This is a genomic window from Roseovarius roseus, from assembly GCF_043355935.2.
GTDB classification, from domain to species: Bacteria; Pseudomonadota; Alphaproteobacteria; order Rhodobacterales; family Rhodobacteraceae; genus Roseovarius; species Roseovarius roseus.
Genome location: NZ_JBHFPE020000002.1, coordinates 333770 through 388256 on the forward strand (window position 1 = coordinate 333770; position 54487 = coordinate 388256).

Consider the following 54487-nt stretch of genomic DNA (forward strand, 5'->3'; position numbering starts at 1 on the left):
GGCATGGTGGTCAGCCTGCCCGAGATTGACCGCCTGAATTGGCACAAGTCCGAATGCGAGCAGAAGCTGGCGATGACGATGGCCGGGAAGGCCGCCGAGATCATCAAGTATGGCGAGGATGACGTCTCGAACGGCCCCGCAGGCGATATCCAGCAGGCCAGCGGTCTGGCTCGTGCAATGGTTCTGCGCTGGGGCATGTCCGACAAGGTCGGCAATATCGACTACCAGCAGGCGCATGAGGGCTACATGGGCAATGGCGCGGGCAGCTTCTCGATCTCGGCTCATACCAAGGAGCTGATCGAGGCAGAGGTGAAGCGCATGATCGACGAGGCCTATGCCACCGCTCACCGCATCCTCATGGAGAAAAAGGATGAGTGGGAACGTCTGGCCGAAGGCCTTCTGGAATACGAGACGTTGACCGGCGAGGAAATCCAGCGCGTCGCCCGGGGCGAGCCGCCCCAGTCGAGCGACGATGACGACGGCTCGGACACCGGCAGCGCGCCGTCGGTCACGGCCATCCCCAAGACCAAGCCCAAGGCGCCGCGCGGCGGCGACGGCGGCGGAATGGAGCCCGAGCCGACAGCGTGACGAGCATGCCGACCGCCTCTCCCAAGACGGATTGGAATCCGCGCGCCTATGCGCGGTTCCAGGATTTACGCCTGCGCCCCGCGATGGACCTGCTGAACGCGGTGGGCCAGATGGGGGCGGGCGATGTGATCGACCTTGGCTGCGGTGCGGGCCAGATGGGCGCGGCACTGGCAGAACGCTCGATGGGCCGCGACGTGATTGGCGTCGATGCCTCCCCGGCAATGCTAGAAAAGGCGCGCCAGTCGCGCGGCTATAGCAGCCTCGGGCAGGCCGATATCCGCGAGTGGCATCCGCGCCGCGCACCGGGCCTGATCTACTCCAACGCGGTGCTGCACTGGCTGGACGACCACGAAACGCTTATGCCGCGGCTGGCCGCGATGTTGGGCAAGGGCGGCACGCTGGCCGTGCAATTGCCCCATCAGAACAATGCGCCGTCGCATCGCGTCTGGTTGACGCTGGTCGAGGATCTCTTTCCGGGCCGGGTTGATACCGGCGCGGGGCCGGGCGTTCTGCCCCCGGTCGAATACGATGCGCTGCTGGCCCCCAAGGGCCGCTTTCGCATGTGGGAGACCGAGTACTACCAACGTCTCACCGCCGAGGCTGGAAGCCACCCCGTGCGCCGCTATACCGAGAGCACCTATGCGCGCCCAATTCTGGACGCGCTGGACGAGGATGAGCGCGCGGCGCTGATCGCCCGTTACGAAGAGGTGATGCAGAGCGCCTATCCCGTGCGCGCCGATGGCAGCGTCCTTTTTCCCTTTCGCCGACTCTTTTTCACGCTCACGGTCTGATGCCGGGGCCTGATCGGCCGCATCACATTTCGGCGTTTGACAGACCTGCGGCGCGCGGCAAGATGCGCGGGTCCTCTGATCCCACCGGAGCCTGCGCATGCCTGCCCTCAAACTGACCTCCTACACCGCCCGCATCACATGGCTGGGTCTCGTGCCCGAGCCGCGTCCCGACATCCGCTCGCGCCCGCTGGACGCGGTCGAGCTGAGCTATGCTGGTGTGGTGGGCGAGATGCATTCAGGCCTCACCCGCCCCTCCTGCGTCCGCGTGAAAGAGCAGTTTGCCCAAGGCACCGAGATCGCCAATACCCGCCAGCTCAGCATCGTCTCAGCCGAGGAACTGGTCGAGATTGCCGCGCGCATGGAGCTCGACGTCATTGATCCGGCGTGGCTGGGCGCGTCGATGGTGGTCGAGGGCATCCCCAATTTCAGCCATGTGCCGCCCTCGGCGCGGCTGCAGGGGCCCAATGGCGCCTCCCTGGTGATCGACATGCAAAACCGCCCCTGTCTCTATCCGGCCCGCGAGATCGATAAGGATCACCCGGGACGCGGCCCGAAGTTCAAGACCGCTGCCAAGGGCCGCCGCGGCGTCACCGCCTGGGTCGAGCGCGAGGGGCGCATGGCAGTGGGCGAGAGCCTCCGCCTTTTCGTGCCGGACCAGCGCGCCTGGGCGCCCGGCGGGTAGGCAGGCGCCTATGGCGCCTCTGCCGGAGCGACCACCGGCGGCGCGCTACGCCGAATACGTCACCGTGGCTCCGCCCGCCTCCATCGGGCCGGAGGCGCGGTCGAACCTCAGATAGGCGATGGCGCGGTCCCCGGAGCGGGTATGGAGCGTGCCAACCGGCTTGCCCTCGGAGGTGATAGGCGTGCCATCGGGCGCGGCGCCCTCAATGGCGACGATGGCCAGTCCCTTGCGCAACTCGGTCTTATGCTTCATCCGGGCCGTGACCTCCTGCCCGACATAGCAGCCCTTGCGGAAATCGACGCCGTTCAGACGCTCGAAGCCGGCCTCGAGAATGAAGGTATCGGGCGTCAGCTCAATGCCCGTCTCGGGAATGCAATGCGCGACCCGGATCGCCTCCCAATCGGTGCCGTCATCGCCGCCTTCCGTGCCATAAAGACGCCAGCCCAGCGCCGGGTGACGGGGATCGGCCAGCGCGCCCTCGGGGACAGGGCCGATGCCGCGCCGCATCTGAAGGTCGGTCTGGGTAATGGCGACATCCGCGCGCAGGCGGTACATGTTCAGCCGCTGGATCAGGCCGGGGGCGATATCCTCGGCCACGTCCAGATGCAGGATGCCGTCCCGCTCGAACACGAAGAAATCGGCCAGATACTTGCCCTGCGGCGTGAGCATCGCGGTATAGACCAAGCCTTGCGAGGCTTTGGCCACGTCATTCGTGACAAGCCCCTGAAGGAAGCTCTGCGCATCGGCGCCGGTGATCTGGTGAATGGATCTCATCGCTGCTACCTCTCTGGTCATCATGCCCCCTCATATAGGAGGGCGGCGGGCGGGCAAAAGGGGGCGGACATGCGCGCAAGGTTATCGGTCATTGTGCCCACCCTCAATGCCGAGCCGGGCTTGCCCGCCTTGCTGGCCGGCCTGATGGAGGGGGTCGAGGCGGGCCTCATCCGCGAGCTGATCGTCTCGGACGGCGGATCGTCCGATGCCACCGCCACCATTGCCGAGGAGGTCGGCGCGCTCTGGTGTGCCGGGCCGCCGTCGCGGGGCGGGCAGCTGCGCCGGGGCGCGGCGCTGGCCGGGGGTGACTGGCTGCTGTTCCTGCATGCCGACAGCATGCTGCCACAGGGATGGACGCAGGCGGTTCTGGCGCAGATGGAGGATGGGCGTCCGGGCCATTTCCGGCTGGCCTTTGCAGATGGCGGACTTGCCGGGCGGATCGTCGCGGGGTGGGCCAATCTGCGGGCGCGGCTTTTCAGCCTGCCTTACGGCGATCAGGGGCTACTGATTGCGAAAGATGACTATGACGTGGCTGGCGGATATCCCGACATCCCGTTGATGGAGGATGTCGCCATCGCCCGTGTGCTGGGCCGTCGCCTCAGCATGATGCCTGCCACGATATGCACCAGCGCGGCACGCTATCGCCGCGATGGGTGGCTCAGGCGCGGCGCGCGCAATCTCGCGCTGCTGCTGCGCTACCTTGCCGGGGCAGACCCCCACGATCTGCACCGCCGCTACTGACGGGGCGCTGGAAAATTCCGGTGGAATTTTTCTGCCTGCCGGGGCGCGGCCTGCTTGCCTCGGCGCGCGGAGCGCGGTAATCAGGCACCGTCCAGACCGGGCCCGAGCGGGCGTTGTGTAATGGTAAGACCTCAGCCTTCCAAGCTGATGATACGGGTTCGATTCCCGTCGCCCGCTCCATATTCCACTCAACGTGATTTCAGATTGTCGGACCAGTCGACGGCCGTGCGGTACCACAGGTTCGCCGCCTGCAGGAAATGCGGCCGTGTTCCCGGATGCATCCAGTGCCGCTTCAGGGCGGTGCGGCTATAGCCCGTCTCGCCGCGCGCATCGCCCATCGCCTGATACGCCGCCTTGGCGCCTAGCCAGGGGGCCATGACGGTGCCCGAGCCGGAATAGCCCATCGCGTAATGTAGGCCGCGATCCGCGCCCACATGCGGCATATGCGTAAAGCTGTAGCCCGTATTCCCGCTCCAGGAATGGCTGACTTTGGTGCCTTTCAGTTCGGGCCAGATCTCGCACATCGTGGCGCGCAGGCGGCGCGCGGCCACGTCCGGCGCCACATTCACCATTGATGCCCGTCCGCCATAGAGGATGCGGGTGCCATCCGGTGAGATACGAAAATAGCTGTGGCGCGCGCGGGTTTCGACCATCATCCGGCGGCCCGGGGCCAGATGGCCGATGAGGTTGGCCGCCAGCGGTTCGGTCGCGATGATGTAGCTGGGCAGGGCAAAGACGCGGGAGGCGTGCCATTTGAACGGTTTGGCCGTGTAGCCATTCGTCGCCAGTAGCACCTTCTCGGCGGCGATGCGCCCCTTCGGCGTGGTCGCAGCGAAGGTGGCGCCGGTGCGCTCCAGCGCCGTCACCGGGCAATGCGCGATCACCGGGATGCCGCGCGCCTGAACGGCTCGCATCAGGCCCTGATGGAATTTCGCGGGCTGGATGCCACAATGCTCCTCAAAGACGATGCCGCCGAAATAGCGCTCGGTCGCGATTTCCTGGGCGAGGCCATCGCGGGGCACGATATGGGCGCGCACACGGCTCTTGTCGGCGAGGGTCTGCGCCAGCGTCTTCTGGTTTTCGAAATGTTTGGCGGTCCAGGCGAGTTGGATGCGGCCCGTCTGCTGCAGATCGCAGTCGATGCCCTCATGCGCGATCAGATCCTTGGCCCAGTCCAGCGCGGTCGAGGCTTCGTCAAAGAGCGCATCCGCCACATCGGCGCCGAATTGCTTTTGCAGAGTTCCCCAGCCAAGGCGCGGATGCGCGCCGAACATGCCGCCATTGCGCGTCGATGCGCCCTTGCCGGGGTCCAAAGCGTCGACGACGGCCACTTTCGCGCCGCACTCATGCGCGGCGAGGGCGGCAGAGAGGCCGGTATAACCCGCGCCGATGATCAGCAGGTCGCAGGTGGCGGGCAATTCGCCCTGGGGTTCGGCCCAGTCGAGGCCGTCCCACCAATAGGGGCGGCCGGGCTCTGCGTCTTGGGTCCATAGGGTCATGCTGTGCCTCGATGCTTTGCATCGACGCTGCGCGTTATCTCGCCCGGAATCAAGCCGAAGGTGCCGGACGAGCGTCTGGCTCAGGTTACGTTCTTCGCCGACACTTCGACCGCATGCAGGAAGGAATTGGCCGAGGAACTGGCCGAGAGCAGCAGATAGGTCTCGTCCCCGGTCCGGGCGATGATTGTGCCCATATGCTCCATGATCGTGCGCGCGATGGCATTCACCTTGAACCCATCCGGGTGCAGGTCGATCGGACAGATCCGCGCGAGCGCGCGGCGCGCGCCGGGCCCGCTGATCTCGAGCGCGCACCAGGCATCGGTCTGATCCGTCGTATAGGCCGCGCCCTTGAGCTTGGCCGCGATCTGCGGCTCGGCATCGGGCGTGGCGCAGGTGAAGACGGCAAAGGCCTGATCGAGGCCGAGCCGCATCAGGCGCGTGTCCTTGGCCGTGGCAGACATGCCGACATCCGGAAGGGCCGCACCGAAGGCGGATTTGATCGCCTTCTTGGCCGCGTCCTCGCCGCCGAGGGGCAGGGCGATCGAGACGATGGCGAGACCCTTGGGCGCGGCCAAGCGGATATCGTCGCCGAAGCTGCGCTCGTACCCGGCCAGGGGCGGGGCGGCGGTGAGGGTGAAATCAGGCACGCAGGCGCTCTCCTTCGGGGTCGATGAAGTGCGAGGGGACGATCTCAACCTCCATCTCGGTATCGTGGACGGGGCTGACGGCGCGGACGATCTCGCCCATGCGCGCATCCCCTGACTTGATGAAGCCAAGGCCGATGGAATGGCCGAGGCTGGGCGAGAAGGCGACGGAGGTCATCCAGCCCTGATCGTTCGCCATGGTGGCCTCGTCGCCCTTGGCGATGAAATGCGAGCCTGCGATCAGTTTCAAGCTGCGATCGACGGGCCGGAACCCGACCAGTTTTACCGCGTCGTCGCGCATCATCTCGGGACGCCGGGACAGGACGTTGCCGATGCAATCCTTCTTGTCGCTGACCATCCGCGCCATGCCGAGGTTATGCGCCGTAGTGCGCCCGTCCAGCTCGTTGCCGGCCGCGTGGCCCTTTTCGATCCGCATGACGCCCAAGGCTTCGGTGCCATAGGGGCAGGCGCCGAATTCCTCGCCCGCCTCAATCAGCGCTTCCATCATGGAATTGCCATAACGCGCAGGGACGGCGACCTCATAGGCCAATTCGCCCGAGAAGGAGATGCGGAAGAGCCGCGCGGGCGTGCCACCGCAAACGCTGACCTCGCCGCAGGCCATGAAGGGAAAGGCCTCGTTCGAGATGTCGTGATCCGCATCCACGATCTTGCGCAAGAGATCGCGCGCCTTGGGGCCAGCGACGGCAAATTGTGCCCAGGCGTCCGTGGTCGAGATCAGGTGCACGTCGAGATCGGGGAAAAGGCACTGCCGCGCGAATTCGAGGCGGCGGAAGACCAGCACCGCGTTGGCGGTGGTCGTGGTCATCACGTAATGGTTCTCGCCCATGCGCGCGGTCGTGCCGTCGTCATAGCAGATGCCATCCTCGCGCAGCATGATGCCATAGCGCACGCGGCCCAGAGCCAGCTTGGCGAAGCCATTGGCATAGACGCGGTTGAGGAACTCGGCGGCGTCGCGGCCCTGCACATCGATCTTGCCCAGCGTGGTCACGTCGCAGATGCCGACATTCTGGCGCGTGTTCAGCGCCTCGCGGTCGACGCTATCACGCCAGCCTTTTTCGTTGCCCTTGACGAACCATTGCGCGCGCAGCCAGTTGCCGACCTCGACGAAGCTGGCGCCATTCGCCTTGGCCCATTCGTGCGACGGTGTCAGGCGGTAGGGGCGGAAATCGGCGCCCCGCGCCCGGCCCGCCAGCGCGCCGATCGGAATGGGCGTGTAGGGCGGGCGGAAGATGGTGGTGCCGGTGTCCTGAATTGACTTTCCGGTGCATTCGGCCATGATCGCCAGCGCCGAGATGTTCGACGTCTTGCCCTGATCCGTGGCCATGCCGGTGGTCGTGTAGCGCTTGAGATGCTCGACCGAGACAAAGCCCTCGCGGTGCGATTGCTTTATATCCTTGACGGTCACATCGTTCTGGAAATCGACCCAGGCGCGGGCCTTGCCGCTTGGGATATGCCATTTCGGCGCGCCTTCATGCGCCTCGTCCTCGGCCTTGGGCGCGGCCTTGCGCGAGGGGGTGAAGCCCAGATCCTTCACTTGCGCATTCGCGGCCTTGCGGCCCTCACCCAGCGCGGCGGCGAGGGTGAGCTGACCGTTAGCGGCGCCCGCGACGACCATGCCCTGCGGCAGATCGCGGCCCGGCACGAAGGCGTGGATACCTTCGTTCCACGTCGGGCGGCCCCGCTGGTGGCATGTGAGATGCACGTTCGGATTCCAGCCGCCCGAGACGGCGAGGCAATCGACGTCGATCATCTGGCCGTCGGTAAGCGTGATGCGCTTGAGCGCTTTGCGGCCAGCGGTATCAACCACGCCTGCGCCGCGGATATGGCGCGCGCCGGGCACATCGCAAACAGCGGGCGCATCGCGCGTGTCTATGATCGCGCGGACCTCGACACCTTTGGCGGCCAGATCGGCGGCGGTGCGCCAGCCGTCATCGTTGTTGGTCAGCACGGCCACCTTCTGGCCCGGCGCCACGCCATAGCGGTTCACGTATGTGCGGACGGCCCCGGCCAGCATGATGCCCGGCCGGTCGTTGTTGCCAAAGGCGATGGGCCGCTCGGTCGCGCCGGCAGCCAGAACGGCGCGTTTGGAATAGATGCGCCAGAGCACCTGACGCGGCCTGCCGCTTGATGTCGCCAGATGGTCCGTGCAGCGCTCGAGTGCTCCATAGACGCCATGATCATAGGCGCCGTAGATCGTGGTGCGCGTCATCAGGCGGACATTGTCCATCGAGGCCAGCTCGGCCACCGTTGCGGCAGCCCAGTCAGCGCCCGCCATGCCGTCCACTTCCAGCGTTTCTGCGTTGAGGCGGCCACCGGGGGCGAAATCCTCGTCCGCGAGGATGACGCGTGCACCGGAGCGCGCGCCGGCCAGCGCGGCGGCGAGGCCCGAGGGACCGGCGCCGATGACCAGCAGATCGCAGTGCAGGAAGCCCTTGTCGTAGGTGTCGGGATCCTCCTCCATCGAGAGGCGCCCGAGGCCCGCCGAGTTGCGGATCGCCGGCTCGTAGAGCTTTTCCCAAAGGGCAGCGGGCCACATGAAGGTCTTGTAGTAAAAGCCCGCGCTGAGGAACGGCGACATGAGGTCGGTCACGGCCATCAGATCGAATTCGAGCGGGCCGCGATGGTTCTGGCTGGTCGCGGTCAGCCCGTCAAAAAGCTCGGCCACGGTGGCGCGGGTGTTCGGCTCCTGCGCGGCGCCGGTGCGCAGGTGCACCAGCGCGTTCGGCTCTTCGGAGCCGGCGGTCAGGATGCCGCGCGGGCGGTGATACTTGAATGAGCGGCCGACGAGGATCTGGCCGTTGGCCAGCAAGGCGGAGGCGAGCGTGTCGCCTGCATGGCCCTGCATCTGCTTGCCGTTGAAGGTGAAATCGAGCGGTTTCGAGCGGTCGACAAGGCCGCCCTTGATACGGTTGATCTGGCTCATTTGCCGCGCCCCCTTTGCCGCGCCACATCGCGGGCCAGTTCCACCTTGGAAATTTCATGCGTGAGCGTGTCGCGCGTGACCACCAGCCAGCTGCGGTCGCCCTGCTCGTGATACCAAAGCTCCTGCATCTGGCCCGCGGTATTGTCGCGCAGGTAGCCGTACTCGTAGAACGCGCCCTCGGCATCCTCGGCCTGCCAATCGGGGCGGTCGATCAGGGCGGCGTCGCCCAGATAGATGAATTCAGCAGCATCGCGCGGGCCGAGAAGGGGGTGGTCGATGATCATGCGGGGCACCTCGGTGCTGAAGTCGGAATTTGAGTATTTTTGCCAAGATGAAGCATGCAGCGGCTCAATGCAGGTTGGGCTGGTTTCCCTGCCCCTTCTCATCGATCATGTGGCCGCGCTTGAACCGGTCGAGGCGCATTTCCTGCGCGACGGGGTGGCTGTTGCCGGTGGCGATCAGATGCGCATAGCACCACCCCGAGCCGGGCGTCGCCTTGAAGCCGCCATAGCACCAGCCGCCGTTGAAATAGAGCCCGCTTATGTGGGTGCGGTCGATGAAGGGCGAGCCGTCCATCGACATGTCCATGATGCCGCCCCAGCTGCGTAGGAGGCGCGCGCGGCCGATGATGGGCATGATCGCCATGCCGCCCTCGGCCACGTCCTCGACCACGGGCAGGTTGCCGCGCTGGGCATAGGAATTGTAGCCGTCGATATCGCCGCCGAAGACCAGACCGCCCTTGTCGGACTGGCTGACATAGAAATGCCCCGCGCCGAAGGTGATGACGCCGGGGATGACGGGTTTGAGCCCTTCGGAGACGAAGGCTTGGAGCACATGGCTCTCGATCGGCAGGCGCATGCCCGCCTGCGCGGCGACGCGGCCCGAGGAGCCGGCGACGCACATGGCGCTCTTTTTCGCCTTGATCGGGCCGCGCGAAGTCTGGACGCCCCGGCAAACCCCGTTTTCGATATCGAAGCCGGTGACTTCGCAATTCTGGATGATGTCGACTCCCCGGCTATCCGCGCCGCGGGCAAAGCCCCAGGCGACCGCGTCATGGCGCACTGTGCCGCCGCGCCGCTGGAAAAGGCCGCCCTTGATCGGGAAGCGCGCATTGTCGAAATCGAGGAACGGGAGTTCGGCGCGCAGCTGATCGGCGGTGGCGTATTCGGCGTCGGCGCCGGCGAGGAACATCGCGTTGCCGCGCCGGATGAACGCGTCGCGCTGGGCGTCGGAGTGCAGCAGGTTCAGTATCGAGCGTTGACTGACCATCGCGTTGTAGTTGAAATCCTGCTCCAGCCCCTCCCAGAGTTTCAGCGACAATTCGTAGAAGGGCTCGTTTCCCGGAAGCAGATAGTTCGAGCGGATGATGGTCGTGTTGCGGCCCACATTGCCGCCGCCGATCCAGCCCTTTTCCAGAACCGCGACATTGGTGATGCCGTGCTCCTTGGCAAGGTAATAGGCCGTGGCGAGGCCGTGGCCGCCGCCGCCAATAATGATGACATCGTATTCGGCCTTCGGCTCGGGATCGCGCCAGGCGGGCTTCCAGCCCTTGTTGCCGGTCAGGCCTTCCTTGAGGATGCGGAGTGCGGAGTAGCGCATGGGGATGTTCCGATTTTCCAGGTTACGCCCATCATGGTGAAGTCACGGCATTTGCACTTTCCTGAAAAGGTCGGATAGATGTCTGGAATGGACAAGAACCCGGACCAGCCTCTGCTACCCGTGCGAATCGGCATCCTGCCGATCGCGGATTTCGCCGTCATGTCCTACGCGGCCACGGTCGAGCCCTTGCGCGCAGCCAATCTGCTGGCCGAGCGACCCCTTTATGAGGTGATCCATGTGGGGCAGCGGGCGCACCCCGTGCGCAGTTCCGGCGCTGCGGTGATCCCGGCGGAAGCGCGGGTGGGCGAGGCGCTGAGGCTCGACATGCTCTTCGTCATCGCGGGGGGCGATGTGGGCGCTCATAGCGATCCGGCGCTTTATCGCTGGCTGGCGCGGCTGGCGCGCGAGGGGGTGCATCTGGGCGGTGTGTCGGGCGGGCCGGTGATTTTGGCGCGCGCGGGGCTGATGGCGGGGCGGCGCATGACGCTGCATTGGGAATATGCCGAGGCATTGGCCGAGGCGTCACCTGAATTGGCGCTGGAGCGCACGCTCTATGTCATCGACCGTGACCGCATGACCTGCGCGGGCGGCACTGCGCCGCTGGACATGATGCATGCGCTGATCGCCCGGCAGCATGGCGCGGCCTTCGCGCGCCGTGTCAGCGACTGGTTCATGCATACGGAAATCCGCCCCTCGGTCGGCCCGCAGCGCGCGGGACTGGCCGAGAGGGTAGGCAGCCATACGCCCGCCATCCTGGACGCCGTCGAAGTGATGGAAAGCCACTTTGCCGATCCGCTGGACCTGGGCCAGCTGGCGAGCATTGCGGGCGTGTCACCACGCCAGCTCAACCGCCTTTTCGCCGATCAGCTGGGCACGCCCGCGATGCGCTATTACCGCGCGCTGAGGCTGGCGCGCGCACAGAGCCTTCTGCGCAACTCGGCCATGCCGCTCACGCAGATTGCGCTGGCGACGGGCTTTGCCAATTCATCGCATTTCAGCCGAGCTTATTCGGCGCAGTTCGGGCAAGCGCCTTCGCGCTATCGCGAGGCCTAGTTCAGCAGGCCGGCGTGGCGCATTCCGCGCTCGACCAGGGCCTTGGTCCCGTCCGTCAGCGGCACGAGGGGCGAGCGGACCTCTTCGCTGCACTTGCCCAGAAGCGACATCGCGTATTTCGCGCCGACAAGGCCCGGCTCGGTAAAGATCGCATGGTGGAGCGGCATCAGCCGATCCTGAATCTTCAGCGCCTCGGCGTAATCCCCGGCAAGGCAGGCTGCCTGCAACTGCGCGCAAAGCTTGGGCGCGGCATTGGCCGTGACCGAAATGCAGCCGACGCCGCCTTGCGCGTTGAAGCCGTGCGCCGTCGCATCCTCGCCCGAGATCTGGACGAAATCCGTACCGCAGGTGATGCGCTGCGCGCAGACGCGGGCCAGATCGCCGGTGGCATCCTTCACGCCGATGATACGCGGCAGCTTGGCCAGCTCGCCCATCGTGGCGGGCAACATGTCGACCGAGGACCGACCGGGGATGTTGTAGATGATGATCGGCAGATCGCAGCTGTCATGCGCCGCCGTGAAATGCGCGATGAGGCCCGCCTGCGTCGGCTTGTTGTAATAGGGCGTGACGACCAGCGCGGCATCGGCGCCCACCTTGTGCGCGTGGCGCATGAACTGAACCGTCTCGGCGGTGTTGTTGCTGCCGGCGCCCGCGACGATTGGGATGCGGCGATCCGCGGCGCGCACGACCTCTTCGACGACCTTCATGTGCTCGTCATGGGTCAGGGTCGGGCTCTCGCCGGTGGTGCCGACGGGGACAAGGCCATTGCTGCCCTCTTCGATATGCCACTCGACCAGTTTGGCCAGCGTGTCGAAATCCACTGCACCGTCTTTCAGGGGCGTGACCAGGGCTGGAAGCGATCCTTTGATCATCGTGGACTCCTCTCGTCATACCGGGCGCATCGGCCCGAAAAGGTGGGCGCGGGCATGGAACGGTGCCGCCCCGGGCCCTATATGGGCGAGTGGACGGCGCAGCCCTGCACGCTTAGGCTGGGCCTGTCTATCCTTTGCCTTGATAGGAAATGCAAGACATGTCGCGCCCTCTTTTCGCCGCCCTGATCCTGCTGAGCAGTGCCTTGCCGGCCTTTTCCCAGCCTACGGGGAAGCCATCCGCGATGCGCCCGCCCCATGCGCTGGCCAGCGCGCTGGATGCCGGATTGGCCGGACGATGGGACCGCGCGGCGCAGCTGGCGGCACGCGAAGGCGCGGTGGCGCAGCAGTTGATCGAGTGGGCGCGGCTGCGCGCCGGGAGGGGCACGCTGGCCGAAGTGCTGGCCTTTCTGAACACGCATCCCGGCTGGCCGGGGCTGGACCGGCTGCGCGCACAGTCCTTGGACGTACTCGAGGGCACAAGCGACGGCGATGTCGTCGCCTTCTATGAAGGGGCCATGCCCGAGACCGGCGAGGGCATCCTGCGCCATGCCGCCGCACTGACGGCGCTGGGCCGGCAGGAGCAGGCGCAGAAAAACGTGATCGCCGCCTGGCGCAGCTTCGATCTCAGCACCGAGGAGCATACCGCGTTCCTGAACGCCTATGGCACCATCCTCGTGCCGCATCACGCCGCGCGCATGGAAATGGCGCTGTGGCACGGCCTGCGCGATGCGGCGCTCATGCTGCCCCTGGTCGATGAGGGCACGCGCAAACGCGCTGAAATCCGGATGAGCGCAGATAACGATGCGCGCGGCATCGAGGCCAAAATCACAGGCCTGCCCGAGGACATGCAGCGCGATCCGGGCATCGCCCATGTCCTTTTCGAGCGCTACATCGCCACCGACCAGCCCGAGAAGGCGATGGAGCTGATGCTGCGTCAGAGCCGGATCGAGAACGGTATGGGCGAGGCCGCGCGCTGGGCCGGATGGCGGCGCAGCTTTGCCCGCCGGATGATGCGCGACGGGGACTATGCGCGCGCCTATGATCTGGCGGCGCATCATCAGTTGGAGGAGGGCGGCAGCTATGCCGACCTCGAATGGCTGTCGGGCTACCTTGCGCTGCGCTTCATGGACGATGCGGCGCTGGCGATGGACCATTTCCAGCGGCTGCGCGCCGCTGTCGGCACGCCGATTTCACTCGGCCGGGCGCATTACTGGATCGGCCGCGCGCAGGAGGCGCTGGACGATCCCGAGGCCGCGCGGATCGCCTATGTTCAGGGCGCAGGCGAGCAGACCAGTTTCTACGGGCTTCTGGCCGCCGAAAAGGCGGGCCTGCCCTTCGATCCCGCGCTTGCAGGCGATGAGGTCTTCCCTCCCTGGCGCGAGGCGGCCTTTGCAGGCAGCGACATCTTTCGCGCGATCACGTTGCTTGCGGCGGCAAATCAGTTGACCTACGCGGAATGGTTCGTGACCGCGCTGGCGGATACGCTCAGCCGACCCGATCTCGGCAGCCTTGGCGCGGCGCTGGAGGATATGGGTCAGCCGCATCTGCAGGTGATGCTGGGCAAGGCGGCGGCGTCGCGCGGCATTATCCTGCCCGCCGCCTATTACGCGCTGCACCCGATGCAGGAGATGGACCTGCCCGTGCCGATGGAGATGGCTCTTGCCATCGCCCGGCGCGAGTCCGAATTCGACCACCGCGTCGCCAGTGGCGCGGGCGCCTTGGGCCTGATGCAGGTGCTGCCCGGCACGGCCAGCGACGTCGCGCGCGATATCGGCATCGGATATGATCGCGGCCGCGTGCTCAGCGATTGGCGCTACAACGCGCGCCTCGGGTCGACATACCTCGCGCAGATGTCGCAGCGCTTCGGCGGCAATGTGGCGATGATCTCGGCGGCCTATAATGCCGGCCCCGCGCGCCCGCCCCGCTGGATGGAGGAACGCGGCGATCCGCGCGATGGCACCGGCATGAACGGCCTCGATATCGTTGATTGGATCGAGTTTATTCCCTTCGACGAGACGCGCAACTACGTCCAGCGCGTCGCCGAAAGCCTGCCGATCTACCGCGCCCGTCTGGGCAAGGATCCGCATCCCGTGCCGTTTAGCGAGGAGCTGACGGGCGCGACCATCCCGTCCACGCTGAACTGACGCGCGGGCTATGCTGCCTTCCGCTGCCGCCAGAGGGTAAAGAGCCCGGCCCCCACCACGATCGCCACGCCGATGGCGACATTCGTGCGGATCGTCTCGCCAAAGACGAAGATGCCGATGATGGTGATGAAGACCAGCTGGAGATAGGCGAAGGGCTGGACCGCGCTGGCCTCCGCCACCTCATAGCATTTGATCAGCGTGAAATGGCCCAGCACGCCGGTCACGCACAGAAGCGCCATCAAGGCCCAGTCTGCGCCCACCATCGGCTGCCAGAACCAGACGCCGACCGCCGTCATCCCGACCATGCCGACCGTGCCGGTCCAGAAGAAACTGGTCGCCGCCGTGTCCTTCCGCGCGGCATAGCGTGTCAGCAGGCCGTAAAGGGCGAACATCAGCGCCGAGATGACGGGCACGATGGCGACAGGCTCGAACACCGCGATCCCCGGCTTGAGGATGATCAGCACACCGACAAAGCCGATGCCGATCGCGGTCCAGCGGCGCCAGCCCACGCGCTCCCCCAGAACCGGCCCTGACAGCGCGGCGATCAGCAGCGGGTAGGCCGCAAAGATGGCATGGCTCTCGACAAGGCCCAGCAGGGTGAAGGCGGTCACCATCACGCAGATCTGCGAAATCAGCAGCACCGCGCGCAGGGTCTGCAGGATCGGCTGGCGCGTGCGCACCGCAGCCGCCAGCCCGCCCCGGCGACGCGCCGATATCGCGATGACGAAGGCGGCGAAGAACCAGAACCGCACCATGATGACCATGTAGACGTTGTATTCCCCGGCCAGATAGCGCGAGAGGCCGTCCTGCACCGCAAAGACCAGCGTCGTGGCCACCATAAGCCAGACGCCGAGGCGCGCATTCTGTTCGATCATCGGGGCATCCTTGCGCGTGTCATATGTCTCTTGCGGGCGTGGCCCGGCGCGCGCTCCACCTCGAATCCGGCTTCGGCCAGCGCACGGCGCACATGGCCGGCGGCGCTATAGGTCGCAGCGGTGCCGCCTGGCGCGGTATGCGCGGCGACCGCGGCGATCAAGCTTGGCTCCCACAGCTCGGGGTTGCGGGCGGGGGAAAAGCCGTCGAGGAACCACGCATCGGCGCGCCCCTGCCAGCGCGGCAGTGTCTCGCGCGCGTCGCCGATAATGACCTCAAGGCAGACTCCATCGCCAAGGTCGATCTGCGCGGCTTCGGTGCGCCAGCCCTCGATCAGACGCTCCGCCCGCGCCGCAAGTAACGGAAAGACGGCCAGCGCGCGGACCATGTCATTCGCCCTCATCGGGTAGGCCTCGAACGAGGTCAGATGCAGGGTGCCGGGCGCGCCCAGCGACGTCCACAGCTCGGCGCAGGCCAGCATGTTGAGGCCCGTGCCAAAGCCCAACTCGGCGACGGCAAAGCCGTCCGACAGGCGCGCGGCCAGGCCATTGCCGTCCAGAAACACGTGCCGCGTTTCGGCAAGGCCACCCGACAGGCTGAAATACGGATCGTCGAAACGGCGCGAGACGGGCACGTCGCCCGGACGCCAGTCCAGCTCTGCGCGCTGGTCCTGCATGGCGCGGTCCTTTATGAGATGGCGCGGAATGACGCGACCATGAAGCGGGAGCACGGGGATGGCAATGGCCGATATAACGGTACGCGGGGCAGGGGTATTTGGCCTGGCTATAGCGTGGTCCTGCCTGCTGCGCGGCGCGTCAGTTCAGGTGATCGACCCGGGCGGGCCAGGCGCGGGGGCATCCGGCGGCCTTGTGGGCGCGCTGGCGCCGCATGTGCCCGAGAATTGGAACGACAAGAAGGCGTTTCAGCTGGATAGCCTGCTGATGGCCGAAGCGTTCTGGCGCGGTGTCGCCGAAGCCTCGGGGCGCGCGCCCGGATATGCGCGCAGCGGACGACTGCAACCGTTGGCCGAGGATGGCGTGGCGCTGGCCGAGACGCGCGGGCAGGGGGCAGAGGCGCTCTGGCAGGGCAGGGCGGTGTGGCGCGTTGCCAAAGCCGCCGAGTTTGCCCATGCGCCGGTGACGCCCAGCGGCCTTGTTATCCACGATACGCTGAGCGCACGGGTTCATCCGGCGCAGGGCTGCGCGGCGCTGGCTGCGGCCATCACGGCAAAGGGCGGGCGCATAGCGGCCGAGGGCGCGGATGAGGGCAGAGTTGTCTGGGCGACCGGCGTGGCGGACCTTGCGGCGCTGAACGCGGCTCACACGCGTCAGGTCGGCAGTCCGATCAAGGGACAGGCTGCACTGCTGAGGTTTGTCATGCCAGACGCACCGCAGCTTTTTGCGGGCGGCGTTCATATCGTGCCGCATCAGGATGGCACCACGGCCATAGGCTCGACCACCGAGCGCGATTTCGGCGGCGTTGGCACGGACGCGCAGCTGGAGGACGTGATCGCCGCAGCTCGCCAGGCACTGCCCGCGCTGGCGGATGCGCCCGTCATCGCCCGCTGGGCGGGGCTGCGCCCCCGCAGCCGCAGTCGCGCACCGATGCTGGGCGCGCATCCGCTTCACCTAGGTCAATTCATCGCCAATGGCGGCTTCAAGATCGGTTTCGGCATGGCGCCCAAGGTAGGCGCGGTCATGGCGGCGCTGATGCTGGAGGACCGCGACGACATCCCGTTGGGCTTTCGGCCCGAAGCCTCCCTCTAGAAAGGCACGCCCATGCGCTTTGACGATCTGACACTCACCCCCACCGGCCTGCTTCATCGCGGGCGGCGTTATCCGTGCAGTATCGGGCGCGGCGGTCTGAGCGCGGCCAAGCGCGAGGGCGATGGTGCAACGCCCGTGGGGGTCCACCGCATCGTTCAAATGCTCTATCGCCCCGATCGTATACCGCGGCCCGCGCGGTGGGCGCAGCCGATCCTGCCGGGCGATCTGTGGTCCGATGCCAGCGATGATGCCGCTTATAATACGCATGTGCGCGCGCCCTATGCGCCCAGTCACGAGGCACTGCGGCGTGCCGATCCGCTCTATGATCTGGTGCTGGTCACGGACTGGAACTGGCCCGACGCGGTGCCGGGCGCGGGCTCTTGCATCTTTATTCACCAATGGCGCCGGCCCGGCTATCCAACCGAAGGCTGCATTGCGTTGAGTCGCGCGAATTTAAATCGCCTTGCGCGCGAAATTTCGCCGAATGCGCGGATTATTGCGCGCAGTTAACGGTTTTTCGGGCTATTTCATCGCATATTTACCTGTTTTCTTTTGCTAAACATTTAAATTGCGCATAATGGCTGAAAAAACAAAAAGCATGGGATGCACATGGCAAACTTCGATCTGAAATCACTCAGTATCCAGGAACTCAAGTCGCTCAAGAAAAAAGTCGACCGCGAATTGGCGGGCCGGGATAAACGCCAACGCAAAGAGGCGCTGACCGCCATTCGCGAAAAAGCCAAGCAGATGGGCTATTCGCTGGATGACCTGGTGGCCGATGGCGGTGCGGTGACGCCCAGCGGGACTAGCCCCAAGCCGAAATCCCGCGCGCCCGCCGCGCCCAAGTATCGCAGCAAAGACGATCCCAGCCTGACATGGAGCGGCCGCGGCCGTCCGCCGGCCTGGATCAAGGAAGCGCGCGACAAAGGCGTGGATATCGAAACGATGCGCATCAAGGACTGACGCGCGCAGCAACATAAAAAATGAACACGGCACCTATGTGCCGTGTTTTCAATTCCGGGCGCGGCGGGGTTTCAGCCGTAATCCCGTTCGCCGAAAATCGCGCTGCCGACGCGAATATGGGTCGCCCCCTGGGCAATGGCAGATTCGAAATCGCCGCTCATTCCCATCGACAATCCGGTCAGATCATTGCGCTTTGCAATCTTGGCCAACAGCGCGAAATGCAGGCTCGGCTCCTCATCCGCGGGCGGGATGCACATCAGACCTTTGACTGGCAAGTCCAGTGCACGGCACTCGGCGATGAATTTATCCGCCTCGGCCGGGGCCACGCCGGCCTTCTGGTCTTCCTCACCGGTATTGACCTGCAAGAACACATCAGGGCAGTGGCCCTCCTCATCTGCAATACGGGCGATTGTCTTGGCCAGTTTGGGGCGGTCGACCGAATGGATCGTCTGGAACAGCTCAAACGTCTGGCGCACCTTGTTGGACTGGAGCGGCCCGATCAGGTGCAGATCAATCCCTTCGTAATTCTCTCGAAAACCCGGCCATTTTCCGGCGGCCTCCTGCACGCGGTTTTCGCCAAAGACCCGGTGGCCTTCGCGCAGAACGGCCTCGACACGCTCGTTCGGCTGCATCTTGGACACGGCGATGAGCTGCACGTCGCCAGGGCTGCGCCCGGCGGCGGCCAGCGCAGCGTCGATGCGCGCGGTGATGTCTTCAAGGCTCATGGCGGTCCCCCGGCTCTGCAATTTCATGGGTCAGTAAATCACCCCGGCGCGGGGATGCAAAGGCGGATCGCGCGCGCCCAGTGGCGGGCTTGGGGCGATGGCCGGGCGGTGCTGCAGTCTTGCTGGACCAAACACCTTGCCCCACCGCCGCGCGTTGGTTACTAGAGGATCAGATAACGTCGGACGGTAACATTATGCTTCTTTCGGTTAAACGCGCTGTCTGCGCCTGCGCGGCACTGGTATTCCTCGGGGCCTGCGGCAACGAGCCGCCAAAATTCGATCCCGATGCCGTCGCCGTCGAAAGCGGCAAGGAGGCCAAAGGCCCCGCCCGCGTGACATCCGGCACAAGCTTGCTGGACATGTTCCGGGGTGGCGAATCCAGCGTCAAGGTCAACCGTTACCTCTGGACCGCCTCGCTGCAGGTGCTGGATTTCCTTCCCATTCAATCTGCCGATCCCTTTACCGGTGTGATTTCAACCGGGTACGGCGTACCCCCCGGTGGCGGTCGCGCTTATCGCGCAACGATCCTGATCAGCGATCCGGCGCTGGACGCCCGGTCGCTGAACGTGTCGCTGTCTTCGCAAAGTGGGCCCGTTGATGCGGATACGCGCCGCGCGGTCGAGGATGCGATCCTGTCGCGCGCCCGCCAGTTGCGCATTCAGGCCGAGAATTACTGAACTCCGCCCGGTCGCTGCTGATCAGACAACCAGCGGCAGCTGCATGACCTCATCCACCCAGGCAAGTTGCCGGGGCAGGCAGACCGTCTTGAGATCGTATTTTCCGACCATCAGTGCCCGGGCCGCCGCGCCGAGACGGGCGCGCGCCTCCGCGTCATCCAGAAGGCTGCAGACCTCCCGCATCAGCGCCTCGCGATCAAAGAAGTCCACCAGCCGCCCGGTTGTGTCATGCGCGATCACTTCGCGCACGGGGGCGGTATCGCTGGCGACAATGGCCGCGCCGCAGGACATCGCTTCCATCAGTGACCAGCTCAGCACGAACGGGTAGGTCAGGTAGACATGCACGCGGCTGATCTGCAGCACGCGGGTGAACTGGTCATGCGGGATACGGCCTAGAAAATGCACCCGGCGCCAGTCCTCGGCGCTGATCTGGTCTTGGACTTCGTCGCGAAAAATCTGCTTCCACGTTTTGCCCTTTGGCGGCGCGCTGCCATAGCTGACCTCGTCGCCGCCGATGATGATGACGCGCGCGTTGGGCCGCGCGCGCAGCAGTTCGGGCAGGGCGCGCATGAAGATGTGATAGCCGCGATAGGGCTCGAGATTGCGATTGATGAAAGTTACGATCTCGGTGTCGCGCGAATACTCGGGATGTCCCTTGAGCCGCAGCGTGACGGAAGGATCGGGCGCGGACCAGTCGGTGTCGATGCCGTCATGGCACACGGTGATGCGGTCGCGGAACTCGGGCGGAAAGGTATCGGCCTGAAACGCGGTGGGGCTGATTCCGGCCTCGGCCCGCGGGAAATGCAGGTGATTGCCGAGGTTCTTCAGCCGGATGCGCGGGACATGGTTCTCTGGCTTGGATGATTTGAACTCGGGGTCGAAGTCCAGATGCGGATAGCCGGGCTGATGATAAAGCTCGCAGTACAGCGCCATGTGCGCGCCCGGCCAAATATCGCGCAGAAACATCGATTCGCCCCAGCCGGGATGCGCAAGGATCAGATCGGGTGCATAGCCCTCATCCGCCAGCGCCCGCGCCGCGCGCCAGCATGCCTCGCCGCGCGTCACTTTGGTGTCGAGGTCGATCAACCAGGGATGGGTCTGCTGGCCCGTGCGCTTGGGCAGGGCATAGGGCAGAACGCGCACGCCCTTCCATGTCGTCGGCTCGGTCACCTTCAGCGTCAACGCGGTGCACTCGTGTCCCTGTGCGGCAAGGGCGGGGGCCAGATGCTTGTACTGGCCCGGAAAATTCTGGTGGATAAAGAGGATTTTCATCGCGCCTGCCCGCATTGCCCTGCCCCCAGCGCTTATAGGCAGGCGCCGCGCCCCTGCAAAGCCTTGCATTTTTGCGCCATCCCACTGGACGCTGGCCCGCGCGCGGCCTATCACCGCTGGCAAAACCCATGCCCGTGAAAGAGCCTGCCATGTCCCGCTATTCCGCCGCCGAGATCGAAGCCAACTGGCAAAAAGCCTGGGACGAGGCCGGGATTTTCCGCGCGCAGCAAGGCGGCGACAAGCCAAAGTACTACGTGCTGGAGATGTTCCCCTACCCCTCGGGGCGCATCCATATGGGCCATGTGCGCAACTACACGATGGGCGACGTGATCGCGCGGCACAAGCTGGCGACGGGACATAACGTGCTGCATCCGATGGGCTGGGACGCTTTCGGCATGCCCGCCGAAAACGCGGCGATGGCCATCGGCGGCCACCCCAAGGAATGGACCTACGGCAACATCGCCGACATGCGCGCCCAGATGAAGCCGCTGGGCCTCTCGATCGACTGGTCCCGCGAATTCGCCACCTGCGATCCCGAATATTACGGCCAGCAGCAGGCGCTGTTCCTCGACATGCTGGAGGCCGGGCTGGTTTACCGCAAGAACGCTGTCGTCAACTGGGACCCGGTCGACATGACCGTGCTGGCGAATGAGCAGGTCGAGAACGGGCGCGGCTGGCGCAGTGGCGCCGAGGTCGAGCGGCGCGAGCTGACGCAGTGGTTCTTTGCCATCTCGGACATGGCCGAAGAATTGCTAGAAGCCTTGGATGGACTCGATGACTGGCCCGCCAAGGTGCGGCTGATGCAGGAGAACTGGATCGGCAAATCGCGCGGGCTTCAGTTCGCCTTTGGCCTCAATGACGCGCCCGAAGGATTTGACCGGATCGATGTCTATACCACCCGCCCCGACACGATGCTCGGGGCGAGCTTTCTGGCCATCTCACCGGATCACCCTCTGGCCAAGAAGCTGGAGCAGAAGGACGCAGCGCTTGCCGCCTTCAGCGCCGAGTGCCGCAAGGGAGGCACGACCGAAGAGGCGCTCGAGAAGGCCGAAAAGCGCGGCTATGACACCGGCCTGACCGTGCGCCATCCGTTCGATACCGCTTGGGAGTTGCCCGTTTACGTCGCCAACTTCGTGCTGATGGACTACGGCACCGGCGCCGTCTTTGGCTGCCCCGCGCATGACCAGCGCGATTTTGACTTTGCGGTGAAATACGAATTGCCGATCATCGCTACGTTCCTGCCCTCCGAAGAGGCGGATGAGGAACTGACGCAGGCCTATGTGCCGCCCAAGACCGAATCCGTCTATTACAATCGCGGCTTTGCAGGGGAGGCGCATCAGACCGCCCACGCCGCCATCGACGCCGCCATCGAATTTTGCGAGCAGAATGGCGTGGGTCACGGCGTGACCAGGTTTCGCCTGCGCGACTGGGGCCTGTCGCGTCAGCGTTATTGGGGCTGCCCGATCCCTGTCGTGCATTGCCCGTCCTGCGGCGTTGTGCCCGAGAAGAAGGAAAACCTGCCCATCCGCCTGCCGGATGATGTCAGCTTTGACGTGCCCGGCAATCCGCTGGACCGGCACCCGACATGGCGTGATACCACCTGCCCCAAATGCGGCAACGCCGCCCGGCGCGAGACGGATACGATGGACACCTTCGTCGACAGCTCGTGGTATTTCGCGCGCTTCACCGCGCCCCATGCGGATACGCCCACCGATCTGGCGGCGGCGGAATACTGGATGAACGTGGACCAGTATATCGGCGGCATCGAGCATGCGATCCTGCATCTGCTCTACAGTCGGTTCTTTGCACGCGCGATGCAGATCACCGGGCATTTGCCCAAGAAGGCGATCGAGCCGTTCAACGCGCTTTTCACCCAAGGGATGGTGACGCATGAGATCTACCAGACGGAGGATGACCGCGGCCGCCCGGTTTATCACCTGCCCGAAGATGTGACGGATGGAAAACTGGCAGACGGCACGCCGGTCGAGATCGTCCCCTCGGCCAAGATGTCGAAATCCAAGAAGAATGTGGTCGACCCGGTGGGCATCATCGACGCCTACGGCGCCGATACCGCGCGCTGGTTCGTCCTCAGCGACAGCCCCCCCGAGCGGGATGTGGAATGGACGGCGGCAGGCGCCGAGGCCGCGCACAAGCATCTGGCCCGCGTCTGGCGCATCGCGTCCGAGATCGCGGCCAGCGACGCGGCGGACGCGCCCGAGGCAGACGAGGCCCTTTTGCGCGAGATGCACAAGGCCATTCACGATGTCAGCACGGGCGTCGAATCCTTCGGTTTCAACGCGGCGATCGCGCGGCTTTATGCCTTTACCGCCGCATTGGCCAAGAGCGAGGCCGGCGCGAGTGCCAAGCGCAAGGCGGCCCGCACGCTGGCGCAGCTGATGTCGCCGATGACGCCGCACCTCTCGGAAGAGCTGTGGCGCATGCTGGGCGGCGAGGGGCTGATCACGATGGCGCCCTGGCCGGTGGCCGATGAGGCCATGCTGATCGACGATACGATCACGCTGCCCGTCCAGATCAACGGCAAGCGGCGCACGGAAATCGAGGTGCCACAGGACATGCCGAAGGACGAGGTTGAAAATATCGCGCTGGCGACCGATGCTGTGCAAAGGGCGCTGGAGGGCGGCCAGCCGAAAAAGGTGATCGTCGTGCCGGGCCGGATCGTCAACGTCGTCGTCTGAGCCCCGCCTGTCAGGAGAGTAGCCAAGTGACCCGTACCAGCCTTACGCGCCGCACGTTTGTCCTTGGCCTCTTGGGCGTGCTGCCCGCCTGCGGCTTTGCGCCGGTTTATGGCCCCGGCGGCGCGGCGACCGCGCTGCAGGGTGAGGTCCTGCCCGATACCCCCGTCACGCGCGAGGATTACTTGTTGGTCCGCGAGCTTGAGACGCGGCTGGGTCGGGCCAATCCGGGGCGTTACGGGCTGAGCTATTCGATCACCGTCACCAGCGCGGCGGTCGCGATCTCCAGCGAAGACGTGACCACGCGCTACAACCTTCTGGGCGCGGCGACCTATGCGCTGCGCGATCTGGAAACGCAGGCGGTCATAACTTCGGGCAAGACCAGCAACTTCACCGGCTATTCCGCCTCGGGCACCACCGTGGCAACGCAGGCCGCCGAGCGCGACGCGCGCGAGCGCCTGATGACGATCCTTGCTGACCAGATCGTGGCGCGCCTCGTTGTCTCCGTGCCCGCCTCGAACCCATGAAGCTAAGCCCGCGCGACGCCCCCGGCTATTTCGCGCGCCCCGAGGCGGCGCGTTCGGGCCTTCTGATCTATGGCGCGGATGCCATGCGCATCGCGCTGCGCCGGGCCGAGGTCATCGCCGCCCTTGTCGGCCCCACCGGCGAAGAAGAAATGCGCGTCACCCGTATGCCTGCGGGCGAGCTGCGCAAGGATCCGGCGCGCCTCAATGATGCCGTCAAGGCCGCCAGCTTCTTCCCCGGCCCGCGCGTGGCGTTTGTCGAGGACGCGACCGAGGCGCTGGCCGCGCCCATCCTTGCCGCGCTGGAGGATTGGCGCGACGGCGACGCGCAGATCATCGTGACGGCGGGCCAGCTGAAGCCGACATCGAAGCTGCGCAAAACCTTCGAGGCGCACAAGAATGCCTATGCTGCCGCGATCTATGATGAGCCGCCCAGCCGCGCCGAGATCGAGGCGATGTTGCAGAAATCGGGGCTGAAGAATATTGGGCAGGAGGCGATGCGCGACCTCAACGATCTGGCCCGCGCGCTGGACCCCGGCGATTTTCGGCAGACGATGGACAAGCTGGCGCTCTACAAGTTGAACGACAACGGCCCGGTCACGCCCGAGGATGTCGCCGCCTGCGCGCCTGCCTCGGTCGAGGCCGATCTGGATGACGTGCTGCATATCGTCGCCGAGGCGCGCTCGGGCGAGATTGGCCCGATGATGAAGCAGCTCCGTGCGCAGGGCGTCCAGCCTGTCGGCCTTGTCATCGCGGCCTCGCGGCATTTCCGCGCACTCTATACGGCGGCGTCGGATCCGGGCGGCGTGAGCCAGGGTATGGCTCGCATGCGCCCGCCAGTATTCGGCCCGCGTCGCGACAGGATGCAGCGGCAGGCGCAGGCCTGGGGCGCGGGCAATCTGCAATCCGCGCTGGGTGTGCTGGTAGAGGTCGACCTTGCCCTGCGCTCGGCCGGGCAGACCGCGCCGCAGATGGCGCTGGTCGAGCGGGCCCTGATCCGGCTGGCGATGATGGTGCGACGCTGAGGCGTCAGCTCTTGGTTGCTGCCTCGATCATGGCAAAGAACTCGGCGCCGGTCATGCGGTGGTGGTCGCCGGCCAGCGCGTAGCCCTCGGGTTTGGCATCGATGAAGAGCTCTTCGGACAGCGCGATTCCGTCCGTGTCATCAAGCGCGCCCATGTTGACGTAATGGGTTCCGTTCTGCGGCCCCGGCATGGTCAGGCGAAACCACAGGCCACTGCCGCAGCGCGTGCAAAAGGCACGCTCGCCCCAGTCCGATGAGGTAAAGACGCTGATCGTATCGCCCGAGGTGACGGTCAGACCGTCCTCCGGCACTTCGACTGAAGTCAGAATTCCGCCCGACCATTTTCGGCACATGCCGCAGTGACAAGCACCGGCCTGCGAAATCGGAGCTGTGACGGTGAAGGTTGCGGCGCCGCAGAGGCAGGATCCGGTATGGGACATGGGGCACTCCTTGCCAAGGATGCGCCGCACGCGGCGCGTTGCTATTCGGTCGTGGCGGGCTCCGTCTCAGGCTCAGGCGCGGGGTCCGCAGCGGGCTCTTCCGCAGGTGCGGGCGCGGTCTCGGCAGGGGCAGGGGCCGCCGTGCCGGTCTCGCCAGGCTCGGCGGCCAGCGCGCCGTTCTGCCACTGGCCGGTTTCCTCCTGGCCCGTGGCGTAGCGCATCGTGCCGGTGCCCTGCCGCTTGCCATCGACGAAGAGCCCCTCATAGATGTCGCCATTGGCATAGGTGGCCACACCCTTGCCGTTGATCTCGCCGTCCTTCCATTCGCCTTCATAGATAAAGCCGTCGGGCATCTCGATCCGGCCCTCACCGTCGCGCTGCCCGGCGGTAAAGCCGCCTGTGTAGACGGTGCCGTCGGGATAGGTCGCGGTACCTGTGCCCTCGCGTTCGCCCTCGATCCAGTCGCCCTCGTAGCGGTAGCCATCGGCATAGGTCATCACGCCGCGCCCGTGGTTGCGGGCGTTCTTGAACATCCCGTCATAAACCAGCCCGCTGGGATAGGTCGCACGGCCCTGGCCTTCGATCACGCCATCGACCCACTGGCCCTCGTAGGTGGCGCCGTCGGGGTAAGTGATCTTGCCCTCGCCATTGGCCAGATCATCGCGGAACTCGCCCTCGTAGACCGACCCGTCAGGATAGGTCACGCGTCCGGTGCCCGAGATTTTACCCGCCACCCAGGTGCCGGTATAGACGTAGCCATCGGTGCCCGTGAAGGTGCCCTGGCCGTCGCGCTTGTCATCGGCGAATTCACCCTCATAGACGTCGCCGCCCTCATAGACGACGCGGCCCTCGCCCTCGCGCCGACCCGCCACCAGATCGCCCTCGTAGACATCGCCATTGGGCTGGGTCAGCGTGCCCTTGCCGTCGATCTGCCCGTCTTTCCAGAGGCCCGAATAGACCAGACCGTCAGGCATGGTCAGGGTGCCGGTGCCGTCGCGCGCGCCACGCTTCACTTCGCCCTCATAGGTGGCGCCATCGGGATAGGTGATTGAGGCGCGGCCCTCCTTGATCCCCTCGACCCAGTCGCCCTCATAGACATAGCCGCCTGGCGAGGTCATCGTGCCGCGCCCGTGATGCATGGCGTTCAGGAACTCGCCCTCGTAGCGCACGCCATTGGCGTAGACGGCAACGCCGCGCCCGGTGATCTTGCCATTTACCCACTGGCCCTCATAGGTGCCGCCATCGGTAAAGACGATCTTGCCAAGGCCGTTGGGCTTGCCCAGGGCGAACTCACCCTCGTAGACGGACCCGTTGGGAAAGCGGGCCGTGCCGGTGCCCTTGATCTCACCCTCTTGCCAGTCGCCGGTATATTCATAGCCATTGGGCAGGGTGTAAGTGCCGGTGCCGTGCTGCAGCCCGTCCTTGAACGTGCCTTCATAGACGCCGCCATCGTCATATTGCTTGGTCTGGATCGCGTCGTCCTGCGCCAGTGCCCCAGAAGCCAGCGCGCCTGTGCCAAGCGCCAGCGATATGGCGAATACCGTTCGTCTTGCCGTGATGGATACCATGCTCTGCCCCGGATGCCCTTGCCCGCGCACCCGCGCGGCTTTTGCAGAAGTTAATGGACAGGCCCCATCGGGGCAACGCGATTCGGTCAAATCGGCTTTCCTCCGCGTGCGTGTCTGCTAGATGTTGGGGCGCAAAGATAGGAAGCGTCCATGCCCGACAGGTTTCGCCTGACCCTCGCCCAGCTCAATCCAACCGTCGGTGATCTGGAGGCGAATGCCGCCATGGCGCGGGATGCGTGGGGGCAGGCCAAGGCGGCGGGCGCCGACATGCTGGCCCTGCCCGAGATGTTCATCACCGGCTACAATACTCAGGATCTGGTATTGAAACCGGTCTTTCACCAGACGGCGATCGAGACGATCGAAGCGCTGGCGCGCGACTGCGCGGACGGCCCGGCCATCGCCATCGGCGGCCCCGCTCTGGAGGGGGCCAAGCTCTGCAACGCTTATTACATCCTGCAGAATGGCAAGGTGACGGCTTGCGTGCTCAAACATCACCTGCCCAACGAGACGGTGTTCGACGAGGTGCGGCTTTATGGCTCGGCCCCCGTCGCGGGGCCTTATACGGTGGGCGCTTTGCGCATCGGCAGCCCGATCTGCGAGGATGCCTGGCACGATGACGTGACCGAGACGCTGGCCGAAACGGGGGCCGAAATCCTCTTGGTGCCCAACGGCTCGCCCTATTACCGGGGCAAGATGGAGACGCGCCAGACCATCATGGTCAGCCGCGTGGTCGAGACGGGTTTGCCGCTGATCTACCTCAACCTCGTGGGCGGGCAGGACGATCAGGTGTTCGACGGGGGCAGTTTCGTGCTGAACCCCGGCGGCGCGCTGGCCGTGCAGATGCCGGTTTTCGAGGCGGGCCTTGCGCATGTGGATTTCACGCGTGGCCAGGGCGGCTGGACCGCCGAAAAGGGCGATCTGGCGCATATGCCGGACCTGATGGAGCAGGATTACAACGCGATGGTGCTGGCCCTGCGCGATTACATGCGCAAGACCGGTTTCAAGAAGGTGCTTCTGGGCCTTTCGGGCGGCATCGATTCGGCCATCGTGGCGGTGATCGCCGCCGATGCGCTGGGGCCGGAAAATGTGCGCTGCGTCATGCTGCCCTCGGAATACACCAGCCAGGCGTCGCTGGACGATGCGCAGGCGGTGGCCGAGGCACTGGGCTGCGCCTATGACTTCGTGCCCATCGACAAGGGGCGTGCGGCAATCACCGAAACGCTCGCGCCGCTTTTCGAGGGGACCGAGCCCGGCATCACCGAGGAGAACATCCAGTCGCGCCTGCGCGGGCTGCTGCTGATGGCGATATCCAACAAGTTCGGGGAAATGCTGCTGACCACGGGCAATAAGTCCGAGGTGGCGGTGGGCTATGCCACGATCTACGGCGACATGAACGGCGGCTACAACCCGATCAAGGATCTCTACAAGACGCGCGTCTTCGACATGTGCCGCTGGCGCAACGCGAACCACCGCGACTGGATGATGGGCCCGAAGGGTGAGGTGATAGCAAAGCGCATCATCGACAAGCCCCCCTCGGCCGAGCTGCGCGAGGATCAGAAGGACAGCGACTCGCTGCCCGATTACCCGGTGCTGGACGGCATCCTGCAGATCCTTGTCGATGGCGATGGCAGTATCGAGGATTGCGTTCTGGCGGGCTATTCCCCCGAAGATGCCGCCAAGGTCGAGCATCTGATCTACATCAGCGAATACAAGCGCTTTCAGTCGGCCCCCGGCACGCGCCTCAGCAAACATGCCTTCTGGCTGGATCGGCGCTATCCTATCGTCAACCGCTGGCGCGACGGGCGCAAGGATTAGTCACGCGCTGGCGGCATCCGCCTTTTCCGCGCTGAGGACGCGCCGGGCCGTGCGAGAGGCATCGTCGATATGGGCGTGCACCGCGGCGCGGGCCGCCTCGGGGTCATGGGCAAGGATCGCGTCATGGATAGCCGTCATATGGGCGATGCCAGGGCGCGCGCGGTCCCGCTCGGCAAGGGTCAGCGCGCGTAGCCTGCTGATCCGGCCGTTGAGCCGCTGCACGATTTCCCACGCCACGCTATGGCCCGCCTGGGTGAAAATCAGCTCGTAGAAATGTGTGCTGGCCTGCAAGAGCTCGGTCCATGTGTCGTCATCCATGGTGTCGGCAAGGGTGCGCAGCGCCGCGCTGAGCCGCTTGGCAAATCCATTGTCCCGCGCCTCGGCGCAGGCGGCGGCGGCTGAGCCCTCCAGCTGCCGCCGGATATCGTAGATCTGCCTGACCTGATCCCAGTCGAAGGTCGCCACGATGGGGCCGCGATTGGGTACGATCTCGACCAGTCCCTCCGCTTCGAGAAAGCGGATCGTCTCGCGGATGACGGTGCGGCTGACGCCCAGCTGATCGCAGAGGGGCCGCTCGACCAGACGCTCGCCGGGGGCGAAATGCCCCTCTATGATCGCGCTGCGCATCCGCTCCTGCACGATATCGCGCAATGTTTGCGGGGCCTTGTCGATTTTCTGGAGGGCGATTTTTTCAGGATCCATGCGGGATTTCCTATCAGGTGCCAAAATTGGCAACAAGGATTATTGACTTATGGTATGATGGTATACCATAAGATTAGGCAAGAGCTACCCATTTCAGGATGACGCCAATGCCCGCCGAAATCAGAAAGACCCTGCTGCATATCGAGACGACCTTGATCGAGGGGGGCAAGGCCGCGCCGACCCCTCTGACTCTGATCGCGGCGATGGCCGTGATCCGCAATCCCTGGGCCGGCCAGGGCTTTGTCGAAGATCTGTCGCCCGCCATTCAGGATTGCGCGTCGGGACTGGGCAAGCTGCTGACCGAGATGGTGCTGGAGGCGGCAGGCGGCGGCGACAAGGTAGAAGGCTATGGAAAGTCAGCCATCGTCGGCCTCAATGGCGAGGTCGAGCATGCCTCGGCGCTGATCCATACGCTGCGCTTCGGCAATCACTACCGCAACGCCGTTGGGGCCAAATCCTACCTGTCCTTCTGCAACACGCGCGGCCCGGCCAATGCGCCGCTGATGATCCCGCTGATGGACAAGGATGATGCGGGCAAACGCTCGCATTACCTGACGATCCAGACCTCGGTGGCGGATGCCCCCGGCGCGGATGAGATCGTCGTCGCCCTTGGCGCCTCGATTGGCGGGCGTCCGCATCACCGGATTGGGGACCGCTACCAGGACCTCAAGGAGCTGGGTCATGACGTTGACAACCCTGCGGCTGTCTGAGACCGGCCTGACTGTTTCTTATCGCGACAGCGGCACGGGCGAGCCTTTGGTCCTCTTGCATGGCGTCGGGATGCAATCGGCGGCATGGGGGCCGCAAATCGCCGAGCTTTCGGACGACTACCGGGTCATCGCGCTGGATCTGCCGGGGCACGGGGGCAGCGACCCCTTGCCCGAGGGAAGCGAGTTGCCCGACTTCGTCGCCTGGTGCCACGCGGCGGTTCAGGCGCTGGGTTTGGGGCCGGTCAACATCGCGGGCCATTCGATGGGCGCGCTGATCGCAGCAGGATTTGCCGCCAGCTATCCGCAGCTGACCCGCCGTGTGGCCCTACTGAACGGTGTCTATCGTCGGGACGCGGCCGCGCGCCGCGCGGTGGAGGCGCGGGCCGACCAGATCCGCAGCGGCGAGATTGACGTGGAGACGCCGCTGGCGCGCTGGTTCGGCGACACCCCGCCCGAGCATGCGGCCAAGGCGCAGGTCGCCGGCTGGCTGGGCGCGGTGGATGCTGCGGGCTATGCCGCCGCCTATACCGCGTTTGCCACCGGCGATGCGGTCTATGCAGACCGGCTGGCGCAGATCACCTGTCCGCTTCTGGCCATGACAGGCGACGGCGATCCCAACTCGACGCCCGAGATGTCGGCCGCGATGGCGCGCGTTGCGCCGCAGGGCAGGGCCGTCACCATCGCCGGCCATCGGCACATGATCAACCTCACGGCCCCGGCAGAGGTGGGGGCGCATCTTCGCACCTGGCTCACCCAACCCGCGACACAAAAGGAACTGCAATGACACCGCTCGATTCGCGCAAGCTGCGGAACGCTTTTGGCACATTCATGACGGGGGTGACCGTGGTCACGGCCCATGACGGCGAGGACGCGCCGCTGGGCTTTACGGCGAACTCCTTCACCTCGGTATCGCTGGACCCGCCGCTGGTCTTGGTCTGCCTCGCAACATCGTCGCGTAATTACGATGCGCTGGCCCGCGCCAGGGGCTTTGCGGTCAATATCCTGTCCGAGATGCAGATCGAGGTCTCCAACACCTTCGCCCAGCCGGTCGAGGATCGCTTCGCGGTCGTCGACTGGCAGGCGGGGCCGTACGGATCGCCCATCTTGGGCGGAGCCTGCGGGTGGTTCGACTGCAGCATGCACCAGACCGTCGAGGCCGGAGATCACATCATCCTCATCGGCCGGGTCGAGGCCTTTGGCAGCACCGAAGAGCCCGGTCTTGGCTATGCACGCGGCGCCTATGTCACGCCCTCCACGGCCACCCACGCACTGGCGCATGGGGCCAACCTGATCGTCTCGGCGCTGATCGAGAGGGAGGGCCGTGTCCTGCTGGTCGAGGATGGCGCGGGCGGCCTTACCCTGCCTGAGCGCGCCGTGCAGGACGAAGGCGCCTCGACCGCGGTGAAAAAGCTGATCGTGGCCACCGGCCTCGAGGCGCAGCCCGGCTTTGTCTACTCGGTCTTCGAGGATGTGGACCATCGTCGCCAGCATATCTCGTTCCTCTGCCAGGCGCTGGGCGGCGTGCCGGTCGCGGGGACGTTCACCGCCCTTGATGCTGCGGTGCTGGCATCGGTGTCCGACCCGGCCATGCGGACAATGCTGACGCGCTTCGCCGCCGAGACCGCGCTGGGCCATTATGGCATCTATTACGGCGATCAGACCAGCGGCGAAGTCCGCCCGGTGGCTTGAGAGGAGGCGTCCCATGCGGTTTTCCCTTTTCGTCCACATGGAGCGGCTGTCACCCGATGAGGATCAAAGGCAGCTCTATGACAACTTCATCGCGCTTTCAAAAATCGCCGATGCCGGCGGGATGCATGCGGTCTGGACCGGTGAGCACCACGGCATGGATTTCACAATCGCCCCCAACCCGTTCCTGAACCTGATCGACCTTGCGCGGCAGACCAAGAACGTGCGTTTGGGTACCGGCACGGTCATTGCGCCCTTCTGGCATCCGATCCGCCTGGCGGGTGAGGCGGCGATGACCGACATGATCGTCGATGGCCGGCTGGACCTTGGGATCGCGCGCGGCGCCTACAGCTATGAGTATGAGCGCATGATGCCGGGCATGGATGCCTGGGATGCGGGCCTGCGCCTGCGCGAGCTGGTCCCGGCGGTAAAGGGCCTCTGGACGGGCGATTATGCGCAGGAAGGCGTCTATCACTCCTTTCCGGCGACCACCTCGTCGCCCAAACCGGTGCAAGAAGGCGGCCCGCCCATCTGGATCGCCGCCCGCGATCCCAACAGCCACGAATTCGCCGTGGCGCAGGGCTGCAACGTGCAGGTGACGCCGCTCTGGCAGGGCGATGGCGAAATCATCCGCCTGATCGAGACGTTCAACGCCGCCTGCGCCAAATTCCCCGACATGCCCCGGCCCGAGATCATGCTGCTGAACCATACCTATATCGCCGCTGACGCCGAGGATGCCCGGCAGGCGGCAGAAGAGATCAACCGCTTCTACTGCTATTTTGGCGCATGGTTCAAAAACGAGCGCGCCGTGTCCCAGGGGCTGATCGAGGCGCTGAGCGAGGACGAGATCGCCAGCCATCCCTTCTATTCGCCCGAGGCGATGCTGCGCGACAATGTCATCGCGACCGCGCCCGAAGCGATTGGCCGGATTCAGGCCTATGCCGATCTGGGCTATGACGAGTATTCGTTCTGGATCGACAGCGGCATGAGCTTCGAGCGCAAGAAAGCGTCGCTCGAGCGGTTCATCAAGGACGTGATGCCCGCGTTTGCACAAGGGGAAGGCCATGCGAGAGTTTCAGCAGTATATCGGCGGGGCCTTTTCGGACGCCGCCGTCCGGTTTGAGAGCCGCGATCCCGCAACGGGACAGGTCTGGGCGATGATGCCCGAGGCGCGCGAGGCCGATGTGGAGGCTGCCGTGGATGCAGCGCAGACGGCCTTTGTCTCTCCCGAATGGGCCGGTATGAGCGCCTCGGCGCGCGGCAAGCTGCTGCTGCGGCTGGCTGACCTAGTGGCCGAGAACGCGCAATCGCTGGCCGAGATCGAGACGCGCGACACCGGCAAGATCATCCGCGAAACCTCGGCGCAGATCGCCTATGTGGCCGAGTATTACCGCTATTACGCAGGGCTGGCCGACAAGATCGAGGGCGCGCATCTGCCCATCGACAAGCCCGACATGGAGGTCTGGCTGCGCCGCGAGCCCATCGGTGTGGTCGCGGCTATCGTGCCTTGGAACTCGCAACTCTTCCTCTCGGCGGTCAAGATCGGGCCGGCGCTGGCCGCCGGGTGCACGGTGGTTCTGAAAGCCTCGGAAGAGGCCCCGGCGCCAATGCTGGAGTTCGCGCGCCTCTTTGACCGCGCGGGCTTCCCGCCAGGTGTGCTGAATGTGATCACCGGTTTTGGCCCGCGCTGCGGCGCGGTCCTGACGCGCCATCCCAAGGTGGACCATGTTGCCTTCACCGGCGGGCCGGACACCGCGCGGCATATCGTGCGCAACTCGGCCGAGAATCTCGCCTCGACCTCGCTGGAGCTGGGCGGGAAATCGCCCTTCATCGTGTTCGAGGATGCCGATATCGAAAGCGCGTTGAATGCCCAGGTCTCGGGCATCTTTGCCGCCTCGGGGCAAAGCTGCGTCGCAGGCTCGCGGCTGGTGATCTCGAACGCGATCAAGGATGAGTTCCTGAGCCGGCTCAAGGCCAAGGCCGACGCGGTGATCATCGGCCCGCCGGACGACATGGAGACCGAGGTTGGCCCGCTCTGCACCCCGGCGCAGGTCGAGACAGCCATTGACCTGATCAAGCGGTCGCAGGCGGCAGGAGCAACCGTCATCACGGGCGGGACGCGCGCGCAGCGGGAGGGCAACTACTTTACGCCCACGATCATCGACTGCTCAAAAGCGCCCGATGCGCCTTGCCTGAGCAGCGAATTCTTCGGCCCGGTCCTGTCGGTCCTTGGCTTCGACACCGAAGAGGAGGCGTTGAGCATCGCCAATGATACCGAGTATGGCCTTGCCTCCGGTGTCTTTACCAAGGATCTGACCCGCGCCCACCGGATGATCCGGGGCCTGCGGGCGGGCATCGTCTGGGTCAACACCTACCGCGCGGTCAGCCCCATTGTTCCCTTCGGCGGCCACGGCCTCAGCGGTCATGGGCGCGAAGGCGGCGTGCAGGCGGCGCTGGACTACACCAAGACCAAGGCCGTCTGGTTGCGCACCAGCGACGCGCCGATCCCGGACCCCTTCGTCATGCGGTGACGCGGCGCTGGCCAAGGCCGGGCGGCCCCGCGCAAAATGTCGCGGGAACGGATCAGGGCGGGCAGGCATTGACTGTGGAAGCCTTCAAAGGAGATTCCATGTCCGATACACGCCTCTTGATCCTGTTCTACACGACTTATGGCACCAACCATCAAATGGCCGAATGCGCTGCCGATGCCGCCCGCGAGGCCGGAGCCGATGTGCGCCTGCGCCGCGTCCGCGAGACGGCACCGCAGGACGTCATCGACGGGCAGGACGCCTGGAAAGCGCAGATCGAGCGCATGCAGGACATCCCTGAGGCCGCGCCCGAAGATATGGAATGGGCCAGCGCCTATCTGATCTCCGCGCCAACGCGCTTTTCCGCAATGCCCAGCCAGATGCAGGCCTTTTTCGACACGCTCGGCCCGCTCTGGCAGAACGGCGTGATGGCGGACAAGGTGGCCGGCGGCATGACCTCGACGCAAAGTGCGCATGGCGGACAGGAGACGACGCTGATGCATCTCTACGCCACGTTTATTCACTGGGGCTGCGTCATCGCCGCGCCGGGATACACCGATGATGTCATGTTCGAGCTGGGCAACCCCTACGGCGCGACGGCGATCGCAGGCGAGGTGAACGACACCGTGCGCGGCGCGATCCGGCACCAGACCCGCCGCATGATCGGCATGGCGGATAAGCTGGCGGAGTAGTGGCCGGGCGAATGGCCCGCGCGTATCCTCAAAGCCCGTGTTGAAAATCTGCCTGCGGCAGTGTCTTGTGTGGCCTTGATGTCGGCGCGCCTGTCGACTGCCAAGGGCATCGTGCAAACCGCTCCGGGAACAGTATCGGCATGGACATATCCAAGGAAATCTATCCGGGCGGCTATTACGGCCTTCTCAAGACACATGAGAAGAAGACATTGCCCTTCTTGAATGTCGAGCAGGTCTTGCCGCCTGCGGATGTCGATCTGACGGCCTTTGCCGAGGAAATCGTCATCGCGCCCACGCAGCAGCCCGAGGCGTTCGAGCGGGGCGATATACAGGCCAGACACACGCTGCTGCAAGCCGAGTTCGCGGGCCAAAGCCGCCTCTTGCTCCTCCATGCGCTGCTGATCGCGATCCAGCGCAAGGCGAACCCGCCCAAAGCGGCGATAGCCCTGTTTCAGCGCCTCTGGACGGAATGCGGCCCGCGTCTGGCAGAGGATCTGACAGTGCGGTGGAAAATCTCGGCCGCCACGACCTTTGCCGACCACGGCACGACATTCGAGCAGCGGTCGCTGGGCATGGGCCTGTCTATACTCTTTGACATGATCAAGCTGCATGACAGTGAAAGGCGCCTTTCAGGTCAGCCGGGCCGCCGCCCTTTCAAGCCGGAGCGCGGGGCGCCGCGATACCCGCTGGCCTTCGGGCTGGATCCGTATTCGCTGAAAAGAGGCGATCTGGATCGCACCATGCTTGCGCGGCTTTGGGCGTTGTCAGAGTCGGACCCCGTTATCGCACCGCTCGCCCAATCCATGCTGGCCCTTATCATGTCTGACGCGCGGTCGATCTTCGCGCGGGTGCAGCGCCTTAAACCGGCAAAGGCTCAGGATGATGAGGACGCTATACTGAACGCCATCTTGAGGGGCGATAGCCCCTGACCGTGCGAGCGCGTCACCGCGTCACTCCCACCATCGGTCGATGCTGGCGATATCGTCATCGGACCAGCCGAAATGATGCGCGAATTCGTGGATCGTGACATGGGCGACCAATTCTTCCAGCGTGACGCCGTCGCGGGTCGACAGCTCGGCCAGGATGGGCTGGCGGAAGAGCCAGACGGTATCGGCCCACGGCTCGGGATACGCCGCTGACTTCTGGGTCATCGGCACGCCATCATAGAGGCCGGTTAGCATCAGCGGATCGTCGATATCCAGATCAGCCAGCATCCGGGCATCAGGCAGATCCTCGATTTGCAGCGCGACCTCGCGCGCGGCAGCAGCAAAGGGCGCGGGCAGCGCCTCGACGGTGGCGATGGCGATTTCCTCGATCCGGGCAAGGCTGGCGGCAATGTCGGCTGCATGTGTCATCTGCCCCATATGGGGCGTGCGCCGCGCAAAGGAAAGCTGCGCGGCGCTGGTCCTGTTCGGCTGGGCTGGTCAGAGGCGCAGCTGGTAGCTTTCGGGGACATAACCGTAGCCATCGCCGCGCTTTTCGACAAAGCCCATGGCGGGGAAAGGCATGTGATAGCCGATGAACGGCATCCGCTCGGCCACGAGCATATCCAGTAGCTTACGGCGCGTGGCGGCTGCGGCGGATTTGTCCATGTCGAACTTGACCTCCCAATCGGGCTGCTCCAGCGAAAAGACCGGATGATTGGCGAAATCTGCGGCGATCAGCAGGGACTTGCCCTCGCTCTCCAGCCGGTAGGCCATGTGGCCGGGGGTGTGGCCGAACGCCTCGACCGCGGTGATGCCCGGCGCCGCCTCATCGCCGGGGGCGATCATCGTGGTCTGCTCGGCCAGCGGGCGCATCTTGGCGTCGAACGTGTCATTTCCGGCGGCGGCCCAATGGTCATACTCGGTGGATCCGGTGATGTAGCGGGCATTGGGGAAGGTCGCGGCATCCTCGCCGCGCAGGCCGCCGATATGGTCGCCATGCATATGGGTCACCACCACGATATCGACCTGATCGGGCGTATAGCCAGCCGCCTCCAGTGCGGCGGTGATCCCCTCGGGGTTCATGCCGGTGTCGAAAAGGACCACCGACTCGCCGGTATTGACCAGTGTCGGCGTGAAGAAGAATTGCGCCGCTTCCACCGGCAGATAGGCATCGCGCGCCACCTTCTCGAATGCGGCATCGTCGACATTAAGGCCAAAGATCGAATGCGGATCCTCGCGCGGGGCCGTCGCGGCCAGCAGCGTCGTCACCTCGAACCCGCCAAGGGCGACGCGGCGGTGGACGGCGGCGGAGGCGCCCATCATCGGGGCGGCAGCATTCGCGACATGCGCCAGCGGCAATGCGGCGGCGGCGCCCAGCAGGCTGCGGCGGGTCATGTTGAATTGGGTCATGCGGTGTCTCCTTTGTGGATGCAATGGCTCCGGCAAAAGGTAGCGCGCGGCCCCATGCCGCACGCTCACGTTTTTGTGAGCGCCGGCGCGGCCTTGCTAGAGTGGCAGCCGCAGCCGCAGGAACCCGCCCTGCGTCTCGCCCATGTCCTCGGCGCCGGCACTTTTCAACGCGGCGCGGTCATTGCGCAAAGGCAGGCCGGTATCCAGCAAGACCGTCGTGCCGGGCATCGGCACAAATCGCCAGTTGAGGTGGTAATCGGGCGGCGCGGCCAGAGGCGTTCGGGCGATATCCTCGACCAGGTCCTGCCGCAGCAGACTGGGCGAGACATACAAGATGCGCTCTTGCGGGGTCGGGCCGAACGCACCGGCGCCAAATGCCCGGTAGGTGTTCGTCGCCAGGACAAAGAGATCCTCGTCGGCCACGGGGCGGCCTTGATACGCCAGCGCGCGGATGCGGCCCTCCCCGAACCTCAAGAGTGTGCCCATGCGCGTGAACCTCGGGGGCGCGGCAAGGTCGATCTGATAGGTCAGGCCAGAGATGACGTCGAAATCATGGCCTGGAACCTCCATGTCGCGCAGCATCTGGTCAGGCGCGCCGCGGGCGATGGTGGCAAAGCAGATCGCAGCCCGCTCAAGCCAGTCGCGCAGGCCCGCGCCGGTGATCAGCAGCCCGCAGAGCCGGTTGGGAAAGGGGTAGAGGTTGGCCGCATGCCGGTAGGATAGCGTGCCTTTGGGCAGATCGGTGAAGTTGCGCGGACCGCCGCGCCCGCCGGTCTTGAACGGCGGTGTGGCTGAGAGGATCGGCAGGCCCTCATGCGCCGTCCCCGCCAGGGCGCGCGCTATCAGCCGCGTCTGAACCGCGTTCAGGGCGGCCACCGACGGATCGGGCCGCGCCAGCGCCAGATAGCTGTGCAGCCGTGTCTGCGATGTACCGATCGGGCGGCGCATATGGCGAAGGGTCATGTCATGTGCTGGGCCGAGGGCCGCCTCCAGCGGCGCATCGGGCGGCGTGGCGGCCACGCCCCGCAACTCGGCATGGCGGGCCCGGCTGTGCCACCGCCCGTTTTTCGCCGTCAGGGTCAGGTCCAGCACGCCCAGATGCCCGCCGCAGGCCCCGGCCATCAGCGCGGGCGTCCCGGCCAGAAGGCCGCGCGCGTGATCCACGCCACCCGGGTCGCTCGCCTCCGTTCCGCAGGGCAAGGGAAAGAGGCCATGGCTATGCCCCGTCATGATCGCGTCCACACCGTCGATGCGGGCCAGTGTCAGGGCGGCATTCTCGGCCATCGCGTCAGGCGCGTCCGGATCGATGCCGCTATGGGCCAGAAGGATGACGATATCCGCGCCCTCCGCGCGCGGCCACAACCATGTCATGCGCTTCGAGCCGGCCGGCCAGATGGATGTGATCCCACATGGTGATTTGAGGCGGTACCAGGCCCAGCACGCCGATCTTCAGCGGACGGCGCGTGCCGTCCTCGCAGGATACCTCACGCTCGAGGATCAGGTGCGGCGCGACGGGCCATGATGCATTCGTGCCGTCACCCGCGCGCGGCGGATCCACATTCGCGCAGGTAAAGGGAAACTGTGCGCGGCGCAGGGTGCCTGCCAGCCAGTCGAGGCCGAAATTGAATTCGTGATTTCCCAGCGCCGCCGCGTCATAGCCCAGTTGGTTCATTGCCGCGATGACGGGACTTGGCCCTGTCCAGCACCCGTTCGGACATGTGGTCAGATCTCCGATCGGGGTGCCCTGCAGCGCGTCGCCATTGTCGAACAGCAGCGTATTGACGGCCTCGGCGCGGGCCGCGCGAATGGCCGTGGCGATCCGCACAAGACCGTAGGGGCGGTCGCCTTCGTCGGCGTAGTAATCATAGGCCATCAGATGCGCGTGCAGATCGGTCGTGCCCAAAAGGCGCAGCTGCGCCACCGTGCCATCCGGCAGCGCGGCGGCGGTTCTGTCGCGCCGGGCCTCGCTGATCGATCCTTCGGTCATACCTTCTCCTTGCGGCATCGCTGCGTCCGGGTGCCCATCCGGCATATTGCAGCCATGAAGCTTCTCAAAGACTTATGATGCAACCTTAAGGAGATTTGTGTTGAATATCGCCCACTGTTGCGCGCATGTCATGCACGGCTTGCGCAGGCGCGGCGATCATGGCACCTCGAATGGGTTGAAATCAGCAAGGGTGACGCGCCGTGAAACTGGCAGAGACCGTGACTTTCGCAGGCAGCACGCTCGACCGCGCGGCGGAGCTGCGCGGCACCGATCTGGATGCAGCGGCGGCGGCTACCGGGGGCGAGACGATCCTGATGTGGCGCGGCAAGCCGCTGGTTGAGGCCGAGACCCTCTCGGCGCTTGTACGCATGCCGCTGGATCACCGAGTACTGGAGGGCGCGCGGCGTATTCTGCTGGGCCGGGACGCGGGCGGACGCCTGATCTTTGCACATGACATATCGCATTGGGCGCCGGAGGACGCGCCCGCCTCGCTCGACACCTTCTCGGACCCCAGCGAGCAGCGCCATCCGGCCCTGCCGCAAACCCAGGCCTTTGCCGAGTTGCGCCGCATCATGGCGTTGCTGAGCCCCGAGGATGCGGCGCAGGCCTCGACCGCGCGCGGGATTTTCGGCTGGCACGACATCCACGGCTTCTGCGCCCGCTGCGGTGCGGCCAGTGACATCGTGCTGGCGGGCTGGCAGCGCATCTGCCCGTCCTGCGGCGCGCATCATTTTCCGCGCACCGATCCGGTGGTGATCATGCTGATCACCATGGGCAATTCCGCGCTGCTCGGACGCTCGCCGGGCTGGCCCGAGGGGATGTATTCGCTGCTCGCAGGCTTTGTCGAGCCGGGCGAGACGCTGGAGGCTGCCGTGCGCCGCGAGGTTCTGGAAGAAACGCAGGTGCGTGTGGGCGCAGTAGACTATCTGGCAAGTCAGCCCTGGCCCTTTCCCGCCTCGCTGATGATGGGGATGCGCGGCACGGCGCTGAGCCGCGAGATCACCATCGATCCGAACGAGATCGAGGATGCCGTCTGGATCACTCGCGAAGATCTGATGGAGGCTTTTGCCGGTCAGCATCCTTTCCTGTCGCCTGCACGCGAAGGCGCAATCGCGCAATTCCTTCTGCGCAACTGGCTTGCGGACACTCTGGATTGAGGCGACAATACCGGCCAAAGATCCGCCGCAGGCCCGTTGGGCTTCGCGCAGCGGGCGACAGCAGACAGGCGGACACTGAGTATGATTTTCACAACCCGCGAGGATATCGAGGCGCCGATTGATTTCGTGTTTGCCCAACTGTCGGATTTCGCCGCGCTCGAGCGGTCGATCCTGCGGCGCGGCGCGGAAGTGCAGCGCAAGGTCGATCGCGCGCCGCCCGCCGCCGGAATGGCGTGGGACGCGGCATTTGACCTCAAGGGTAAGCGGCGGCAGATGGAGGTCACCTTGGTCACCTATGATCCGCCTGGCGCAATGCGGTTTGAAGGCAAGGGAAAGTCGCTGAACTGCGATCTTTCGGTCGAACTGGTCGCCCTGTCGCGCGGACGCACCCGCGTTGCCCTGACAAGCGAACTGACCCCGCTGAACCTGTCGGCGCGCCTGATGCTCCAATCGCTGAAACTGGCGCGCGGCAACCTGACCAAGCGGTTTGAGATGCGGGTCGCGTCCTACGCCAAGGATCTCGAGGACAAGTACAAGCGCCATGCGTGACTGCGCGGATATTGGCACGTAAAAAGGCGCCGGACGGGATCCGGCGCCTTTTTCCACTTCGATGACCTTTTAGCCTCAGGTAGCCTTGCGCTCGGCGCGGTCACCGATATCGCGGGCGGCGGGCAGATCCAGACCCCCGCGCGCCTCGCGGCTGAGTTCGCTGATCTGGTATGCGTCCTCGCGGTCCGCGATGTCGCGGCTGCCGATCTTGTAGCCGTCTGCGCGGTCGCCAATATCACGGGCCTTGGGCAGGTCCAGACCGCCGCGCTCGCTGCGGCTGAGTTCGCTGATCTGATATCCCTCCTTGCGGTCCGCGATGTCGCGGCTGCCGATCTGGTAGCCGTCTGCACGGTCGCCAATATCACGGGCGCTGATCTGGTATCCATCCGTCCGGTCGCCGATGTCGCGCGCGGCAATGGCGGCGGATGACCCGTCGAAGAGAGGGGCGGAGAGGGCGGTGGTTGCGGTGGCGGCAATCAGGGCGAAAAGAGCATAGCGGGTCATATCATCTTCCTTTTGCTGTGTATCGTTTGTCATGACGGCGCGGCGTGGTTCGCTGTGCCATGACGGGGATATGGACCTATCGGTCCATTATGGAAACCCACCTCGCCATCCTGTGATCGCGGGCCTTCGGGCAGACACGCCTGCGTGATCGTGGGGAGGGTCCCGCATGCGGGATTGATGCGTAGTCAGCACGAAAAAGCGCCCGCCGGATGATCCGGCGGGCGCTTGAAAGCACCAAACTTCAAGGAATTGACTAATCGCGGCGCGGATCGCGCGGGTAGACGCCCAGGATATTTATCTGGCTGGTGAAGTAATCCAACTCTTCCAGCGCCAGTGCAACATTCGCGTCTTCGGGGTGCCCCTCGACATCCGCATAGAACTGCGTGGCCGAGAAGGAGCCGCCGACCATGTAGCTTTCCAGCTTGGTCATGTTGACGCCATTCGTGGCAAAACCGCCCATCGCCTTGTAGAGCGCGGCCGGAATGTTGCGCACTTCGAAGACAAAGCTGGTCATCATCCCCGCCTTGCCCCGGCGGGTCAGATCGGGGGTCGCGGACATGACCAGAAAGCGCGTCGTGTTGTTGCCCTCATCCTCGATCCCGGTGGCCAGCACATCGAGGCCATAGATGCTGCCCGCCAGCGGACTGGCCAGCGCGGCGGTGGCTGGATCGTTCAGCTCGGATACCTCACGCGCCGATCCTGCCGTATCGGCGCCGGTGATGCGGGTGATGCCATGCTCGGCCAGAAAGGCGCGGCACTGGCCCAGCAGCATGGGATGGCTCATCGCCTGTTTCACATTGTCCAGCGGCGTACCCGGAACAGCCAGCAGCGCGATTTCCACCCGCACGAACGCCTCGCCAATGATATGCAGCCCGCTGCCCGGCAGCAGATGGTGGATGTCGGCTACGCGCCCGAAGGTCGAATTCTCGACCGGCAGCATCGCCAGATCCGCTGCGCCGCTGCGCACGGCCTCGATCGCATCCTCGAAGGTGCGGCAGGGCAGCGGCGTGGCATCGGGATAGGTCTGGATGCAGGCCTGATGGGAATAGGCGCCCGGCTCGCCCTGAAAGGCTATGGTGTGGCTCATGTTGCTGTGATCCCTTTCATGCACCCCCGCCCCGGCGCGCCGCGGCGGCAGGCAGGCATTTGGTCGCGGAAACTATACCTTGCGCAAGGGGAGGGGAAGCGGATAGATACGCGGCCAACGGATATCAAATGGAAGCGGGCTCATGTTCGATACAATGACATTGACCAAAATTCTGGGCGGCTTCGCGGGCGCCTTTCTGGTGTTCCTGCTGGGCAAGTTCGCGGCCGAGACGCTGTATCATGCCGACGCTGGCGGCCACCACGATGGCGAGGTCGTTCAGGGCTACATGATCGACACCGGCGGTGACGAAGGCGGCGAAGAAGAGGCCGGTGGCCCGACCTTCGAAGAGGTCTTTGCCTCGGCTGATGCGGGCCGCGGCGAGCGTGTGTTCAACCAGTGCCGCGCCTGCCACAAGCTGGAGCAGGGCGAGAATTCGACAGGTCCCTATCTCTATGGTGTGGTCGGGCGCGAAGTTGATACCGCCGAGGGCTATGGCTATTCCGGTGCGCTGGAAGAGGTCGCGGACGTCTGGACCCCCGAGAACCTGAACCACTTCCTCGAAAACCCGCAAGGCTTTGCACCCGGCACGACCATGGGCTTTTCCGGTCTTGGCAAGGTCGAGGATCGCGCGAACCTGATCGCCTATCTGGCGACCATCGGCGGCTGATTGCCGCGCCATGGACACGTGAAGGCCGTCGTCCCTGCCGGGAGGGCGGCCTTTTTCATGACGCAGGCTGAGCGAGGGGGCGCGCATGACGTTAGGTCCGGCCCTCGCGGCGCATCTGACAAAGTTTTTACCCGCTTGAATGTCGCGCCCGCCCTCCTTTAGCGTGCGGCATGTATATACCTATCGCATATGCATCATTCTGGAGGGATGGCATGACATTGGCACAGAGCCCAACGCAGGCGGCCGCAGCGCGCGCCTACACACCGCGCCCCGCCCTTTGGATGCGCGGCGCTCTGGCCGGGCTGGCCATCGCGGCGCTGATGGCGCAGGGCGCGCTGGCCGCCGAGGGTAGCGCCAACGCGGAGGCCAGCGGTGCGCAGGGCGATCAGGAGGTCATCCGCAGCCATGGCTACAGCTATTTTGGGGATCTGAAATATCCTGCCGACTATCCGCATTTCGACTACGTCAATCCCGATGCGCCGAAGGGGGGCGAGATTTCCCTGGCGGTGACCGGATCCTTCAGCTCGATGAACCCTTATTCGCGCAAGGACCGCGCGGGCGCCTATTCCTGGATGGCTTATGAAAGCCTGCTGGGCGACATGCCCGCGACAAGCGAGGGCCTGCCTGCGGATGTCTACGGCGAATCCTACGGCCTTCTGGCCGAGAGCCTGGAATATGACGCGGGCAAGACGTGGGTCATCTTCCACATGCGCCCCGAAGCGCGCTTCTCCGATGGCACGCCGGTGACGGCGCATGATGTCGTCTTTTCGCACAACCTCTTTCTGGAGCAGGGGCTGCAATCCTACGCCGAGGCGGTCAAGCGCCGTGTGACGGGCGCCGAGGCGCTGGACGATCACACGGTGAAATTCACCTTCGCGGAGGGCATCTCGCGCCGGTCGCTTGTGGACCAGGTGGGCAGTGTACCGGTCTTTCCCAAGGCGTGGTACGAGGAAACCGGCGCACGCCTTGACGAGCCGCGCATGGACCCCGCGCCCGGCTCTGGCCCCTATGTGCTGGAAAGCGCCGTGGCCGACCGCAGCATCACCTACCAGCGCAACCCCGATTACTGGGGCCGCGATCTGCCCATCAATGTAGGGCGGCACAATTTCGATACCATCAGCGTGACCTATTTCGCTGATGACGCGGTCGCCTTTCAGGCCTTCACCGCGGGCGAATACACCTTCCGCCAGGAAACCACATCCAAGACATGGGCGACGGGCTATGATTTTCCGGCCGTCCAGGAGGGCTGGGTCAAGCTGGAGGAGATCCCCGACGGTTCGCCCCCGACGCCGGCCGGGTTCGTGTTCAATCTTGGCCGCGAAAAGCTGCAGGATCCGCGCGTGCGTGAGGCGATCGCGCTGGCCTTCAATTTTGAATGGACGAATGAGAGCCTGCAATACGGCCTCTTCGAGCAACGCCACAGCTTTGTTCAGGACACCCCGCTGGAAGCGATGGGCCCACCCGAAGGCGCCGAACTGGAGCTGCTGCAAAGCCTCGGTGATATGGTCCCGCCGGAAGTGCTGAGCGAGCCTGCGGTGCGCGCCCACAGCTCGGACGCCAGCCAGCTGACCGACCGGCGCAACCTGCGCCGCGCGATGAAGCTGCTGGACGAGGCGGGCTGGCCCGTCGACGCCTCCGGCCAGCGCCGCAATGCCGCGGGCGAGCCGCTGACCATCGAGCTGCCGATCTCGTCCGCAGGCTCGGCGACGATTGGCGCCGTTGTACAGAACTTCATCAACAACCTCGACGCGATGGGCATCGATGCGCGCATGGACAAGATCGACTCGTCGCAATACACGCTGCGCAATCGCGACCGCGACTACGACCTCATATTTGACAATTACATGGCCTTCCTGCAGCCCGGCACCGGCCTGATGCAGCGCTTTGGCTCGGCCGAGGCGGCCTTCAGCCTCTTCAACCCCGCCGGCCTCGCCAGCCCGCTGGTGGATGCTATCATCAACGCCGCGCTGGAGACGGACGATCTGGAGATGCAGAATGCCGCGCTGATGGCGCTTGACCGGGTGCTGCGCCACGAGCGTTTCATGATCCCCGTCTGGTACAACGATGCGCATTGGGTCGCCTATTGGGACAAGTTCGCCCATCCCGATCCCATGCCGCCCTACGCGCTGGGCGTGCTGGATTTCTGGTGGGTCGACGCCGAAAAGGCCGCCGCGCTGGACGCCTCGGGCGAGCTTAGGTAGCGCCGCGATGGGGGCCTATATCCTGCGGCGCCTGCTGCTGATCATCCCGACGCTTCTGGGCATCATGGTGATCAACTTTGCCCTCGTGCAATTCGTGCCGGGCGGCCCGGTGGAGCAGGCGATTGCCAACATGCAGGGCAAGGGCGACGTCTTTGACAGCTTTGCCGGCGGCGGCAACGATGCGGGGCAGGATATGGGCGCGCAGGGCGGCGAGAGCCAGTATGTCGGCGCGCGCGGCCTGCCGCCCGAGATGATCGCCGAGCTGGAAAAGCAGTTCGGCCTCGACAAGCCGCCGCTTGAGCGGTTCGGGCTGATGATGTGGAACTACATGCAGTTCGATTTCGGCGAGAGCTATTTTCGCAAGATCAGCGTGACCGATCTGGTGCTGGAGAAGATGCCAGTGTCGATCTCGCTTGGCCTCTGGTCGACGCTGATCGCCTATCTCATCTCGATCCCCTTGGGCGTGGCCAAGGCGGTGCGCGACGGCAGCAGTTTTGACACTTGGACCAGCGGCGTGATCATCGTGGCCTATGCCATCCCCGCGTTTCTCTTTGCCATCATGCTGTTGGTACTGTTCGCGGGTGGCAGTTACTGGAAGATCTTCCCGCTGCGCGGCCTTACCTCGGACGAGTTCGAGACCTATTCGTTGGTGGGCAAGGCGCTGGACTACCTGTGGCACATCGCGCTGCCCGTTCTGGCCAGCACTATCGCCGCCTTCGCGACGCTGACGCTGCTGACCAAGAACAGCTTTCTCGACGAGATCAAGAAGCAATACGTGATCACCGCCCGCGCCAAGGGGTTGTCGGAGAAGAAGGTGCTTTATGGGCATGTCTTCCGCAACGCAATGCTGATCGTGATCGCCGGATTTCCGACGGTCTTTATCGGCATCTTCTTCGGCGGCTCGGTCCTGATCGAGACGATCTTCTCGCTGGACGGGCTGGGGCGGCTGGGTTTCGAGGCCGCTGTGGGCCGCGATTATCCGGTGATGTTCGGCACCTTGTTCCTGTTCGGACTGATCGGGCTGGTGGTGAACATCTTCAGTGATCTGATGTATGTGCTGGTCGATCCGCGCATCGACTTTGAGAAGCGGGAGGGGTGATGGCCAAGGCCGCTGCGACATCTGGCTGGGCTGGGGGGCTTTGCCCCCCGCGTCGAAACTGCGTTTCGCCGCTCCCCCCAGGAAATTTTTTGCAAGAAGAATTTGGGGGTCTGCGCTGAATGGCCCTGTCTCCGCTCAATCAGCGCCGGTGGCGCAATTTCCGGCGTAACCGGCGCGCGTTCTGGTCGCTGATCCTCTTCTGCATCGTTTTCGGGCTGAGCCTCTTTGCCGAGTTCCTAGCCAATGACAAGCCGATCCTGGTGCAGTATCGGGGCGAATATTACACTCCGATCTTCCAGTTTTATCCCGAGACGGAGTTCGGCGGCGATTTCAGGACCGAAGCCGTTTATCGCGACCCCGAGGTGCGCTGTCTGATCGCGTCGGGCGGTCTTGATGCCTGTTTCGACGATCCTGAGGGGATCATTGCGGATGCCGATGATGGAGCGGTCGCGGGCGAAGAGATCCAGCGCGGCTGGGCCATCTGGCCGCCCATTCCCTATAGCTATGACACGCCCGTTGACCGGCCCGGCGCCGCGCCGCTGCCGCCCAATGCGCAGAACCTGCTGGGGACCGATAACACCAAGCGTGACGTGCTGGCGCGGGTGATTTACGGATTCCGCCTGTCGGTGCTCTTCACACTGATCGTCACGACGCTGGCCTCCGTTGTCGGCATCGCTGCGGGGGCGGTGCAGGGCTATTTCGGCGGCTGGCTGGATCTGACTTTTCAACGCTTTATCGAGATATGGGCGGCCACACCGCAGCTTTATGTGATCATCATCCTCTTTGCGATCCTGCCACGGGGGTTCTGGCTGCTGGTGGCGATCACGGTGCTATTTGGCTGGATGGCATTGGTGGGCGTCGTGCGGGCCGAGTTCCTGCGCGCGCGCAATCTGGAATACGTGCGTGCCGCCAAGGCGCTGGGCGTCAGCAACCGGCGGATCATGTTCCGACACATGCTGCCCAATGCGATGGTCGCGACGCTGACGATGCTGCCCTTCGTGATCACGGGGACGATTTCGTTGCTGGCCGGTCTAGACTTCCTGGGCTTCGGCCTGCCGTCTTCATCGCCGTCTCTGGGCGAGCTGACGCTGCAGGCCAAGCAGAACTTGCAGGCGCCGTGGCTGGCCTTCACGGCGTTTTTCGCCTTCGCGATCATGCTGTCACTACTGGTCTTTATCTTCGAGGGCGTGCGCGACGCGTTCGATCCCAGAAAGACGTTTCAATGAGTCTTTTGACGGTCGAGAATCTGACTATCTCCTTTCGGCAGGATGGGGTGCTGGCCAAGGCTGTCCATGGTGTCAACTTTACCGTGGACCGGGGCGAGACTGTCGCGCTGGTGGGCGAGAGCGGGTCGGGTAAATCGGTGACGGCGCTCAGCACGGTGTCCCTGCTGGGCGAGGCCGCCGTGGTGGGAGGCTCGGTGCGGTATGACGGGCAGGAGCTGATCGGCGCGCCGGCCAAGGTGCTACGGCGCGTACGCGGGAACGACATCAGCTTTATCTTTCAGGAGCCGATGACGTCGCTCAACCCGCTGCACACGTTGGAAAAGCAGCTGGGCGAGTCGCTGGCGCTGCACCAGGGCCTGACCGGGGCGGAGGCGCGGGCGCGTATCATTGAACTGCTGACCGAGGTTGGCATCCGGGACGCCGAGAGCCGTCTGGGCGCCTATCCCCACCAGCTCAGCGGCGGGCAGCGGCAGCGTGTGATGATTGCGATGGCACTCGCGAACAAGCCCGATATCCTGATCGCGGACGAGCCGACGACGGCGCTGGACGTGACCATCCAAGCGCAAATCCTGGAGCTGCTGGCCGAATTGAAGAGCCGCGACATGGGGCTGCTCTTCATCACGCATGACCTTGGCATCGTGCGGCGCATCGCGGACAAGGTCTGCGTGATGAAGGACGGGATAATCGTCGAGGCGGGGCCAACGGCCGAGGTCTTTGGCAACCCGCAGCACGCATATACGCGCAAGCTGCTGGGCGCGCAGCCCTCTGGGCGGCCCGGCCCGGTGGCTGAGGATGCGCCTGTGGTGGCCGAGGCCGAGAATTTGCGGGTGTGGTTCCCGATCCAGAAGGGCTTTCTGAAAAAGACCGTCGGCTATGTGAAGGCGGTGAACGATGCCAGCCTCAGCGTGCGCGCGGGCGAGACGCTGGGCCTTGTCGGGGAATCGGGGTCAGGCAAGACAACGCTGGCTCTGGCGATGATGCGGCTCATTGGCTCGGAAGGGCGCATCACCTTTTGCGGTGAGGATGTGAACGGGTGGAACACGCGGCAGCTGCGCCGCCGCCGCGCCGACATGCAGATCGTCTTTCAGGATCCGTTCGGAAGCCTCAGCCCGCGCATGACCTGCGCCGAGATCATTGCCGAGGGGCTGGGCGTGCACGGCCACCCGGACGGGCCTGCGGGCAAGGTCTCGCAGCGCGATCTGGTAGCCCAGATGCTGGACGAGGTCGAACTGCCGCGTGATGCGATGGACCGGTATCCGCATGAATTCTCGGGCGGGCAGCGCCAGCGTATCGCCATCGCGCGCGCCATGATCCTGCGGCCCAAGCTGCTTGTCCTGGACGAGCCGACCAGCGCGTTGGACATGACCGTGCAGGTGCAGATCGTGGACCTCCTGCGCCGGCTACAGCAGAAATACGGGCTGGCCTATCTCTTCATTTCCCACGACCTCGCCGTGGTGCGCGCGATGAGCCACAAGATCATGGTGATGAAGCAGGGCGACGTGATCGAGGCGGGCAGCGCCGAGGATCTTTTTGAGCGGCCCCAGACGCCCTATGCCCAAGCGCTGCTGCGCGCGGCGCTCGACACGCCGGGATAAGGCCACGCCCCAAGGCAGGGCGGGGCGATGGATCAATCCCGGCGGCGCGCGGTCAGATGCGCCTCGATCTCGGCCTCGCGTCGCGAATCGAAACGGGAGCGGCGGCCCTGATGGCCTTTCGCCTCGGGCTGGCGGGCGGCTGTCATGAAAGTTTTGGCGAAGATACTCAGCATGGGGTCTTCCTCTCACACTCTGTTGATGTTCTATACAGATGCGCCCAAACGTGGCAGCATGCGAGTCTGAAAGAATTCTTATATGTAAGGTGAGCTAACGTATGGACTGGCGCACGCTTCCGCCTCTGAATGCGTTGAGGGCCTTTGCGGCGCTCGCGCAGACCGGCTCGGCCAGGGGCGCCGGCGCCGCGCTGAACGTCAGTCACGCGGCCATCAGTCAGCAGGTCAAGGCGCTTGAGGCGCATATGGGCCTCGCGCTCGTGCGGCGCGAGGGGCGGGGCCTTGCCCTGACGGCGGAGGGTCAGCACTTGGCCGAGGCGCTGGACGAAGGCTTTGGCCAGATCGCGCAGCGGGTGGCGATGCTGACCGGGGCCGATGCCGAGCGGCCTTTGCAGATCTCGACCACGCCCCAATTTGCCGCAACCTGGCTGATGCCGCGCCTGCGGGATTTTCAGGCGCGCCACCCCGGCGTCGATCTGATGGTGCACCCGTCGCCGCAGCGCGCCGATCCGGCGCCGGGTGGTGTCGATCTGGCCATTCGCTTTGGTCTGGGACGCTGGGACGGGCTGGAGGCCGAACTGCTTGTCCCGACCGATATCGTTGTGACGGCGGCGCCCGCGCTGGTCGGGGATCGCGAATTTTCCTCACGCGATGAGCTGCTGGACTATCCGTGGCTGATGGAGCTGGATCAAAGCCCGGCGTCGGACTGGATGTTCCGCGCGGGGCTGGACCAGATGCGCGGCACGTCGGTGACGCAGGTGCCCGGCAATCTCATGTTGGACGGCGCGCGTGCGGGGCATGGCATCGCGGTGATGACCGCGTCATCGGTGGAGGCGGATGTCGCCGCCGGTCGGCTGCGCATCCTTTTCCGCGATTGCGGCGAGACGGGGTATTTCACCGTGACACGGCCCGGCGTCTTGCGCCCGCAGGCCAAGGCTTTTCTGCGCTGGTTGCGATCGCAGCGGCCAAATGCCCCTACGCCATGAAAAAAGGCGCGGGGCCGATGCCCATCCGCGCCTTTGTCCGGTCCCGTAGCGAGGCGTTCAGCCCGGCTCGATCATGAAGCAGGTGAACTGCCGCGATTGCAGGCGGCGGCAGGCCAGATCGGCTGTCTCGCGCGTGAGGCCCATGAAATTCGCGTCATACCCGTTGGGGCGTGTGACCACCTTGCGCAGCGAGCCATCGAGCGTGCTCATCTCGCTGAGCGCGGTTTGCAGCAGGATCTTTCGCGCGGCATACTGGCTGGGATAGCGGCCCACGTTGATGCCCCAGTTGCGCCCGCCCGAGGTGGAGATGCGCGTGACGACCTCCTGCACCGGGTCCTCGGTCTGCGTCTGGAGGCTGGCCAGCGTCAGGCCCTCGGGGCGGCGGACGGGGCGGGCCGTGTCCGGCTCGGCCTGGGCCACCGCGACGGCGACAGCGGCCGTGCCGGGGGTTGTGGCCGCGGCGGGCTGCTCGGCGCCCGGCAGGGACGCGGCGGCAACATCGGCCTCTTGCGCGGCGGCCAGCGCCTTTTCGATATCGTCCTGCGCGGCGATCATGACCGGCTCGGCAGGCAGCGGGCGGGCCTTGGGCCGCAAGCTTGTCTTGACGGCGGCGGCTGCGGACAGGCGCACCGTCTTGCCCGCGACACCGTGCTCTTCGTTGTCACCCACAGTGACGATGCGTGTGCCGCCGGGGCCCTCGTAGCGGGGCTTGGCCGGGCGATTGACGGCGACCTGAGTGGGCGATTTCTGGAATCCGATATCCAGAAGCTCGGCCACCCGTGCATTGCGGGTTGCGGTCGAACGTCCGCCAAAGACGGTGGCGATCACACGCTCGCTGCCGTGCTGGGCACTGGCGACAAGGTTGAAGCCGGCGGCGCGGGTATAACCCGTCTTGATCCCGTCGGCACCTTTGTAGTCGCGCAGCAGCTTGCGGTTGGTGTGATAGACCTTGCGGATGCCGGCATCGGCGGTGATGCGTGAGAAAAGGTTGTAGTATTCGGGATAGTCGTAGAAGAGGTGCCGCCCCATGACCGTCATGTCGCGCGCGGTCGAAAGGTGCCCCTCTTCGGTCAGGCCGTGGGCGTTCTTGAACGTGCTGCGCGTCATTCCCAGCGCCTGGGCGGTGCGGTTCATCCGGCGGGCAAAGGCCGCTTCGCTGCCCTCGATCGCCTCGCCGATGGCGGTGGCCGCGTCATTGGCCGATTTCACGGCGGCGGCGCGGATCAGGTAGCGCAGCTTGATCTTCTGGCCCGATTTCAGGCCCAGCTTGCTGGGAGGCTCGTTCGCGGCGTTGCGGGTAATGACGACATCGTCATCCAGCCCGATCTCGCCATGCTCTATCGCCTCGAAGGCGATATAAAGCGTCAGCATCTTGGTCAGCGACGCCGGATGGAGCCGCGCATCGGCGTTCTCCGCGTGCAGGACCTTGCCCGACCTCGCATCGACGACCATCGCCGCATAAGGTGCCGCCGCCGCACTGAGCGGCAGAATGATCAACATCCAGAGCGTTGCGAACGCCCACAGACCCAGCCGAATCGGCCGCCTGTTCCGAGTTTTCATGGAACCACTCTTTTCACTGCCTCACGCCGCCGATTTTTTCGACTGACTTAATTATGAAACTGAAGGTATCACATGATTTGTTCTGAATAAAGGCTTAGATTCAATGGAATTTATGACAAGCGGCAGCGCGCCGAAGCCATATCTTGGGGTGCGGAATAGCCTATCCACTAAACCGGCGATTGTGGCGGAAATGTGGCTGACTGGGCGGGCGCTCAGCGGGACTCGGCCATCGCCGCGACGGGGGCATGACGGTGGCAGGTGACGAGGTGGTCATTCACCAGCCCGCACGCCTCCATGACAGCGTAGACGATGGTCGGACCGCAGAATTTGAAACCCCGGCGCTTCAACTCTTTCGATATCTCGGCGGAGAGCGCGGTATGGATGGGCACCTCGCCTTGGGTTGTCCAGCGGTTCTGCAGCGGGCTGCCGTCCACATATTTCCATAAAAACGTATCGAACCCTTCAGCATCCTCGATCCGGCGCCAGGCGCGGGCATTGCTGATGGTCGCCTCGATCTTGCCCCGGTGGCGGATGATGCCGGGGTCGGCCAGCAGGCGTTCTACCTCTTGCTCGCCCCATTCGGCGATGATGTCCGGATCGAAACCGGCAAAGGCGGCGCGAAAATTGTCGCGCTTTTTCAATATGGTGATCCAGGACAGCCCGGCCTGGAACCCGTCGAGGATCAACTTCTCCCACAGCGCGCGGCTGTTCCATTCGGGCACGCCCCACTCGGTGTCGTGATAGGCGATGTAGATCTCTTCGGGTCCCGCCCAGGCGCATCTGCCGCACATATGAACAATCCTCGGTATCTGGTCAGGCGTGTCTTAAGCCTTCTTTAGGGCATGAGGCGCAATTTGGGCAGACGTAAATCGGAGCGAGATATGGCGGATAATCGCAAGGGAAAATGGGCGGATGTGCCTCAGGGCCACCAGGACCCGCTATCATACGCAATTTCCGCGCGGGACAGGTCGACCATCCAGATGGTCGACGATGCCGTGCGGCATAAACAGGTCATGCTGGCCTTCCAGCCCGTCGTGCCCGCAGGCCAATGCGAGCGTGTGGCCTTCTACGAGGGGCTGGTGCGGGTGCTGGACGCGACCGGGCGGATCATCCCGGCGCGCGAATTCATCGGCGCGATCGAGGCGACGGAAACGGGGCGCATCATTGACTGCCTCGCGCTGGAAAAGGGACTGCGGACCCTTGCGATGCACAGCTCGCTGCGCCTGTCGATCAACATGTCCGCCCGCTCGATCGGGTATTCGCGCTGGATGCGTACGCTGCACAAGGGGCTGGACGCCGACCCGACGGTGGGCGAGCGTCTGATCCTCGAGATCACCGAGAGCTCTGCCATGCTCATCCCCGAGCTTGTCACGGGCTTCATGGACGAGCTGGCACGGCGCGGTGTGAGCTTTGCACTTGATGATTTCGGCGCCGGGTACACCTCGTTCCGCTACCTCAAGGATTTCTATTTCGACATCCTCAAGATCGACGGACAGTTCATCCGTGGGATTGCGCAGGACGCGGACAACCAGGTGCTGACCACCGCGCTGGCCACGATTGGGCGGCAATTCGACATGGTCACCGTCGCCGAAAGCGTCGAGCGGCAGGATGATGCGGCCTATCTGACGGCCATCGGGATCGACTGCCTTCAGGGCTATTTCTTTGGTGCGCCTTCGGTCAAACCCGTCTGGCTGGAAGCAGAGGCGCGCCGAGGCGCGGCCTGATCGCGCCGGTTGCCGCAGTGCGGCGCATGAGGTATGCAAACCATCAGGGGCTGCCCGATCTCGGTGCGCCCGCCCTGATCCTGGTGGAGGAATTCCTATGACAAACGTCGTTATCGCATCTGCCGCGCGCACAGCCGTCGGTTCATTCGGAGGGGTGTTTGCAAATACACCCGCGCATGACCTTGGCAAAGCCGTGCTGGAGGCCGTCGTCGCCCGTGCGGGCATCGACAAGGATGAAGTGTCCGAGACGATCCTCGGCCAGGTCCTGACCGCCGCACAGGGGCAGAACCCGGCGCGCCAGGCGCATATCAATGCTGGCCTGCCCAAGGAATCGGCGGCGTGGAGCATCAACCAGGTCTGCGGCTCGGGCCTGCGGGCCGTGGCGCTGGGCGCGCAACACATCATGCTGGGCGACGCGTCGATCATCTGCGCAGGCGGCCAGGAGAACATGACGCTCAGCCCCCATGCCGCAAATCTGCGCGCCGGTCAGAAGATGGGCGATCTGTCGATGATCGACACGATGATCCGCGATGGCCTGTGGGACGCGTTCAACGGCTATCACATGGGCCAGACCGCCGAAAACGTGGCCGAGCAGTGGCAGATCACCCGCGAGACGCAGGATGAATTCGCCCTCGCCAGCCAGAACA

General features: G+C 65.0%; 54 protein-coding genes and 1 tRNA gene (2 of these 55 cut by a window edge). 32 read left to right on the forward strand and 23 right to left on the reverse strand.

Annotation, left to right across the window (positions count from 1 at the left end):
* The 3 genes from ftsH to ACEWPL_RS05545 all read left to right on the forward strand — a co-directional run.
* On the forward strand, positions 1–588 hold the 3' end of the coding sequence (gene ftsH / locus ACEWPL_RS05535) for an ATP-dependent zinc metalloprotease FtsH (RefSeq protein WP_393933952.1). It extends 1335 nt beyond the left edge of the window; the window shows 588 of its 1923 coding nt (coding positions 1336–1923); the start codon falls outside the window, past its left edge; it ends in the stop codon at positions 586–588.
* Positions 589–671: 83 nt separating this feature from the next.
* Entirely contained in the window at positions 672–1379 is a 708-nt protein-coding gene (locus ACEWPL_RS05540) for a methyltransferase domain-containing protein (protein ID WP_393934189.1), read from the forward strand.
* A gap of 97 nt (positions 1380–1476) precedes the next feature.
* Complete coding sequence (locus tag ACEWPL_RS05545; protein ID WP_393933954.1) at positions 1477–2061, forward strand: MOSC domain-containing protein; 585 nt, start codon at positions 1477–1479, stop codon at positions 2059–2061.
* Between the two features lie 45 nt (positions 2062–2106).
* Here the strand turns inward: ACEWPL_RS05545 and ygfZ are convergent, their stop codons facing one another.
* Entirely contained in the window at positions 2107–2835 is a 729-nt protein-coding gene (ygfZ, locus tag ACEWPL_RS05550) for a CAF17-like 4Fe-4S cluster assembly/insertion protein YgfZ (protein WP_393933956.1), read from the reverse strand.
* A 69-nt stretch (positions 2836–2904) separates the two neighbouring features.
* Here ygfZ and ACEWPL_RS05555 point away from each other — a divergent pair, with 69 nt between their 5' ends.
* Both ACEWPL_RS05555 and ACEWPL_RS05560 read left to right on the forward strand, forming a co-directional pair.
* Entirely contained in the window at positions 2905–3576 is a 672-nt protein-coding gene (locus ACEWPL_RS05555) for a TIGR04283 family arsenosugar biosynthesis glycosyltransferase (protein ID WP_393933958.1), read from the forward strand.
* Positions 3577–3682: 106 nt separating this feature from the next.
* Positions 3683–3756, forward strand: a tRNA-Gly gene (locus ACEWPL_RS05560).
* 8 nt (positions 3757–3764) lie between these two features.
* Here the strand turns inward: ACEWPL_RS05560 and ACEWPL_RS05565 are convergent.
* The 5 genes from ACEWPL_RS05565 to ACEWPL_RS05585 all read right to left on the reverse strand — a co-directional run bounded on the left by ACEWPL_RS05565 (position 3765) and on the right by ACEWPL_RS05585 (position 10262).
* Entirely contained in the window at positions 3765–5075 is a 1311-nt protein-coding gene (locus ACEWPL_RS05565; protein ID WP_393933960.1) for an NAD(P)/FAD-dependent oxidoreductase, read from the reverse strand.
* A gap of 80 nt (positions 5076–5155) precedes the next feature.
* Positions 5156–5722 (reverse strand): sarcosine oxidase subunit gamma, encoded by a 567-nt coding sequence (locus ACEWPL_RS05570; protein ID WP_393933962.1) that lies wholly within the window; start codon positions 5720–5722, stop codon positions 5156–5158.
* Complete coding sequence (locus ACEWPL_RS05575) at positions 5715–8663, reverse strand: sarcosine oxidase subunit alpha family protein (RefSeq protein WP_393933964.1); 2949 nt, start codon at positions 8661–8663, stop codon at positions 5715–5717. The genes ACEWPL_RS05570 and ACEWPL_RS05575 overlap by 8 nt, the downstream gene beginning before the upstream one ends.
* Positions 8660–8947, reverse strand: a complete 288-nt coding sequence (locus ACEWPL_RS05580; RefSeq protein WP_393933966.1) for a sarcosine oxidase subunit delta — start codon at positions 8945–8947, stop codon at positions 8660–8662. The genes ACEWPL_RS05575 and ACEWPL_RS05580 overlap by 4 nt, the downstream gene beginning before the upstream one ends.
* Before the next feature lie 64 nt (positions 8948–9011).
* Positions 9012–10262 (reverse strand): sarcosine oxidase subunit beta family protein, encoded by a 1251-nt coding sequence (locus tag ACEWPL_RS05585; RefSeq protein WP_393933968.1) that lies wholly within the window; start codon positions 10260–10262, stop codon positions 9012–9014.
* A gap of 78 nt (positions 10263–10340) precedes the next feature.
* Between ACEWPL_RS05585 and ACEWPL_RS05590 the strand changes: the two genes are divergently transcribed.
* Positions 10341–11315, forward strand: a complete 975-nt coding sequence (locus ACEWPL_RS05590) for a GlxA family transcriptional regulator (RefSeq protein ID WP_420744328.1) — start codon at positions 10341–10343, stop codon at positions 11313–11315.
* Here ACEWPL_RS05590 and dapA read toward each other — a convergent pair.
* Positions 11312–12187: a 4-hydroxy-tetrahydrodipicolinate synthase gene (dapA, locus tag ACEWPL_RS05595; RefSeq protein ID WP_393933972.1), complete on the reverse strand. Its 876-nt coding sequence runs from the start codon at positions 12185–12187 to the stop codon at positions 11312–11314. The two genes, ACEWPL_RS05590 and dapA, sit on opposite strands and share 4 nt — an antisense overlap.
* A 158-nt stretch (positions 12188–12345) precedes the next feature.
* Here dapA and ACEWPL_RS05600 point away from each other — a divergent pair, with 158 nt between their 5' ends.
* Positions 12346–14331, forward strand: a complete 1986-nt coding sequence (locus ACEWPL_RS05600) for a lytic transglycosylase domain-containing protein (protein WP_393933974.1) — start codon at positions 12346–12348, stop codon at positions 14329–14331.
* Positions 14332–14339: 8 nt separating this feature from the next.
* Here ACEWPL_RS05600 and ACEWPL_RS05605 read toward each other — a convergent pair whose 3' ends face one another.
* Complete coding sequence (locus ACEWPL_RS05605; RefSeq protein ID WP_393933976.1) at positions 14340–15206, reverse strand: DMT family transporter; 867 nt, start codon at positions 15204–15206, stop codon at positions 14340–14342.
* Positions 15203–15880, reverse strand: a complete 678-nt coding sequence (mnmC2, locus tag ACEWPL_RS05610) for a tRNA (5-methylaminomethyl-2-thiouridine)(34)-methyltransferase MnmC2 (protein WP_393933978.1) — start codon at positions 15878–15880, stop codon at positions 15203–15205. Before mnmC2 ends, ACEWPL_RS05605 begins: the two co-directional genes overlap by 4 nt.
* A 64-nt stretch (positions 15881–15944) precedes the next feature.
* Here mnmC2 and ACEWPL_RS05615 point away from each other — a divergent pair, with 64 nt between their 5' ends.
* From ACEWPL_RS05615 to ACEWPL_RS05625, 3 genes are all read left to right on the forward strand, one after another.
* The gene (locus tag ACEWPL_RS05615) at positions 15945–16970 is read left to right on the forward strand and encodes an NAD(P)/FAD-dependent oxidoreductase (protein WP_393933980.1); all 1026 of its coding nucleotides are present in this window, start codon (positions 15945–15947) and stop codon (positions 16968–16970) included.
* A gap of 12 nt (positions 16971–16982) precedes the next feature.
* On the forward strand, positions 16983–17480 hold the full coding sequence (locus ACEWPL_RS05620) for a L,D-transpeptidase family protein (RefSeq protein ID WP_393933982.1): 498 nt from the start codon (positions 16983–16985) through the stop codon (positions 17478–17480).
* A 99-nt stretch (positions 17481–17579) separates the two neighbouring features.
* Positions 17580–17933: an H-NS histone family protein gene (locus ACEWPL_RS05625; protein ID WP_393933984.1), complete on the forward strand. Its 354-nt coding sequence runs from the start codon at positions 17580–17582 to the stop codon at positions 17931–17933.
* Positions 17934–18004: 71 nt separating this feature from the next.
* Here ACEWPL_RS05625 and ACEWPL_RS05630 read toward each other — a convergent pair whose 3' ends face one another.
* Positions 18005–18658, reverse strand: coding sequence for a YggS family pyridoxal phosphate-dependent enzyme (locus ACEWPL_RS05630; protein ID WP_393933986.1), 654 nt, complete (start codon positions 18656–18658; stop codon positions 18005–18007).
* A gap of 194 nt (positions 18659–18852) precedes the next feature.
* Between ACEWPL_RS05630 and ACEWPL_RS05635 the strand changes: the two genes are divergently transcribed.
* On the forward strand, positions 18853–19335 hold the full coding sequence (locus tag ACEWPL_RS05635; RefSeq protein WP_393933988.1) for a DUF3576 domain-containing protein: 483 nt from the start codon (positions 18853–18855) through the stop codon (positions 19333–19335).
* 21 nt (positions 19336–19356) lie between these two features.
* Here ACEWPL_RS05635 and ACEWPL_RS05640 read toward each other — a convergent pair whose 3' ends face one another.
* Positions 19357–20607 carry a glycosyltransferase gene (locus ACEWPL_RS05640; protein ID WP_393933990.1) on the reverse strand — a complete coding sequence of 417 codons (1251 nt, stop codon included), beginning with the start codon at positions 20605–20607 and terminating at the stop codon, positions 19357–19359.
* A gap of 149 nt (positions 20608–20756) precedes the next feature.
* Between ACEWPL_RS05640 and leuS the strand changes: the two genes are divergently transcribed.
* From leuS to holA, 3 genes are read left to right on the forward strand one after another with little or no spacing between them, the layout of a single operon-like run.
* Entirely contained in the window at positions 20757–23303 is a 2547-nt protein-coding gene (gene leuS, locus ACEWPL_RS05645; RefSeq protein ID WP_393933992.1) for a leucine--tRNA ligase, read from the forward strand.
* 26 nt (positions 23304–23329) lie between these two features.
* Positions 23330–23827, forward strand: a complete 498-nt coding sequence (lptE, locus tag ACEWPL_RS05650; protein WP_393933994.1) for an LPS assembly lipoprotein LptE — start codon at positions 23330–23332, stop codon at positions 23825–23827.
* On the forward strand, positions 23824–24849 hold the full coding sequence (gene holA / locus ACEWPL_RS05655) for a DNA polymerase III subunit delta (protein WP_393933996.1): 1026 nt from the start codon (positions 23824–23826) through the stop codon (positions 24847–24849). Before lptE ends, holA begins: the two co-directional genes overlap by 4 nt.
* A gap of 4 nt (positions 24850–24853) precedes the next feature.
* Here holA and ACEWPL_RS05660 read toward each other — a convergent pair whose 3' ends face one another.
* On the reverse strand, positions 24854–25288 hold the full coding sequence (locus ACEWPL_RS05660; protein WP_393933998.1) for a GFA family protein: 435 nt from the start codon (positions 25286–25288) through the stop codon (positions 24854–24856).
* A 41-nt stretch (positions 25289–25329) separates the two neighbouring features.
* The gene (locus ACEWPL_RS05665; protein ID WP_393934000.1) at positions 25330–26856 is read right to left on the reverse strand and encodes an MORN repeat-containing protein; all 1527 of its coding nucleotides are present in this window, start codon (positions 26854–26856) and stop codon (positions 25330–25332) included.
* 150 nt (positions 26857–27006) lie between these two features.
* Here ACEWPL_RS05665 and ACEWPL_RS05670 point away from each other — a divergent pair, with 150 nt between their 5' ends.
* Positions 27007–28671, forward strand: a complete 1665-nt coding sequence (locus ACEWPL_RS05670; RefSeq protein ID WP_393934002.1) for an NAD+ synthase — start codon at positions 27007–27009, stop codon at positions 28669–28671.
* On the opposite strand, the gene ACEWPL_RS05675 is transcribed toward ACEWPL_RS05670, so the two are convergent.
* Positions 28672–29373, reverse strand: a complete 702-nt coding sequence (locus ACEWPL_RS05675) for a GntR family transcriptional regulator (protein WP_393934004.1) — start codon at positions 29371–29373, stop codon at positions 28672–28674.
* A 107-nt stretch (positions 29374–29480) separates the two neighbouring features.
* On the opposite strand from ACEWPL_RS05675, the gene ACEWPL_RS05680 reads away from it, so the two are divergent.
* The 7 genes from ACEWPL_RS05680 (at position 29481) to ACEWPL_RS05710 (ending at position 35918) form a co-directional block, all read left to right on the forward strand.
* On the forward strand, positions 29481–30083 hold the full coding sequence (locus ACEWPL_RS05680) for an amino acid synthesis family protein (RefSeq protein ID WP_393934006.1): 603 nt from the start codon (positions 29481–29483) through the stop codon (positions 30081–30083).
* Complete coding sequence (locus tag ACEWPL_RS05685) at positions 30055–30867, forward strand: alpha/beta fold hydrolase (RefSeq protein WP_393934008.1); 813 nt, start codon at positions 30055–30057, stop codon at positions 30865–30867. Before ACEWPL_RS05680 ends, ACEWPL_RS05685 begins: the two co-directional genes overlap by 29 nt.
* A complete protein-coding gene (locus ACEWPL_RS05690) occupies positions 30864–31772 on the forward strand; it encodes a flavin reductase (RefSeq protein WP_393934010.1) in 909 nt (302 codons plus the stop codon). The genes ACEWPL_RS05685 and ACEWPL_RS05690 overlap by 4 nt, the downstream gene beginning before the upstream one ends.
* A gap of 13 nt (positions 31773–31785) precedes the next feature.
* Complete coding sequence (locus tag ACEWPL_RS05695; protein WP_393934012.1) at positions 31786–32892, forward strand: LLM class flavin-dependent oxidoreductase; 1107 nt, start codon at positions 31786–31788, stop codon at positions 32890–32892.
* Entirely contained in the window at positions 32834–34300 is a 1467-nt protein-coding gene (locus ACEWPL_RS05700) for an aldehyde dehydrogenase (protein WP_393934014.1), read from the forward strand. Before ACEWPL_RS05695 ends, ACEWPL_RS05700 begins: the two co-directional genes overlap by 59 nt.
* A 98-nt stretch (positions 34301–34398) precedes the next feature.
* Positions 34399–34989: an NAD(P)H:quinone oxidoreductase gene (gene wrbA / locus ACEWPL_RS05705; protein WP_393934016.1), complete on the forward strand. Its 591-nt coding sequence runs from the start codon at positions 34399–34401 to the stop codon at positions 34987–34989.
* A gap of 140 nt (positions 34990–35129) precedes the next feature.
* Positions 35130–35918, forward strand: a complete 789-nt coding sequence (locus tag ACEWPL_RS05710) for a hypothetical protein (RefSeq protein ID WP_393934018.1) — start codon at positions 35130–35132, stop codon at positions 35916–35918.
* A gap of 21 nt (positions 35919–35939) precedes the next feature.
* Here the strand turns inward: ACEWPL_RS05710 and ACEWPL_RS05715 are convergent, their stop codons facing one another.
* From ACEWPL_RS05715 to ACEWPL_RS05730, 4 genes are all read right to left on the reverse strand, one after another.
* Complete coding sequence (locus ACEWPL_RS05715; protein ID WP_393934020.1) at positions 35940–36344, reverse strand: metallopeptidase family protein; 405 nt, start codon at positions 36342–36344, stop codon at positions 35940–35942.
* Between the two features lie 69 nt (positions 36345–36413).
* Positions 36414–37325, reverse strand: coding sequence for an MBL fold metallo-hydrolase (locus ACEWPL_RS05720; RefSeq protein WP_393934022.1), 912 nt, complete (start codon positions 37323–37325; stop codon positions 36414–36416).
* A 96-nt stretch (positions 37326–37421) separates the two neighbouring features.
* The gene (locus ACEWPL_RS05725; RefSeq protein WP_420744329.1) at positions 37422–38696 is read right to left on the reverse strand and encodes a 5'-nucleotidase C-terminal domain-containing protein; all 1275 of its coding nucleotides are present in this window, start codon (positions 38694–38696) and stop codon (positions 37422–37424) included.
* Entirely contained in the window at positions 38638–39312 is a 675-nt protein-coding gene (locus tag ACEWPL_RS05730) for a hypothetical protein (protein WP_420744330.1), read from the reverse strand. Before ACEWPL_RS05730 ends, ACEWPL_RS05725 begins: the two co-directional genes overlap by 59 nt.
* Before the next feature lie 200 nt (positions 39313–39512).
* On the opposite strand from ACEWPL_RS05730, the gene nudC reads away from it, so the two are divergent.
* Both nudC and ACEWPL_RS05740 read left to right on the forward strand, forming a co-directional pair.
* A complete protein-coding gene (gene nudC, locus ACEWPL_RS05735; RefSeq protein WP_393934026.1) occupies positions 39513–40469 on the forward strand; it encodes an NAD(+) diphosphatase in 957 nt (318 codons plus the stop codon).
* Between the two features lie 81 nt (positions 40470–40550).
* Entirely contained in the window at positions 40551–41018 is a 468-nt protein-coding gene (locus ACEWPL_RS05740) for an SRPBCC family protein (protein ID WP_393934028.1), read from the forward strand.
* A 75-nt stretch (positions 41019–41093) separates the two neighbouring features.
* Here ACEWPL_RS05740 and ACEWPL_RS05745 read toward each other — a convergent pair whose 3' ends face one another.
* Positions 41094–41522 carry a hypothetical protein gene (locus ACEWPL_RS05745; RefSeq protein WP_393934030.1) on the reverse strand — a complete coding sequence of 143 codons (429 nt, stop codon included), beginning with the start codon at positions 41520–41522 and terminating at the stop codon, positions 41094–41096.
* A 253-nt stretch (positions 41523–41775) separates the two neighbouring features.
* Complete coding sequence (locus tag ACEWPL_RS05750) at positions 41776–42609, reverse strand: prephenate dehydratase (RefSeq protein WP_393934032.1); 834 nt, start codon at positions 42607–42609, stop codon at positions 41776–41778.
* Between the two features lie 142 nt (positions 42610–42751).
* Between ACEWPL_RS05750 and ACEWPL_RS05755 the strand changes: the two genes are divergently transcribed.
* From ACEWPL_RS05755 to ACEWPL_RS05775, 5 genes are all read left to right on the forward strand, one after another.
* Complete coding sequence (locus tag ACEWPL_RS05755; RefSeq protein ID WP_393934034.1) at positions 42752–43276, forward strand: c-type cytochrome; 525 nt, start codon at positions 42752–42754, stop codon at positions 43274–43276.
* A gap of 212 nt (positions 43277–43488) precedes the next feature.
* Positions 43489–45477, forward strand: coding sequence for an extracellular solute-binding protein (locus ACEWPL_RS05760; protein WP_393934036.1), 1989 nt, complete (start codon positions 43489–43491; stop codon positions 45475–45477).
* A gap of 7 nt (positions 45478–45484) precedes the next feature.
* Positions 45485–46576, forward strand: a complete 1092-nt coding sequence (locus ACEWPL_RS05765) for a microcin C ABC transporter permease YejB (protein WP_393934038.1) — start codon at positions 45485–45487, stop codon at positions 46574–46576.
* 119 nt (positions 46577–46695) lie between these two features.
* Positions 46696–47802 carry an ABC transporter permease gene (locus ACEWPL_RS05770; protein WP_393934040.1) on the forward strand — a complete coding sequence of 369 codons (1107 nt, stop codon included), beginning with the start codon at positions 46696–46698 and terminating at the stop codon, positions 47800–47802.
* A complete protein-coding gene (locus ACEWPL_RS05775) occupies positions 47799–49397 on the forward strand; it encodes an ABC transporter ATP-binding protein (RefSeq protein WP_393934041.1) in 1599 nt (532 codons plus the stop codon). Before ACEWPL_RS05770 ends, ACEWPL_RS05775 begins: the two co-directional genes overlap by 4 nt.
* A gap of 32 nt (positions 49398–49429) precedes the next feature.
* Here ACEWPL_RS05775 and ACEWPL_RS05780 read toward each other — a convergent pair whose 3' ends face one another.
* The gene (locus ACEWPL_RS05780) at positions 49430–49570 is read right to left on the reverse strand and encodes a hypothetical protein (protein ID WP_393934042.1); all 141 of its coding nucleotides are present in this window, start codon (positions 49568–49570) and stop codon (positions 49430–49432) included.
* 101 nt (positions 49571–49671) lie between these two features.
* Between ACEWPL_RS05780 and ACEWPL_RS05785 the strand changes: the two genes are divergently transcribed.
* A complete protein-coding gene (locus tag ACEWPL_RS05785) occupies positions 49672–50556 on the forward strand; it encodes a LysR family transcriptional regulator (protein WP_393934044.1) in 885 nt (294 codons plus the stop codon).
* A gap of 57 nt (positions 50557–50613) precedes the next feature.
* Here ACEWPL_RS05785 and ACEWPL_RS05790 read toward each other — a convergent pair whose 3' ends face one another.
* Positions 50614–52116, reverse strand: coding sequence for a D-alanyl-D-alanine carboxypeptidase family protein (locus ACEWPL_RS05790; RefSeq protein WP_393934046.1), 1503 nt, complete (start codon positions 52114–52116; stop codon positions 50614–50616).
* A 212-nt stretch (positions 52117–52328) separates the two neighbouring features.
* Positions 52329–52907 carry a DNA-3-methyladenine glycosylase I gene (locus ACEWPL_RS05795; protein WP_393934048.1) on the reverse strand — a complete coding sequence of 193 codons (579 nt, stop codon included), beginning with the start codon at positions 52905–52907 and terminating at the stop codon, positions 52329–52331.
* Between the two features lie 90 nt (positions 52908–52997).
* Between ACEWPL_RS05795 and ACEWPL_RS05800 the strand changes: the two genes are divergently transcribed.
* Complete coding sequence (locus ACEWPL_RS05800) at positions 52998–53840, forward strand: EAL domain-containing protein (protein ID WP_393934050.1); 843 nt, start codon at positions 52998–53000, stop codon at positions 53838–53840.
* 97 nt (positions 53841–53937) lie between these two features.
* Positions 53938–54487 carry the start of an acetyl-CoA C-acetyltransferase gene (locus ACEWPL_RS05805; protein WP_393934052.1) on the forward strand. Its footprint extends 626 nt past the window's final position, so the window shows 550 of its 1176 coding nt (coding positions 1–550); the start codon lies at positions 53938–53940; its stop codon lies beyond the right edge, outside the window.

Excerpts from the sequence above, each read along its gene's own strand:
- ACEWPL_RS05790 (WP_393934046.1), bottom strand. The coding sequence starts at position 52,116 with ATGAAAACTCGGAACAGGCGGCCGATTCGGCTGGGTCTGTGGGCGTTC.
- ACEWPL_RS05765 (WP_393934038.1), top strand. The coding sequence starts at position 45,485 with ATGGGGGCCTATATCCTGCGGCGCCTGCTGCTGATCATCCCGACGCTT.
- ACEWPL_RS05605 (WP_393933976.1), bottom strand. The coding sequence starts at position 15,206 with ATGATCGAACAGAATGCGCGCCTCGGCGTCTGGCTTATGGTGGCCACG.
- ACEWPL_RS05795 (WP_393934048.1), bottom strand. The coding sequence starts at position 52,907 with ATGTGCGGCAGATGCGCCTGGGCGGGACCCGAAGAGATCTACATCGCC.
- ACEWPL_RS05675 (WP_393934004.1), bottom strand. The coding sequence starts at position 29,373 with ATGGATCCTGAAAAAATCGCCCTCCAGAAAATCGACAAGGCCCCGCAA.
- ACEWPL_RS05730 (WP_420744330.1), bottom strand. The coding sequence starts at position 39,312 with ATGACCGAAGGATCGATCAGCGAGGCCCGGCGCGACAGAACCGCCGCC.
- ACEWPL_RS05620 (WP_393933982.1), top strand. The coding sequence starts at position 16,983 with ATGCGCTTTGACGATCTGACACTCACCCCCACCGGCCTGCTTCATCGC.
- ACEWPL_RS05760 (WP_393934036.1), top strand. The coding sequence starts at position 43,489 with ATGACATTGGCACAGAGCCCAACGCAGGCGGCCGCAGCGCGCGCCTAC.
- ACEWPL_RS05780 (WP_393934042.1), bottom strand. The coding sequence starts at position 49,570 with ATGCTGAGTATCTTCGCCAAAACTTTCATGACAGCCGCCCGCCAGCCC.
- ACEWPL_RS05685 (WP_393934008.1), top strand. The coding sequence starts at position 30,055 with ATGACGTTGACAACCCTGCGGCTGTCTGAGACCGGCCTGACTGTTTCT.
- ACEWPL_RS05565 (WP_393933960.1), bottom strand. The coding sequence starts at position 5,075 with ATGACCCTATGGACCCAAGACGCAGAGCCCGGCCGCCCCTATTGGTGG.
- ygfZ (WP_393933956.1), bottom strand. The coding sequence starts at position 2,835 with ATGAGATCCATTCACCAGATCACCGGCGCCGATGCGCAGAGCTTCCTT.
- leuS (WP_393933992.1), top strand. The coding sequence starts at position 20,757 with ATGTCCCGCTATTCCGCCGCCGAGATCGAAGCCAACTGGCAAAAAGCC.
- ACEWPL_RS05580 (WP_393933966.1), bottom strand. The coding sequence starts at position 8,947 with ATGATCATCGACCACCCCCTTCTCGGCCCGCGCGATGCTGCTGAATTC.
- ACEWPL_RS05555 (WP_393933958.1), top strand. The coding sequence starts at position 2,905 with ATGCGCGCAAGGTTATCGGTCATTGTGCCCACCCTCAATGCCGAGCCG.
- ACEWPL_RS05785 (WP_393934044.1), top strand. The coding sequence starts at position 49,672 with ATGGACTGGCGCACGCTTCCGCCTCTGAATGCGTTGAGGGCCTTTGCG.
- ACEWPL_RS05590 (WP_420744328.1), top strand. The coding sequence starts at position 10,341 with ATGTCTGGAATGGACAAGAACCCGGACCAGCCTCTGCTACCCGTGCGA.
- ACEWPL_RS05745 (WP_393934030.1), bottom strand. The coding sequence starts at position 41,522 with ATGACCCGCTATGCTCTTTTCGCCCTGATTGCCGCCACCGCAACCACC.
- ACEWPL_RS05630 (WP_393933986.1), bottom strand. The coding sequence starts at position 18,658 with ATGAGCCTTGAAGACATCACCGCGCGCATCGACGCTGCGCTGGCCGCC.
- ACEWPL_RS05800 (WP_393934050.1), top strand. The coding sequence starts at position 52,998 with ATGGCGGATAATCGCAAGGGAAAATGGGCGGATGTGCCTCAGGGCCAC.
- ACEWPL_RS05680 (WP_393934006.1), top strand. The coding sequence starts at position 29,481 with ATGCCCGCCGAAATCAGAAAGACCCTGCTGCATATCGAGACGACCTTG.
- ACEWPL_RS05625 (WP_393933984.1), top strand. The coding sequence starts at position 17,580 with ATGGCAAACTTCGATCTGAAATCACTCAGTATCCAGGAACTCAAGTCG.
- ACEWPL_RS05540 (WP_393934189.1), top strand. The coding sequence starts at position 672 with ATGGACCTGCTGAACGCGGTGGGCCAGATGGGGGCGGGCGATGTGATC.
- ACEWPL_RS05615 (WP_393933980.1), top strand. The coding sequence starts at position 15,945 with ATGGCCGATATAACGGTACGCGGGGCAGGGGTATTTGGCCTGGCTATA.
- ACEWPL_RS05715 (WP_393934020.1), bottom strand. The coding sequence starts at position 36,344 with ATGACACATGCAGCCGACATTGCCGCCAGCCTTGCCCGGATCGAGGAA.
- ACEWPL_RS05600 (WP_393933974.1), top strand. The coding sequence starts at position 12,346 with ATGTCGCGCCCTCTTTTCGCCGCCCTGATCCTGCTGAGCAGTGCCTTG.
- ACEWPL_RS05575 (WP_393933964.1), bottom strand. The coding sequence starts at position 8,663 with ATGAGCCAGATCAACCGTATCAAGGGCGGCCTTGTCGACCGCTCGAAA.
- dapA (WP_393933972.1), bottom strand. The coding sequence starts at position 12,187 with ATGATCAAAGGATCGCTTCCAGCCCTGGTCACGCCCCTGAAAGACGGT.
- ACEWPL_RS05725 (WP_420744329.1), bottom strand. The coding sequence starts at position 38,696 with ATGACATGGTTGTGGCCGCGCGCGGAGGGCGCGGATATCGTCATCCTT.
- wrbA (WP_393934016.1), top strand. The coding sequence starts at position 34,399 with ATGTCCGATACACGCCTCTTGATCCTGTTCTACACGACTTATGGCACC.
- mnmC2 (WP_393933978.1), bottom strand. The coding sequence starts at position 15,880 with ATGCAGGACCAGCGCGCAGAGCTGGACTGGCGTCCGGGCGACGTGCCC.
- ACEWPL_RS05635 (WP_393933988.1), top strand. The coding sequence starts at position 18,853 with ATGCTTCTTTCGGTTAAACGCGCTGTCTGCGCCTGCGCGGCACTGGTA.
- ACEWPL_RS05585 (WP_393933968.1), bottom strand. The coding sequence starts at position 10,262 with ATGCGCTACTCCGCACTCCGCATCCTCAAGGAAGGCCTGACCGGCAAC.
- ACEWPL_RS05690 (WP_393934010.1), top strand. The coding sequence starts at position 30,864 with ATGACACCGCTCGATTCGCGCAAGCTGCGGAACGCTTTTGGCACATTC.
- ACEWPL_RS05700 (WP_393934014.1), top strand. The coding sequence starts at position 32,834 with ATGCGAGAGTTTCAGCAGTATATCGGCGGGGCCTTTTCGGACGCCGCC.
- ACEWPL_RS05660 (WP_393933998.1), bottom strand. The coding sequence starts at position 25,288 with ATGTCCCATACCGGATCCTGCCTCTGCGGCGCCGCAACCTTCACCGTC.
- ACEWPL_RS05750 (WP_393934032.1), bottom strand. The coding sequence starts at position 42,609 with ATGAGCCACACCATAGCCTTTCAGGGCGAGCCGGGCGCCTATTCCCAT.
- ACEWPL_RS05545 (WP_393933954.1), top strand. The coding sequence starts at position 1,477 with ATGCCTGCCCTCAAACTGACCTCCTACACCGCCCGCATCACATGGCTG.
- ACEWPL_RS05670 (WP_393934002.1), top strand. The coding sequence starts at position 27,007 with ATGCCCGACAGGTTTCGCCTGACCCTCGCCCAGCTCAATCCAACCGTC.
- ACEWPL_RS05770 (WP_393934040.1), top strand. The coding sequence starts at position 46,696 with ATGGCCCTGTCTCCGCTCAATCAGCGCCGGTGGCGCAATTTCCGGCGT.
- ACEWPL_RS05775 (WP_393934041.1), top strand. The coding sequence starts at position 47,799 with ATGAGTCTTTTGACGGTCGAGAATCTGACTATCTCCTTTCGGCAGGAT.
- ACEWPL_RS05755 (WP_393934034.1), top strand. The coding sequence starts at position 42,752 with ATGTTCGATACAATGACATTGACCAAAATTCTGGGCGGCTTCGCGGGC.
- ACEWPL_RS05710 (WP_393934018.1), top strand. The coding sequence starts at position 35,130 with ATGGACATATCCAAGGAAATCTATCCGGGCGGCTATTACGGCCTTCTC.
- ACEWPL_RS05695 (WP_393934012.1), top strand. The coding sequence starts at position 31,786 with ATGCGGTTTTCCCTTTTCGTCCACATGGAGCGGCTGTCACCCGATGAG.
- holA (WP_393933996.1), top strand. The coding sequence starts at position 23,824 with ATGAAGCTAAGCCCGCGCGACGCCCCCGGCTATTTCGCGCGCCCCGAG.
- ACEWPL_RS05640 (WP_393933990.1), bottom strand. The coding sequence starts at position 20,607 with ATGAAAATCCTCTTTATCCACCAGAATTTTCCGGGCCAGTACAAGCAT.
- ACEWPL_RS05720 (WP_393934022.1), bottom strand. The coding sequence starts at position 37,325 with ATGACCCAATTCAACATGACCCGCCGCAGCCTGCTGGGCGCCGCCGCC.
- ACEWPL_RS05665 (WP_393934000.1), bottom strand. The coding sequence starts at position 26,856 with ATGGTATCCATCACGGCAAGACGAACGGTATTCGCCATATCGCTGGCG.
- ACEWPL_RS05740 (WP_393934028.1), top strand. The coding sequence starts at position 40,551 with ATGATTTTCACAACCCGCGAGGATATCGAGGCGCCGATTGATTTCGTG.